Origin of the sequence: Saccharopolyspora sp. NPDC050389 (assembly GCF_040655595.1) — a bacterium.
Classification (GTDB): Bacteria; Actinomycetota; Actinomycetes; order Mycobacteriales; family Pseudonocardiaceae; genus Saccharopolyspora.
The window spans coordinates 1-56,789 of sequence record NZ_JBFAKG010000062.1 but is presented as its reverse complement, the minus strand read 5'-3'; the positions used below and the strand labels follow the sequence as shown (position 1 = coordinate 56,789).

Below are 56,789 nucleotides of genomic sequence, written 5' to 3'. Positions count from 1 at the left end.
TCTGTGACCAGGCCGTGGCCGGATTCCTCGTCCATGCGGGGCCGGTTGCTGAAGTCGGGGTCGCCGTTGGGATTGCCGTCGGCGACGTCGAACAGGAACACCATGTCGTGCCGGACGGCGGGGTCGAGGTGTGTCTCGGTAGTCATGCGGGTTTTCCTTCCACGTTCGTCAGCGGATGTGGTGATGCGGCGGGGGTGATGGCTATTTGTCGGCTTGGTGGGCGCGGCGCTGGGCAGTGTCGTGGGCGCGTTGGTGGTGGTATCCGAGTACGAACCGGGCTTGCTCGTCCGGGCGCAGGCGGTTCGGGATCACCTGGGTTTTGTGGAGGAGCTGGTCCAGTTCCCCGGCGAGGACATGTGCGAGTCCGCCACCACTGGGCCTGCGGCGGATCTTGGCCAGCCAGGCATTCAGCAGCTTGCTGCCTGCCATCAACGCCGGGTGGGGGTTGCTGATCGCGCCGGCGAAGTGTCGGTCGGTGAAGGTGGCGTTGATCGTGTGGGTGTCGCCATCTTTGGTTTTACCGTTGTTGGCGGCGTATTGGATTTTCTCGTACTGGGCGAACACGCGCCCGGCCACGTAGGCGGGATCGTCGCTGATCTCATCCAGTCCGGCGGGCATGGGGATCTCCTTGGTGGGGTGGCGGCGCAGGGCCAGCCGCAGCAACGCGGCTCGGGGCCCGTCGATACGGCCGTCGTTACTGATGCGATGCAGAACGTGCTGCAGAACCGACGGTGGCAGCGGTGCCTTGCGCACGCTGGTGCGGATCAAATCCCGTGCGATGTGCTCGGGGCGACGAGCTGAGGTCGAGCCGAGGTCGCTGTAGCGGTTGCGACCGGCATCCCAACGGCCGGTGGCCAGCACCAGGGCCCGCAACGAGTAGGACACCGGTTCGTCGTCCCACAGGGTGTGGACGCGGTGATCGTCGTACCACCTGGCGAGGTTTCCCATGACATGCTGCAGGGGCATGTCGACCCAGTCCCGGATCATGATCCGCGAGGAGTTGCCGCCGAGGGTCACCGAGCAGAACCGGTCACCGGAGACCGCCGGCACCATTCTGGAGGCTTCGGCGAGTGTTCCGTTGCGCAGTCGCGAGAGCAGGCGCGCTACCGCGTCTGGGTCGGCCTGGTCGGGCATGACCAGGAAGAAATCGTCGGCGGAGGCGCCCAGGGCCCACCAGGTCATGGCACTGTCCTGTTGCTGCAGGCCCATCACGTGCGGCCCGGACAACAGGTCGGTCAGTGCGGTGTTCATGGCATCGCCGCAGGAGAAGCAGATCGGGGTGTTGGCCAGCCCAGTGCTCAGTCCGTAGCCGAACACGCGCTCGTTGACGCTGACCAAGGCCGCGTTGTTCGCCGCGCCTGGCACCAAACGTTTCGAGATGTTGCCGGGCACGGTGTCGACCAGGACCGCGTCCTGCCCACACACCAGGCATATCCCAGTTGTGCCACCGCCTTTACGTCGCGCGACCTCGTCGGTCCAGAAACGGATCAGTGACTCGTGCTCGATGACGGGCTTGCCATCCACGGCGATGAGCACGCCCTGCTTCGCCGTGAAATCCAGGGGCCGCCGTAGAGTCTGCGGGCCGCCGGCGGCGTAGAAGTCCTGAACGACACCCGCCGCGGAATCGTGGCCGGATACCGATTGCGCCCAGCGGTCGATCAGGGCCACGAACTCAGCGTGGCACTTGTCGACACGCTCCGGTTTCGTCGTCTCATCACCCCAACCCAGTACATATTGGACATCATCGGCGCCCAGCTGCGGGGCAACACCGACGGTCCGGGTAACCGATGGCGTCAGCCATCGCTGGCCGCTGATCTTGCCGCGATCATTCGGCTCGCGGAGATCGACGAGGTCGGGCTCCCTGCCGTTACTGGACAACTCCAGGCGCCAGGTGAACTCACGTTCCTTGTGGAACGGCTTGCTGACGCAGTGCGTTCGCGCGTACTCGACCAAACGCTGCAGGAGCATCAGACCCCCACGCTCTCGGCGGTGATACCCGTGCGGGGGATGTGCATCCGGCCGTCGTCGAGGCGGGCGGTGAACCACGTATAGGACGTCGAACCGCCTCGGTGGTGCACGCCGTGAAGCATGATGCCGAGATCATCATTCAGCGGCTGCCGTGGCGTCTCGTCCACAGGTCCGAAAAACGCGCTGAACTCACGGGTTCCCAGGTACGGCTGGTGGAAGCACTGACCGCGCTCCACCCGGCGGCGGAACTGATCCCGATAGGCCGCTTCCTGTTTCGTTGCATGATCACGCAGCTCGACGTGCGCATAGATCCGGTAGGCGACATCCCGCAGACACACCGAATTCCGTTGCGTCCGATTCCCTGCCGCGGCCGTGTCCACCGTCCGACCCCGCAGCGCCGCGTCCTCCACGGAGGCAAGGTCGGTGGTCTCGTTACGGCGCTGGGTGAACTGGTGAACCGGTTTGAGGACGTCAATGGCCACCGGGCGCCACGAAAACTCTGGCTTCCAGAAGATCGCCTCTAGCACCCCAATCGCCGCAGTCGGAGTCATCACCGGATACGTGACCCGTTCCACCTTCAACTCCGGACGCGTGAACAGCGCCCCCTCACCCCACACCTGAACACTCACCGGTGGAGCTCCACTGGCAGAAACCAGCAAATCGCTTGTCACCACACCTCCTGATCCATCACATTTGCGGACAACAAATCCCGGGCCAACAACCGCGCACACAACTAGGAACCGACGCGCTCCATAGGGATCACGGCAGCGACCACACCCCGTCAAAGCCGAAGAGCGCGTCAGCGAGCCGCACACCAGGACCACCAACACGACGTTGAAGAACGTGCTCAACCCGTGGAGATCCGCATAGAGCACTCATGTCCGCGACCAAGGACTCCCGCACTCACGCCTTTGTCCAGCCTGCTGGCATCGGCAGGACAGGTGCGCGCTGTCGGCATCCCCGAAATCGGCGCTCTGCCGGCGTGGACTCGCGCCTCGGACGACCGACAGTTCGATCGGTACACCCACCTCCACACACCCCTCGGGCACTGTGCGTACTGCTTTGATCTCGGACTGTAGCAGTATCAAGGTTCTATGTAGTTGACTGCGGAAGACTCGGTTCATGAGCGTGGTCCTGCAGTGCCGCATGGCTGGCTATGGTTCGTGGATTACCGTGGCCGTCGGCACCAGAAATCCCTGGTGAGGATCGCAATCATGTCGTCGATTGGGGCGCGAATCGCGCGGGGCGCCACACCATGCTGGGCGCGCCGCGCGATCAAGCCTTCGCCTGGTGCGGCCCAGAACGACCAGCAAGCATCGCCGCTCACCACACCTCCTCCTTGACCAACGTGGAGGTGTCGATGCCGTACGCGTCGTGGTAATCCCCTCGCCACTCGCGAAGATCACCGACGACCTGCGGACACAGGTCCTCCACAGCCGGGTCGTCAAACAGACGTTGTGGCAGCGAGACCACAAACGGCTGCAATTCCCGGATCAGCCGCCCGGCTTCCTCAGGATGCGACCGCAACTTCTCGAGGATCTCCTCGGCACGCGGGTCGTAGCCGGTGGCCACGACGGGGACCGTGTCGTCATCCAGCATCCGGAACGCCAACGACCGCTCCCGACGGGCCAGGCCGCCGTCGTAGGACCGCACCGGGCCGTCCGTGACGGCCTCGAAGTCGAACTTCTCCCGGTTGCGCTGGATCTCCACCGCGCGTTCACCGTCGTCGGTGTTGGAACGCTGGTAAAGCGTGCGGTAGTACGCCGACAACGTCGGCAAGTCATCCGGATCCACCACACCCCCGCCCCGACGCGGGCCGAAATGGGTACGCGTGGCACCAGTACCGATGCGGTAGCCGGCAGGAGCGGACATATCGCGGGCATCGAACACCACGACCTTGCCCATTCCCGGACGGCGGCCTTCCCGGTTGGCCCGGCCGGCGGCCTGCTGCAAGCTCTCCGCCGGCGCCATCGCCCGGTACACCGCCGGGAAGTCCACATCCACGCCTGCTTCGATGAGCTGGGTCGACACCAGGCGAACGGCACGACCTTCCTTCAACCGAGCGCGGACCTCGGCCAGCACCGCGCGGCGGTGCGCCGCACACATGCGCGTCGACAAATGCCACGTGATCTCCGGGGCCTTCGCCGCCCACTGCCGATAGACGGCTCGCGCATCCGCGATCGTGTTCACCACGAGCAGAACCTGCTCGTGCTCGGCAGCAGCCGTCGCGACCTCACCCAACGTCGGCTGGGGATCCAGCCACCACTCGTACTCAACCCGCCGCATCCGTTGAAACAGCGTGATCGGGTCATCAACGACCTCGGTCATCTCGAGGTCCTCCCACACCCGCAAGTGCTCAAACGACGGCTGCGTCGCCGAAGTCAGCAGCACCGTCGTCCCGAATCGCTCCGACAGCACCCGCAAGGCGTCCAGAATCGGCACCAGCACCCGCAGCGGCAATGCCTGCACCTCATCCAGAATCACCACCGCGTTGGCCAAGCGATGCACCTTGCGCATCTGCGACGGCTTGCGCCCGAACAACGAATCGAACAACTGCACCGTCGTCGTGACCACGAACGGGCTGTCCCAGTTCTCCGCCGCCGCCCTCCACCGACGCCCGTCCGGCCCCGACGCAGGCGGCGTGACCGCCGAGTGGTGCTCCAGGACATTCTCCGCACCGAGCATGTCCCGGTATACCTGGGCATTCTGCTCGGTAACCGTGATGAACGGCACCGCGACGATCACGCGCCGCTTGCCGTGCACAGCGGCGTGATGCAGCCCGAAACCCGCCGCGCTCAGCGTCTTACCCACACCGGTCGGCGCCGGCATCCGGTACACACCCGTTTTCCCCGAGGCATGCCCGATCGCCGTCTGATACACCTGCTCGCGGACACCATCGATCCAACCGCCACCCGCACGGTCATCCAGCATGCGCCGCCGCCGCTGCTCAAACCGCGCAAGCAACCCCGCCATATCCGCATCCGCACGAACCCGCGGCCCATCCCGGCCGTCGAAATGCGCAGCGGTGTCCAGGTGATCCGCATCGACCAACGCCGAAAACGCCAGTCGCACCCCCAGCTCAGCCGTCAGCCTTTCCCGCATCCACTCCGCAGGAACCAGCCCACCACGAGGCTGGGCAAGGACTTCTGCCGCTTCGGGTACCTCACGCAGAAAAGCCTGCTGCACCTCACCTTCCAGGTCCTCACCCGTCGCGATCAGCGACCACAAAGCTGACTTCGAGGTCAGCCCACCGTGATGCCCCAGAATCGCCAACGACGCCACACCCGCCACGTCCGCCAGCCACCGAGCGCCGAACTCCTTATGCGGAACCCCCACCGCAGCATCAGTGCTCTCCGCCCGAAGCAAGCCCTCCTGCCAACACAAGCTCGCCTTGCCCGCGTCATGGAACAACCCCAAAGCGAACCCGAGCTCCCCCGCCCCGAACTCAGCCGCGAAACGCCGCGCTAGAACCGCAGTCGAACGAGCATGCTCCGACAACAAATGACGCCGATCATCACCATTCCGGCTATGAGCCCACATCTGAACACCCCAGAAACAACGTTGTGGCCGCGGTCGCCGGGACCGTACCCAACGCCACCGACACACCACGACGAGTAACCGGACACCACGTCAAACCAGAGGTTCAGAACCCCAAGCGTTACCCGACACACCACGACGTTCCGAACCAAACCACCGGCACGTCGATCACAAACCGATCACACCCTAAGCTGTCCCAGACGAAAAGCCCTGCTCCAACAGGGTGGCGCCAGCCCTCCGGGGCTGGCGAGGATCGCAACACTCGGGTGCATCGTGCTGTGACCAGGGGATTTCCCGGTGGCGCCAGCCCTCCGGGGCTGGCGAGGATCGCAACCCCTCGTGTCCCCGTCCTGGAGCCAGGCCACGACCGTGGCGCCAGCCCTCCGGGGCTGGCGAGGATCGCAACCGCAGCGACACCAGCCGGCACCAGCTGATGACCGCCATGTGGCGCCAGCCCTCCGGGGCTGGCGAGGATCGCAACCCGGGTGAGTGGACGTTGGATGCCGCGGAGAAGTTGTGTGGCGCCAGCCCTCCGGGGCTGGCGAGGATCGCAACTACCAGGAAGCCTGATCCGACCCGAGTCGTGTTCGGGTGGCGCCAGCCCTCCGGGGCTGGCGAGGATCGCAACTTTCGAAAGGCCCGGCCTCACATGCCGGGCCTTTCGCACGTGGCGCCAGCCCTCCGGGGCTGGCGAGGATCGCAACTTGGTGCGCTGGGGCAGGTGTCCTATCACCTGATGACGTGGCGCCAGCCCTCCGGGGCTGGCGAGGATCGCAACAGCCACCACGGCAGCGACAGGGCGCAGCCAGCACCCGTGGCGCCAGCCCTCCGGGGCTGGCGAGGATCGCAACTGCTCGACGCGGTCGGCAACGTCGTTCCAGGAACGGTGGCGCCAGCCCTCCGGGGCTGGCGAGGATCGCAACTATTTGCGCAGGTGCGCAGTATTCAGTTTCCGTCCGGTGGCGCCAGCCCTCCGGGGCTGGCGAGGATCGCAACCTCCATGCGGACGACGAGCGAGTCCCAGCACAGCGGTGGCGCCAGCCCTCCGGGGCTGGCGAGGATCGCAACACGGCGGCGGGCATGGCCGCGCCGCCGGTCGATGGGCGTGGCGCCAGCCCTCCGGGGCTGGCGAGGATCGCAACACCAGCCACCTAGCGGCGTCCACCCCGTCCGAGCAGGTGGCGCCAGCCCTCCGGGGCTGGCGAGGATCGCAACTTCGACGGCCCGATCAGCCGCGAGGCCATCGAGCCGATGTGGCGCCAGCCCTCCGGGGCTGGCGAGGATCGCAACCGCTTCGGCCTGGTCGATGACGAGGACATCGCCGAAGTGGCGCCAGCCCTCCGGGGCTGGCGAGGATCGCAACACCACCGAGCAGCTCGCCGAGGGCAACGCGCAGGCGTGGCGCCAGCCCTCCGGGGCTGGCGAGGATCGCAACTCCGTGATCGAGCTGGCGTTGGTGGCGTGTGGCGTCGCGGTGGCGCCAGCCCTCCGGGGCTGGCGAGGATCGCAACCTGGGTTGGCGCAGTACTTCGGCCGCTGCCCGGCACCTGTGGCGCCAGCCCTCCGGGGCTGGCGAGGATCGCAACCACAGAGACGGACCGATGGGCCACCCCCGGTGCCCGGGTGGCGCCAGCCCTCCGGGGCTGGCGAGGATCGCAACCGGAGCTCGACGAGCAGCGCGCCGGGGGTGAGCAACGGGTGGCGCCAGCCCTCCGGGGCTGGCGAGGATCGCAACTCACTACCCCCACACCGAGCAGGACCTGATCGAGATGTGGCGCCAGCCCTCCGGGGCTGGCGAGGATCGCAACATGCCCTGCGGCACCATCGGTGAACGCCGCGGTGATGTGGCGCCAGCCCTCCGGGGCTGGCGAGGATCGCAACTGGGTGTTCTGAACAGCCAAAACACCCGTTCCGCAGAAGTGGCGCCAGCCCTCCGGGGCTGGCGAGGATCGCAACCTCCGCGATGCCGAACGCATTGGGGCACCGCATCATCGTGGCGCCAGCCCTCCGGGGCTGGCGAGGATCGCAACATCCCGCACCTCGGCCAGCATCCGGGCAGGGTCCGCGGTGGCGCCAGCCCTCCGGGGCTGGCGAGGATCGCAACCTCCGCCGACAGGTCAAGGTCAAGGATGATCCGGTGGCGCCAGCCCTCCGGGGCTGGCGAGGATCGCAACCTCCCGGCGCCAGCGCAGCAGGGCGCATGCCTCGTCGGTGGCGCCAGCCCTCCGGGGCTGGCGAGGATCGCAACCTGGCCGCCTGCGGCGCCACGGACCTCGAGACCTGGTGTGGCGCCAGCCCTCCGGGGCTGGCGAGGATCGCAACCTGGTGAGAGTGTCAAAGCACACCCAGCAGTAGTAACCGTGGCGCCAGCCCTCCGGGGCTGGCGAGGATCGCAACTCCTGCGGCACGTCCTCGTCGATCTCGACCTCGAACAGGTGGCGCCAGCCCTCCGGGGCTGGCGAGGATCGCAACCTGTTCTTTGGTTGAGTTACGGCTTGCCGGTGAGCCGGTGGCGCCAGCCCTCCGGGGCTGGCGAGGATCGCAACTCGACGGCCCATGCGGCGAGATCGGCACGGGCATCGTGGCGCCAGCCCTCCGGGGCTGGCGAGGATCGCAACCGGGCCGCCGTCGACGAGTGCGACGACTTCGGCCCAGGTGGCGCCAGCCCTCCGGGGCTGGCGAGGATCGCAACATTGAGCTTCCACGCGGTCGCCCAGTCCCCACCGCGTGGCGCCAGCCCTCCGGGGCTGGCGAGGATCGCAACATGCGTGAGCACGCCGCCTACGACTGGGCGCGCGCCCAGGTGGCGCCAGCCCTCCGGGGCTGGCGAGGATCGCAACACCGGCCTCTACGCGGCCCGTTCGGCGGTGTTCGCGTGGCGCCAGCCCTCCGGGGCTGGCGAGGATCGCAACCAGAACTCGGCCATGCGCAGCCGCAGGTCGGGCAGGTGGCGCCAGCCCTCCGGGGCTGGCGAGGATCGCAACGCTCCTGACACACCCTGACAACAAAGGCTGCACATTCGGTGGCGCCAGCCCTCCGGGGCTGGCGAGGATCGCAACCCAGCGACGAGCATCAGCTCGCCGAGTGGAAGCACCGCGGTGGCGCCAGCCCTCCGGGGCTGGCGAGGATCGCAACGCGGTCGAGCAGGCACGCAAGAACGCGCGGCGGGCTGGTGGCGGGTGGCGCCAGCCCTCCGGGGCTGGCGAGGATCGCAACGTCTTCGGCGGCATCCAGGATGCCCACCAAGGACAAGTGGCGCCAGCCCTCCGGGGCTGGCGAGGATCGCAACAACGCAACCCAATGCGCATCCAGCTCCTGGAACTGAGGTGGCGCCAGCCCTCCGGGGCTGGCGAGGATCGCAACGTCAGCGATCCGGCGAGCTTGCTCGGCGGATTCCGTGGCGCCAGCCCTCCGGGGCTGGCGAGGATCGCAACTGCGTGGCGTCGGCGTAGGTGCTCCGCAGCGTCCCGAGTGGCGCCAGCCCTCCGGGGCTGGCGAGGATCGCAACTCCCGCACCCGCATCGGCATTCCGCTTTTCGCCGGAGTGGCGCCAGCCCTCCGGGGCTGGCGAGGATCGCAACTTCCTGCTCCGGGTAGATCCGCTCGGCGGTCACCCGGAGTGGCGCCAGCCCTCCGGGGCTGGCGAGGATCGCAACCACAAGGAGAACATGGCCATCAGTTCAGCCGTGTCGGTGGCGCCAGCCCTCCGGGGCTGGCGAGGATCGCAACCAGCCGGACGCCGGGTCGGTGACCGCGTGACCGACGGTGGCGCCAGCCCTCCGGAGCTGGCGACGTCGACGCCCTGCTGCGCGTCGCCGAATGGGTGGCGCCAGCCCTCCGGGGCTGGCGAGGATCGCAACCTGCTTGCTGGTGGCCAGCTGCCCACGCAGCTGCTCGAGTGGCGCCAGCCCTCCGGGGCTGGCGAGGATCGCAACCTCGCCGGCGGCATCACGCACGCCCCGGACTGGCAGCAGGTGGCGCCAGCCCTCCGGGGCTGGCGAGGATCGCAACGGAGTCCATCGGCCAGGTGATGTACCAAACGTACTGGTGGCGCCAGCCCTCCGGGGCTGGCGAGGATCGCAACTCGAGTCAGGTGGACGTGCATCACGGCGCACGCCAGTGGCGCCAGCCCTCCGGGGCTGGCGAGTATCGCAACCCCGACGCCGATGTCTGGGCATCGCCGGGCGTCGGTGGGCGCCAGCCCCCCCGGGGCTGGCGAGGATCCCAACCGAGCCGTTCGGGCGCAGGGCCGGAGAAGATCGCAACCGCCTCAGATCCGGCACACGGCTGCTGGAACGCGTGAGGTGGCTCTGGCCCGCCAGGGCCGGAGAGGATCGCAACCAGATGATCTGGCCGGTGATGATCCTGGTCGGCTGGTGTGGCTCCGACCTGCCCTTCGGTATGGAAGGCGCCCAACACGCGAGCCTGCCAGCTGACTACCGCACGGGAGGCCGTGGCTGAGGAAACCCTTTGGCACAAGTCAATCGCATTGGGCCACGCTAGTCTGATGGTTCGGAACAGCTCAGGTCATCCCGGAAATCAGGTGGCGAGGCCGAGCGAACTGAGCCGGTCAGCCAGATTCCTCATCGACTCGGGCGTGATCGCCCAAAACAGCAACGGGTTCGCGACTTCTGCAATGAGGTCGGTCATCTCGTCCGGAGCGAACTCGATGTCATCGCGGCCCTCGACGGTGTCGGCCCAGTCTTCGAGGTCCTGCGCGGACAGGTCTCCGGCGAGGAACCGTTCGATCACGGCACGCAGCTCGGTGGGTCCCAGAGTGATGAGTTCCTCGTCGCAGTCCCACGGGAACTTTCGGACTGCAGCGATCGCGTCGCGCACCGGCGCACGCAGCAGCACTAGGTCACTGACGACCTGTCGACGGGTTTCGAGGTCCATCATTTCATCTTGCTGTGGACGATTGAGCTGTCCGGAGCATACGTGTTCTTCACGTACTGGACAGTGTTGCCGTTGCGGTCGATGATCTTGACGCAGTCCGCGTAGGACCCGGGAATGTTGTTCGACGGCACCTTGGCGCTCATGCGTACCCCGCCGTCCTCAAGGATCTCGATCTGCACAGGCTCGCTCTTGGCGGGCAGTTTCTTGACGTACCGCTTGTAGTTGGCGGCCTGCTCCGGCGTGAGGTCCTCCACAGTGCCGGGGCGGCCACGCGGGGTGGGGACTTCTCCCGGTGCCGATGATCCGGGAACATCGGCTGCGGGTCGGGTCGAACTCGTCACGTCCGATGCCGTGGTCTGGGCGACGTTGGGGTCCCTCTCATCGATGTGTATGTCGACGAGAATGGGAAGATCACTACTCCACCTGGGGCAAACTGACGCACACCGTCCACCGGGACGGACACGATGTTCATCAACGCGGGAAATGAGGACCAGTGACGATCGAGCAGACCGAGACGTTCAAGCACGTCGTGCAGCCATGGACCGTCGGCGAGCTTCGCAAGGCGTTGGCCGGGCTGCGAGACGATTTGCCGATCAGCGTGTGGACCACCTCCGAGCCGGACGGCCCCACCGTCGAGGAACGCGTGATCACCCACGTTGGCTTCGGCAAGGTCGACGAGGGCGACGGTTGGCACGAAGATCGCACATACCTGGGGATTTCCGTCGATTTTCCCTCTGGGGAGTACTCCCGATGACCGCTGGCGGAACGACCTCCGAATCCAGCGGCGGCCAGAACGGACAATCTCCGACTTGGCAGAGCGGCTTCTTGTCACAATGTTGATCGTGCCTACCGTGGAGATGCCCCGACCGACCTGTCTGCGCGAGGGCTGAGCCGTGCGCGACTTCTTCGAGAAGAAGGCATGGACTCGCCCCGACGTGCCCCGCCTTCACGCGCTGCTCGTCCCCGAGCAAGAGCCGCCGCCCGGTCAGCTGCAGGTAGTCGCTGAACAAGCGGAGATGTACCAGAAGGCACTGGAAGGGCAGCCCGGCCTGCTACCGGTGCCCGCGGAGTGTGGCTGCACCTGACGCTGTGGGGGCCGGGGCAATACCGGGACGAGGTCGACCAAGGCGCACTGGAGACGGCGATCAGCGAGCTGCGCCGCACCCTGCCAGGGCCCACCCGGTACCACCGGAGGTTCGTTCCGCAGGTCGAGACCGGCCCTGCGCTTGTACGCCGTCGCAGTCTTACATCGTTGATCATTTCTGGGATCACGCGCCCGCACCCCCCTGTGGGGTGAGAACAAACCCGCGCCGCCTGGAATCATCGAATCATCGGCGCCGATTGGAACAGCATCCCGGACGACCGCGTGCAGCGCGACGGACGCTGGGTGCACTACCACCCCGACCCGTACGCGGGTCAGCCGTGGAACTCGAACTTCATCCACCAATGCCTGTACAAGCTTTCGGAATCCGGAGAGCCGGTCAACTGGCGTGCTGATCGCCAACCTGGGCAGACCCTTCTGGCGGCCGGGCTGAAAGACACCGCAGCCCTGGTCAACAAGCCATGGCAGCGGACGGTAGGCCACTACAGCCATGCGGACATGGGGTCCAGGGAAATTGACGGCCACCGCGTGACAAGCTCCCTCGCGTCGGCGGTCATCGACTGCGACGTGGTCAAGACCGATCTGACCCGCGCGGCGAGTGATCATCTGCCGAAGGTCACGACGTTGGACCTGTCTAGGCTCCGTTAAATCGATCGATTTAGGCTCTCGCCGCGCAGTTTCAGAGGCGAGATGGTCACGTGGTCGGCGCGACAGGCTGGGTCTGATCGTGCTGCATGACGAGGTCTCGGTACGGCAGGTGCACCACGGGAAGCTGGTGGAAGCCACAGAGATGTTCGGTTTCCTCCAGCAGCTCGTCGATGCCGGCCGCATCGTCGGTGAGCACTTCGGTTTCGACGAATGAGCCGACGCCGGCGATCGTGTCGATCGCGACGGTCACGGTGTCGTGGTGGGGGTGCCGAAGCGCGATGCGCGTCTTGGCGACCCGGGCTAGTTGCATCATCCCGATCGCTGCAAGCAACTGGTTCGCCTGCTTCGCTTGGTCAGCGCCGATCGAGACGTTGGTTTCCGGCTTGGTGATGATGTCGGCCGTGTTGTGCGTGGCGGCATTCGACGCCGGCTTGTAGGTGATCTCTGCGAACCCGTCTCGTTCGCGAACCCGCAGGCACTGTACCGTTTCCATGAAGTCCACATCGGGACGGCTGTAGTAGGTGTCGATTTAGACCAAACGACCGCCGTCGCGGAACCCGAGCTGCACGAGCCGGTTGATCAACGCCTGGGGGTCGATGTGACTGGGCAGCTCGCGCTTGCGTTCAACCTCCAGGCCCTGATCATCCTCCGCAGGCGATCGCGGCGAAGACCCGGGTCCAAGTTGCGATTGCCGCACACGCCGAGTTGTTTGACAAGGTCGGCGGGCTTGATCTAGGCGTTGGTAAGTTGCAGTGGATCAGGTCGGTTGCGATCGTCAGGGCTGCTCCAGCCAGCCCACCGGGACGGGTGAGCCGACCTTTGATTCGCACGGCGCGTCGCCAAAAGCCTCATGCAAGATTCGATGCACGGTCGCATCCAATGTGGACACCTGAGGAATGTCCTGCTCCTCAGCAAAACCAAGCTGATCCCCGGCGCGGTACCACTTTCGCATCTCGTCGACGCCGAATTCCTCAGCTTGAGGGCGTGTTTTATGGCGCCGCAGCGTCTCGTACCAAGTCACGTCGAAGTAGTAGAACACGCTTCTGCCAAGGTGGTCCCGACGCAGCTTGTGAAGCATGTCTGCGTAGCGTTCGGCGTGCATGATGCCCTCGACGATCACATTCCATCCATGGCCGAGCGCGAACCTCACCGCCGTGGAAATCAGCTCGATGTTGGCCCCACCCGGCACATCACGCTCTTTGAGCACGACGCGCCGGAAATAGTCCTGTTCAATGAGCGCGACACTGCGGCCAAGGTGAGCGCGCAACCGACGGGCTGTCGACGACTTGCCCGATCCGGAGGGGCCACGGAGCACAACCAGACAGGTGTCCTCAGTCCCAACGCGCGTCATGAGGTGGAAGTCTACGATTCGCCCGACCTCATCCAGCGCTCCCACACCGACGCCTAGCCAGGCTTTCGATCTCGTCGAGGATGCGGAGGCCATGTCGGGTCAACCCAGCGACGCTCCGGAGACGTCCGTAGTTCAGCAGCCCCGCGGCAACCCACAACCGCACGGTGTCCACGTAGGCAGGCCAGGGATAGCTGATCACTGGATGGTGCTGGCGATAGCCACGGAGAAACTGGTCACGAACATGGTCCTCGGCGAACTCCCGGTCGATCAGCTTGCCGAGATCGACGATCGGGTGCCCCCAAGTGGCTGTGTCCCAGTCCAACAGCCAGATCTGGCCGTCCAAGTCGAGGCCGAGATTGCGCCAGCCGAAGTCTCCGTGCAAGACGCAGCGATTGGTCTGAGGAACCTCGACAAATAACGGGATCAACCGGCGAACTCTGCGACCGGACCTAGGAGCGATACCGGCGAGGTGGTCAGCTCGCTTCCGCAGGTCATCCATCAAGGTTTCGCTGGTGGTGGCCAGACCCGCAGGTGTAGCTGCGGTGGTGTGGGCGTGAAGCTGGGCAAGAAGCGCGCCGGCGCGTTCCACCAAGGATGGCACGGCAGGCCCGAATTCGGTGAGTTCGTACCAGGCGTACGCCAACCACGCTCGCCCGTCGGTGAGGATGCCTTGATCGAGCAGTCTCGGCGTCCTGATGCCGATCCGGCGAACGACTGCAGACACAGCGAGTGCTGCCTCATGAAAGGGCGCTTCTCGACGAGCTTGATGAACATCGTCGGTTCGCCAACCGGACCCGCCACGAGATGCAGATTCCGGAAGTCTTCCTGTGCCGGTCCCAGCGGCCTGACTGGCAAGCGAAGCACGTGAGCCAGTTCTTTGCATGCGCCGCCAATAGCGTTCCTCGTGACCGCATGGGCAGCACAATGCGCGCCCACCTCGTGATCACGTGGAAGTCCGACCCCTCTGTCCACTATGGCCGCAGCTGGCCGATTGATCTAGTCCATTCGAGTGGTGGCGACCACGCGCCTGCCAGATAGCTGTACCGTGAATCGTTTGCGTCGTGATCAAGTGACACCCAAAAAGAAGGGCCACAACGGACCATGACACGCGACCTTATCGACCTCGACGGCAGCGACCTAATCGTGGAGCGAGGGGTTCCTGCACCCAGCGACTTGGTGATCGTCGAACGCAAGGGCTGGGGGCACCCAGACACGCTGGCCGACCACTTGGCGGAGCGACTGTCGCGGGCTTACAGCCGCTACACAATGCGTGAATTCGGGGCCGTTCTGCACCACAACTTCGACAAGCTGGCCCTACTGGGCGGCTCCTCGGAGGTGCGGTATGGATCGGGTCGGATGGTCGATCCCGTGCGGGTCTTGGTCAACGGTCGAGCGGCCCGTTCCTGCGGGGGCGCGGCGATCCCGGTGGACGAGCTGATCATGGACCAGGTCACCGCGTTCTTCTCCGAGCGGTTGCCGGAACTGGACGGGCACTTGTCCATCGAGCTGAACGTTACTAGCAACTCCAGTCCCGGCGCTGTGCTGACCGGGGATGGCCCAACCGACCGCGAACGGTGGTTCTCACCAAGTTCGAGCGATGACCTGCGCGAGCGGCGGCAGCTGTTCGCCAACGACACAAGCCTTGGCACCGGCTGGGCGCCGCAGAGCCGAGTCGAGGAATTCGTACGAACCTTGGCCGACCACTTCTCCGGGCCCGATGGGTTTCAGACTTCCCATCCGTGGTGCGGCTCTGACGTGAAGGTGATGGCTCACAGCGCGGGCAGGGAGCTGGACGTGGTGCTGGCGGTGCCACAGAAGTGCGCGCATGTGACCAGCCGCGCAGAGTACCTGGTGAACAACGACACCGTACTTGCCGAATGCAAGCGGCTCGCTCGCCGGCATCTGCCCGAAGGCGAGGCACGGTTCCGCCTCAACGCCCGCGACCTGCCCGAGCGGGACGAGCTGTACCTGACCTACACCGGTAGCTCGATCGAGTCCGGAGACGAAGGCGTGGTCGGCCGAGGCAATCGCGTAAACGGGCTGATCACGCCGCTACGTCCGATGAACGTCGAGGGCGCGAACGGAAAGAACCCCGTCTACCACGTCGGCAAGCTCTACAACGTGGCAGCGAACAGGATTGCGCAGCGGTTGCACGAGGCAACGGGGGCGCCAGCCGAGGTACATCTGATCAGCGCCACCGGTCAACGGTTAGACCGGCCGTGGCGGATCGTGGTCCGGCTGGCCGAGGACAGCGACGAGTTGGCTGACGACAAGTTGCGGGCGCTTCTGCTGGAGACACTGGATGCCTTCCCGTCGTTGACCGAGGAGATTCTGTCGAGCAACGGCCCAGCATTGGCATGACCTCATGTTTCACCTACCTACTCCGCCACGCACCAACCGTGTATAGCGTCGACTACCGGGTCAACGGCGACCCGGTGGTGGACGTGCCGATGACCGACGACGGAGTTGCGGCCTGCCAGGCGGCGAAGTCGATCGTTCCCATCGATGCCGTGGCAACGTGTGTGGCCAGTACATTCGATCGTTGTGTCCGCACGGCCGAGTTGATCACGGCTGGTCGCGTCCATGTACACCGCGATGCCCGGTTGAACGAGCTGGACTACGGAGCCTGCGAGGGCGGTCCGTTCCTCACCTATGCCCGCTGGCTCGCTGAGTACGGTCCACACGTTCGACCACCGGGCGCGCGGGAATCCCAGGCCGAGGGCATCGTACGGATGCTCACCGGACTACGGGCCACGTTGGGCTGGCCCGGACCGCGCCTGGTCGTTGCCCACGGTCTACTCGTCTCGGTGATCCAATGGGCGCAGTCCCATCCGCACCAGCCGCTGACCGACGTGTTCCTGCCCGCCGCGCGCTGTCTGACGCCGCTGGTTATAGGCGACGCTGACCTACGCGCCGTGATCGACTGGTTTCTTCGCGATCTCGACCACGGCATGCGCCGGCGCCGGGGCTGGCATGTCGACCTCGGGGTATTCCCGCGAGAGGCACGTGATGGTCTTGCTACCGTCAGTACGCACGCTTCAGTAAGCAGAGACGAGGACGAGGCAACTCATGCATGATGCCCGCACCCTACTCGACCTGGGCCAGGACGCTGTGCGCTCCTTGGCCAGGCGGGGCTACACGCTCGACCTGACCACGATTGAGGACCTGTTCGCACGCCGGAACTCCTCGATCAAGAGTTCGGACGAGTTGCGGGCAGAGTCTAAGAAGGTCGCCGCCGAGGTGGGCAAGACCGCCAAGGCCGGTGGAGACACGACCGAGCTGAAGGAGCGCGCACGAACTCTCAAAGATCGGGTGCGCGAGCTGGAAGAAGAGCAGGAGAAGGTTGAGGGCGAGCTTCGCGAGACGCTGCTAACGATCCCGAACTTCCCGGCCGAGGACGTGCCCAACGGGGACTCCGAGGACTTCAACGTTGAGATCCGCAAGCACGGCACGCCCCCGAGCTTCAGCTTCGACCCCAAGGACCACGTAGACCTGGGCGAGGCGATGGGCATCTTCGACTTCGGCCGTGCCGCGAAACTGTCGGGCTCACGGTTCAGCGTCACACGCGGCGCCGGGGCCGCGCTTGAGCGCGCACTGGCGACGTTCTTCCTGAACCTGCACACCGGACGCCACGGCTACCAGGAGATCAGCGTTCCGAACCTGGTGAACCGGACCACGATGACCGGCACCGGCCAGTTGCCGAAGTTCGAGGAAGACCTTTTCCGCACCGGCGTGGCCGATCGGGAGCTGTTTTTGATCCCGACCGCCGAGGTTCCGCTGACCAACCTGCACGCCGACGAGATCCTGCCCACCGAAGACCTGCCGTACGCCTACACCGCATGGACTCCGTGCTTCCGTTCCGAGGCAGGCTCGTACGGACGGGATACGCGCGGCCTTCTGCGTCTGCACCAGTTCTCCAAAGTGGAGCTGGTTCGGATGGTACGTCCCGAGGAGTCCCGCGCTGAGCTGGAAAAAATGCTTGGCCATGCCGAGGCGTGTCTGAAAGAACTTGGGTTGGCCTACCGCGTTGTGGCCTTGGCAGCCGGGGATCTGGGCTTTGCCGCCACGTTCACCTACGACATCGAGGTGTGGTTGCCCAGCCAGAACACGTACCGCGAGATCAGCTCCTGCTCCGACTGCAGCACATTCCAGGCCCGTCGCGCCGCGATCCGCACCAAGTCGAAGGACGGCGAGCGCGGGCTCGCCGCGACGTTGAACGGATCGGGCCTGCCGATCGGGCGCACGTTGGCCGCGCTTCTGGAACAGAACCAGCAGCAAGACGGTTCGGTGGTTATCCCCGAAGTACTGGTGCCCTTCACCGGGTTCCAGCGAATTGCGGCTGACGGCACTCCCGAGTCCTGACGGCGATGCTGGTCGGCATCTGCGACTTCCCAGGCGACTATGCCTTCCCGCCGTCCGGGTACGGCGGGATTGAACGGTGGCTGTGGGCTGTCGCGGTCGGCGCACGCGCCGCCGGGGCGACGGTGCACCTGCTTGGCCCGCAATGGCGGTCGGAGCTGGTCGATGAGTGGGAGATGCGGCCGATTCGGCTGGAGGACATGACGCCAGACGGGCGACAGGCCCGCATCCTGCGGGCCACCGGTTATGACCTGTTGGTGGTCGGGCACGAGTACCCGTCGCTACCTACCTGGCGGGCCGTGTGGGAGTCGCTGGATGCCGACGTGGCTACCTTCCAGCACTGGCCATATTTTCAGCACCAGCCAGGTGCGTTCGATGGAATGCGTTCGCGGCTGTACTGCTACTCACACCAGATGCGCGAGCGCTACGCCGCACATCGGCCCATCGCCGAACTAGCGGTGCATCTCGGGCTCGGTGAAGACGAACTACCCGTGCACGATGAGGGCGCGCTGCTGTGGATGGGACGGATCGATCAGCAGAAGGTTCCGCATCTGGCTATTCGTGCCGCCGCACTAGCAGGACGTAAGATCATCATCGCCGGGCCTGTGTTCGACCGTGATTACGTGGAGGCCCACAGCGCGGATTTCGGCGCCGAGCACGTCACCCTGGTCGGAGAAGTCGGCGGCGAAGTGAAGATGCGGCTTCTGGCCGACGCGGGCGCGCTCGTTTACACCTGCGCGCCCGACTACATCGAAGCTGGAGCTGCCAGCTTTGGCGAAGCCCTGCGCGCCGGGACGCCAGTCGTCGCACTGGCCTGGGCTCCAGGAACCTGCGCGGCGGCTGCCTTATGCGAACGGACTGGGGCCGTGGTCCAACTCGATCACGACGACGATGACCAGATCGCGGCGAAAGCGCTGGCGGACGCGATCGAGCAGGTGATGCTCCTCGGGGCGGCCGAGGTACAGGAAGTTGGCCTTGCCCGGTTTGATCCCGTACGGCATTTCCAGGCACTTGCCACGCGGCCATGCTGACTGGGCGCCCCGCCGAACTACTCGCCGCACTGCGGCGGACCTTTCCACACTGGGACTACACCCTCGACGGTGACCACGTAACTCTCACCTACGGGCAAGCAGTCAACGCCCATCGCCCGCCGCGGTGCCCTCCATCCTTGTCCGAGATGATCACGACGCTGACTGACGCCTGCGCCGCCCACGGCATTCGACGAGGACACCTGCTGCCCTTGCACGGCTTAGGCGACGCCGAGCTGACTTTCTCCGCTGTACAGGCCCTCGACCCGTACCTCAAGCACGGCCACCGCCACGTCCACGCGCACGGCTTCCTCCCACAACCAGTCGTGCGGTTCACAGGCCAGCGAGACGAGCACGGCGCGTTGTTGCCGGGCTTTGCGACATCGTTCGTCAACATCTCGATCATCGACCCGATCGACACCGTTCACGAACATGCGGCCCTGATCGACACTTGGATCGGCACGCTCTCGCGTCTTGGCTTCCACGCCCAGCACCTCACGATCAGCGGCAGTCTGGCCGTATGGCGACGCGCCCCAGTCGCTGGGATCACTCTGCGGTTCCATCACGAAGGCCGGGAACTCGGCGACGCCGTACTGCTGTGGAACAGCGAGGCCCCATCGAAGCTGGCCAGCGACATCGGTTCCGGCCTCGAACGACTGGCCTGGCTACTCACACGCCGGACCTGGGCCAAGGTCGTGTACGGCACCCTGGCCGAACAGGCGGACATGCGTGTCCTCGACGCCGTGCGCACTGCGACTCTTATCGTCGGCACCGGCATCTGCCCTGCCCCACGCGGACCTGGTAGCGCCGTTCGCCGTCTGCTCCGCAACGAAGCCGAGCGCATCGACGGGCTTGGGCTGAGCAGGATCGTCCGGTGGGCACACGCCTACTGGAGTGGAATCGTGCCGTTACCGGTACCGTGGCCCGAGGTCTGCCGCATCCTCGACACAGAAGCGGCAAGTGGGAAGGAATCGCGCTCCGACTGACCGGGTGGCATTCCGCCTGGAACACGCAACAGGATGGTCGGGCCGTATCCTCCGACCGTGACGACGGTCGGGCGGGCCTACGAACTGGCGGAAGCACTTCTGCGCGAGAGTCTGCCGCGAAGGTGGGAACACACACGGGGCGTTGCAACCTGCGCCAGGCGGCTCGCACCTCTCGTAGGGGACTTGGGCGAAGTCCTGGAGACAGCGGCCGTGCTGCACGACATCGGGTACGCACAGTCGCTTGTGGACACCGGTTTCCACCCACTCGACGGTGCACGCTATCTCCGGGCGGTTAACGCGGCGTCTCCGTCATCGTCGACGGCGGCGTCTGCCCCGCCGCCAACCACATGACGATCCTCGACTGCTTCACCCCGGAAGCGAAACTCGTACGCACTGGCCTCGTTCACCAGCGCGCTGTCACGGCGGCTCTTGGCCGAGATATCCGGGCTTCCTGATGGTGAAAACGCCGTTCTCGGCCCCGAACCTCACAGACACAAACCGGCAATGCCCTTCAACAGAGCCGCAAGCCAGGTAAACGCCAGATCCCGACCCCAGAGCTTCGACGCCGCGCAAGCCATCCTCGTTGCTCACCCAATCCAGCGAATAACGATGATCGTCACTCTGGCGGCAGGTAGTCCCGAAGCACTGCAACCACTCGCCGACCGTTGATCAACGCTGGCCGCAAATTCAGCTTGATCGTCGGTCTTCTCGAGGTGATCTCAACGCGCTGCGCGCGGCGGGCGATCGGGCGCGAGGCGCGACGGCGGTGGTCACGCTGGAGCCCTGTAACCACGTCGGCCGGACTCCGGCATGCCATCAGGCACTGATCGACGCGGGTATCGCCCGCGTCGTTGTGGCGTTGGTGGACCCGACCTCGCGAGGTGAAGGCGGGATCGCACGGCTGCGGCAAGCCGGCGTGGACGTCGTGGTCGGCGTCGCCGAAGACGAGGCACGGGCGCTGATGGGGCCGTGGCTGCGCAGCGTCGAACTCGGCAGGCCGGTCCTGATCTGGGGCACCGCCGTCACGGACGGGGCGACACAGACCGAGAACGAATCCGCGCGGATGCGACTACGGGCGTGGGCCGCACCGGGAGTTGACGTCATCGTCGACGAACACGGCCGAGCCACAGAAGCGGTCCCCGGTACCCACGGCGACGACGTGCTACGACTGCCTTCTGAGCCCCTCCCGCACGATCCCAGCGAGGCCGTCACGGTGCTGCACCACGCGGGCGCCCGGCGCGTACTTCTCCTCGACCACCACCAGAACGCGACGCAATCACCACTCATCTCCCAGCAGTGGGTGGACCGCCTCCTGGTACTGACCTGTGATCCCGGCACACCCTCGCTCACCACACCCCAGACAGCCGCAATTCCTGACGACTGGTTCGTGGACCGTCTGCACCCGGTTCCCGGCGGGGTCGTTGCCGAATACCGGCACGCCCCGGCCTGGCTAACGTCGACCTAGCCGAATTTGCCCTCGGCCCCGAATTCCGGCAGCCCGGCTGAGGCCCGCAGAATCCGTCCGTGGTCCCAGACGCACCGAGCTGAGCTCTCGATGTTGCCGGGTCTCAGAACAGCTCGCGCTGGCCTTGTTCCCGCATTTACGGGATGGGGTCACCATTCACGCGGGCCGCCACCGCTGCTGGCGTATACGCCGTGACGACCGGGCGCTCCCGCCAGGCTGCGCGTTCCTTGTTCGTCATATGGGCCCACAACGTGGTGCCTTTAGGCGCTGCGGCGCCAGCCCATCCCCAGTTCGTCGCCCGCCCACGCCAAGTGCTCCCCCCCGGGCGTCGTGTTCTAGCAGAGCAGGAGCTTCCGGTAGGTCCAGGCGAAGTGGAGGGCCGCTGCGGCGCCCGGAGACAGCTTCCCGGATTCGCTGAGCCATGTCAGCGTACTCGGCCGACGCCGCCGCGCAGGAAGCACAGGTTCTCATCGGCCGCACGCATAGCGCCGGCGGGCTCGGCGTCATCGGCGGCGACATCAACCACGTGCCGCCCGGCGACCGGGAACCACCATGGAACCAAGTCCCCGCACACGACCGATCCTCCCGCACCGTGGCGTCCGACCCAGTCATGCGCGCCAACACCATCGTCGGACAGGTCCTCTCCCGCGGCGACCTCATCGACGTCGCCGCCTACCTGGCCGACCAGCGCAACGATCCCTCACTGCGCGCGTGGACCGGCCACATCGGCATGGTCCGCCACCGACCAGATCCACATCACCAAGGCACTGCTACCGGCACTGGTCGACTACCACCGTATCGATGCCACGCCCTGGAGCGATCACGACGCCGTGGTAACCGTGCTCGACCCCGCCAAGCTCGCCGACGACAAGAATCTCACCTCATAACTAATCCCGAACCCGAACGCCGTTGTCGAGGGACTACCTCTACGCCACGGCGCCGCCATAACGGCCGTGCATGTCTCCGACAAGGAACTCCTGAGGCCGCAAGGAAAATGTGACACAAATCACTGAAAATGAGGCCCGGCTGGGACTTGAACTCCCTCCGTGGACCTCGACTCCCGGACCGCTTGCGCGCTATCCAGCCAGCCAAAACGGGGAGCGGCCCTGAAGCTTGTGCAACCACAATTTCGTCTAACCTCGCAGCAAGTAGGACGCTAAGGCGGTCTCCCCGTTGATCCACCAGTCGTCCAGCGTTGGCCTCGACAACGCGCCTGCTGGCCGGCTTGTCGGTCATCGCCTGGTCAGGGCTTCTAGCAGTTGCGACAGGCTGGTCAGGGTTTCCAAGGTCGACTTTGCGCCAGCGGTACGAAGGTCATCAACGGAGTACTTGCCGGAAGCGATGGCGATGACGTGTGCACCTGCGGTGAGCGCGGCGTCCACGTCTCCGGGAGTGTCTCCAATGAGGACAACCTGCTCGGCGGGGATCGTGGTACCGAGTTGTAGTGCTGCGCGTTTGCGGGCGATGCCGACGAGTTCGGAGCGGTCGCGGTGATCATCACCGTACGCGCCGACCGACAGGTCAAGGTAGCGATCTAGTCCGAAGGCTTCGACCTTGATGCGTGCCACGTCACTGGTGTTTCCGGTCAGGACGCTTTGGTGGATTCCCGGCTCGGCTTGGAGCGCGTCCAGGGCTTGCCGCACGCCGGGGAGCACCCTGCCGCGTGTGGTGAGTTCGTCAATCGCGGCGTGGTAGCCCTCGGCCAGTGCGGCGGCGAGCCGGTTCACAGCCGCCTCGGTGGGTTGGATGTCATGCAGTTGCAGGGTGTCGTGCATGATGTCTAGCTCGGTCCGTCCGTGGACCGTGGCGAGCTCACGCAGGGGTTGCCCAGTCGTCTCGGGAAACACTCGCTCATAGATCGAGCGCCCGACGCCTCGGGTCTCGATCAAGGTGTGGTCGATGTCCCAGAGCACCAAGAGCGTCTGGCCGTCGGTTGCCATAAGCGCCAGTGTTGCAGGTGATCGATGCCGTAGCATCAACCCGCAGACCCATTCTGGCTGGGGGCTGGCGACAGATGGTTGATCAACTGGCGCGGGACGTGGGTGAGCGAGTCCGATTCCACCGGCTCGCGGCCAAGAAAACCCAGTCCGTTGTCGCGGGGTTGGCTGGGATCACCGCTGATTATCTGTACCAGATCGAACGCGGTAAAAAGATCCCGACGTTGCCGGTCCTGCTGGCGCTGGGCCGTGCCCTTGATCTCCCTCCGGCCGCCTTGATCGACGACTCATCCCATGAGATTGCGCCACCGCATCAGCGCGCTGCAGGTGAAGACTTGCACCGGGCGATGACCTTGCCGGTGTCGGCAGACGAGGAGCCGATGCCGCTGGCTGATCTCCGCGCTCAGATCAACGAAGCGTGGCTAGTCTGGCAGTCTTCACCGACCCGATACAGCCAGGTCAGCGGTCTCCTTAGCCAACTGATTGTCGAAGTCGAACGCGCACTGCGGGCTGATGCCAGTGCCGACGCAGGAATCGAGGCATACCGCGCGGCTGCCGATCTCTACGGACTGACGCGCACCGTCGCCAAGCGCACGGGGCGAGTTGACTTGGCTTTCCTCGCGGCTGACCGAGCCCAGCGCGCGGCCGAGGCCAGCGGCGATTCGTTGCGGGTTGGCGCAGCACGGTGGAACTTGGCGCACGTCGCCTTAGCCGAGCGCCACCACGACGTGGCCGAAGATATTGCCATGAGCGCAGCCCACGATCTGCGCGAGCACTCCGGCCCAGACGCAGCCGCCGTGTACGGTTCGCTGGTCCTCGTGGCCGGGGTGGCCGCCGCGCGTCGTCGCGATACCTGGACGGCCCGAGACCGCATCCGCTCGGTGACACCGGTCGCCTGGAAAACCGGCGAACGCAACACCCTCTGGACCGCCTTCGGCCCCACCAATGTCGCCATGCACGCGGTCAGCATCGAGGTCGAAGCAGGCGAAACCAGCCAAGCGTGCCACCTGGCCGAGGAAATCGAGCACGAGCGCTCGCCGTCGATCGAACGCCGCGTCGCGTTCCTGCTGGAACAAGCACGCTCCTACCAGCAGCGCAAGGACTACGGCAGCGCTTTGGTTCTCCTGCACAGCGCCGAGCGCGAAGCACCCGAGGATGTCGCCTATCGCCCACTTGCCCACGACATCCTGCGCAGCGTCGTGCAACGCGGCAGCCGCACCACGGCGAAGGAAGCCGCGCACCTGGCCGACCGGTTGTCCGTGCCGGTGAGCTGAAGCCAGACCGCCGGGCAACCCGGACTGTCAGCTCGGGTTACTCGCGGGTAATCGAGCTAGCTTCCTCCGCATGGTCCCAAGGGTCGGGACGCAGCCACGCGTGGCGGGGCATCCCCCGACACCTCCCGCGAGGGTTGATCGGTCTCGGCCTTGGGAGCCACTCCAACCGTGATGGAGGGAGAACGATGGCTGACCGCGTGTCCTTCGAAGGCCCAGCACGGAAATTCAGCTCTGTTCAGAACAGCCGCACCCGCACTCCCATCGTGGACCAGCACGCGACCTGGATCGCGGTCAACCCGATCCAGGGCTGCCCGAAGGCGTGCACCTACTGCTTCCTCAACGAGCGCGGCCAAACCGCCGTGCCCCCAGAACATCTGGCCTCGGCCATCCACACCGTGGACTTGTTGCTGAACTCTTCGTTCTACGGCCCGTCTCGCCCGGTTGCCTTGTACACCTGGACGGACGTGATGGCCCTGCCCGCCTCACGTGCGCATCTCGCCGAACTGCTGGAGGGATTGGTCCGACGGCGGGTGTCCAACCCGATTGTCCTGATCACGAAGTGTGACGTTCCGGACGAGACGATCAAGGTCATCAACAACGCGCGGCAGCGCGGTCTGATCGTACTGGTCTACCTGAGCTACTCGGGACTGGGACGGAACATCGAGCGCGGCATCCGCCACGTGGCCATCGAGGAGAACTTCCCGAGGCTAGCCGAGGCAGGGGTTCCGATCGTGCACTACTGGCGTCCCGCCTTCCCAGAATCGGCCACGACAACAACGATGGAACGGGTCTTGGACTGGGCATCACACTATGCGCGATGCACGGTCGCCGCTGGCCTGAAAGTTGAGAAGGCCGCGCTGCCTCGCTTGTCGGAGGCGTGGCCCGAGTTAGCGAGCACGCCGGCTGTGACCGAGGCGGAAGGCGTTTATCCGCGCGATTTCTGGGAGTTCATTCACCGCACGTGGCAGCGGTACCCCGATTATCCGCTGTTTCATACGAACTCGTGTGCGCTGTCCTATGTTCTGGGCAGGCCGGACGAGTTCGGTGTGTTCGGCAGCCAGGTCTGCCGGGTGCGCAACAACTGCCCAATCGCTCAACGCAGCCTGTGCACGGCCACCGACGCCGAATGGACCGCGCCAACCGCAGACGATGTGCGTGCTGCATTGGCACATCGAGGGCTGGGCCAGGTTGCGTTCACGCTCGCCGAAGCCGGCAGGGAACTGATCATCGAGGCTGCGGTGGAAACGAACCTCGCCGCTGCGTTGACCCAAGACCTGGGTGTCCGGGTCCGGGTTTCCCGAGACGACGCCGACGCCTACTGGAGCAGCGGCACCGCTGGGGCCACGCCCGTGATCCTGGGATGACCCGCACCATGCTCAGTGCCCACCTGCACGAGGTCCTGGCCGACGTGCGCCGACTGCGCACGCGTTTCGCCCAGACCGCACCGCAAACCTGGGAGCCGACTACAGCCGCGGCAGAACTCCCTGTCCAAGTAGGACATCTAGCCTTGTGTTTGCTCCGCCAGCACGGGGCCAACGTATCCGCGCTGGAAGACCCGCAGCGTCCCATCACCAACATCGGAGACGAACTGGCGGACATCGTGCTCGCCTCGTTGAGCATCAACGTCCTGGCCCACTCCGAACCCGCCAAGGCCACCCCATACCCACCACAGGTGTCGAACGAGGTAGAGGCATTTCTGCGACTGCTGGTCGCCGCGGGCAACCTCTCGGAAGCAGCATTGGTGGAGCACCACTACCGACACCGGCCCACGGGCACACCCCCCTCGCTGTCCGAGGCCGCGGCGGCGGTCATCACCGCATGCGACGTGCTCGCTGACCAACTCGGGCTTGATCTCGTCGCCGAGTTCCGGTCGATGGTCGCCGACGCGGATTCCTTCCTGGACCATCGAGGTGATGCGTCGTGAACCACCTGGGAGAGTTCAGCACCCATACTCGCGACGGCGATCACGTCACCAAACACCTCAACTCACGCCACCCCGCCGGGAACCGGTTCATCACGGCGGTCACGCGCACGGGCGAGGATGGAATGCGGGCCTACCTCGGCGCCTTGCGGTCCGCTGAGGTGACACTTCCCGCCGAACTGCACATCGTCGCGACGGACCCGCTGACCGTTCGGCACCGCTGGGCGCCAGGCGCGACACTGCTGGAGGCCGCACACACCGACCCAGTGACGTTCTCGACCGCAGTCGCTGAGATTAGACGATGGGTACAAGCCCTCGACAGTGCCGACGCCCGCATCGACACGAACCTCGCGAACTTCTGTCTGTCCGGCGATCGACCGGTGCTGGTCGATGTGCTGCCACCGCTAATCCCGAGTCTCCGGCCCGAGCCCGACACCCTGTTCGGCGAGTTGTTCGCAGCGCTGTGTTTCGACACGCCGATCATCCTTGATGCCCTGATCGGCTACGCACTGCGGACAGTCCTGCGAACAGCAGATCAGTCTGCCGCGCAAGGGCTTCTTCCCGTCGCCTACGAACTCACCAGCAGCACTGCTACCAGCAACGGTTTCCCTGCGAGGTGGTTCCGCGCCCGTCGCAGGCTCGCAGTCCGGGCAGTGGAAGGCGACGCAAGTCCAGAGCAGGTTCAGGACTTCTTCGTACTCACTTCGGTTCTGGGCTTCCGCCAGCTCGACGAAAGGGGCCGGCGACTGCGCATCGATCACGTCGCCCGACGCATCCAGGAATTGGGGGCGTGACGATGACTCGACTGCCCTACGAGAGATGGACGTCCCACGCCGGAGACCTGGCGTTCACGGTAACCGCGCCACCAACGTGGGCCGAGGAGCAACAACGCTACCTTGCCCAGTACCTGCCCGGTCGTCTCGGAGATCGTGAGCTGGGAACCTTCCACCTGGACGTGCACGTCAACGACGCGGGCTGCCACCAGATCGTCTGGCAGGCCACACATCCGCCGATCGCCAGGCGCATCGAGCCGGTGCCCGGCGTGGTTCTCCTGGAAACACTTACATCCTCCGGTGCACGCTGCTACGCCGTCGCCGCCGACGGTCTGGAACACCAAGCCAGGGCCTATGCAGTGCGGGTGCACGACCGGCATATCGAGCTGTATCTGCACCGGACGGCACGCAAGCCGCATGGCTACCCACTTCGCCTGATGCGGGAAGCCATGCTGCGCACCTACGAAGAGCACGGCGACGTCGTCTTCCACGCGGCGGGAGCCGACCTCGACGGGCGTGGTGTGATGATCTGCGGGCCACGCTCGGCGGGCAAGACCACCCTGCTGACCTGCCTACTCCGGGTCACGCGCGGTGACCTGCTGTCCAATGATCGACTTATCCTTGACCGCCGCGGACGCATGGTCGCGGTACCGCTGCCTGTTCCGGTGGCGCGCGGCACCATCGATGCAGTCCCCGAACTGGGCAACGCGGTTCGAGCGCTGTCTCGTCCGCAACGCGACGTGGGCGAGTTGCCCACAACGTTCGGTGCCACCGCGAAAGCCGAGTTCAGCGCGCAGGAGTACACCACGGCACTCGGCACATCGCTTGCGGCCGGTTCGTGGCTGCGGACCATCATCGTGCCGCACCTCGCCGATACCACCGAGCCCACGCGGACACGCCTGCTCCCGGTCGAGGAAGCCCAGCAAATGCTGGCGGCCAACTGCTTCACCCCGCACGACGAGTTCTGGATCCGGCCCTGGCTGGTGCCGCGCACGACACCAGACGCCGAACTTCACCGCCACTCTCAGCAGCTCACACAACAGCTCGCAGCAGACATCCCGTGCTTCGAAGTCAGCTTCGGTGTCCGTAACCCGCTGGATCAACTCGACAAGGCCGTCCTGGACCTGCTGAGGAACCCCCAATGAACACGCCACCATTCCCCGCCGTCGTAACGGCAGCGGGAGCCGCCACCCGCTTCCACCCGTTCTCAGCAGCCGTGCCCAAGGAAATGCTGCCGTTGGGCCATACCCCAGCGGTCGAGCACGTGATCGTCGAATGCCTTAACGCCGGGGCGACCGAGGTCATCGTCGTCACCCGCCCTGGCGATCACGTCATTCCCGCCTACGTACGCAGCCTGCGCGAGGACGGCCTGCCCGTCGAGACTGAAGAGGAAGACCTCAGCCATGGCTACGGCAACGCTACACCGCTTTTGACCGTTCGTGATCGCCTGTCGGCCTGCGAGACCTTCGCCGTTGCCTTCGGCGATGACATCCTGCTTGGCGAACAGCCGTGTGGATGGAACCTCGCCACTATGCACGACCGGATGCACCACGACGTGGAGGCAGTCATCGCCGCTCAGCGCATCCACCCGAGCAAGACCCGCTCATTCGGCATCATCGACACCAACCCAGCGCACGCCGAACAGGTCGCCGCGATTCGGCAACGGCCCGACCCGCGGACCGTAGCCGAACCCCTTGCGGTGGTCTCCCGTCTGATCCTGCGCCCGTCGATCCTCGACCGGCTTGTGCCCACCGAGCTGGCTCGTGGCGAAGTCGACCTGGGTATCGCCGCAGGCCAGCTCGCCACCGAGGCCAACGTGGGCGTGCATCGGATCGCGGGACACTGGGTCACCGTCGGCGACCCACGCCACTACCTCGACGCCATGCAAACCTACTGGCACCTGCACGCAACCGGGCCCGCCACGACCGGATAGGGATAACTCGTGAAACTGATCGACATCTTCGACGACCGCTACGAACACGTCGGCACCGAAGACAAGAAGGAGGCCCACCGCCAGGGCCTGTGGCACCGCACCTTCTCCGCACTCGCGCTCAACCCCACGAATCGCCGAGTACTGCTGCAGAAGAAGACGCCCGGCCGCTACACCTTCGACCGGCCCGACTACGCCGACATCACCGTCGGCGGGCACTACCACGCAGGCGAGGACATCCCCGAGGGCGTCCGCGAGGTACACGAAGAACTCGGCCTGCCCGTCACCTACACCGATCTCCACCCGATCGGCTTGCGACAAACCGCCGTGACGCTGGCACCGGACTACATCGAACGCGAATTCCAGCACTGGCACCTGCTACCGCTCGACGTAGACCTCGATGCCATCCCGCTCTCGGATGCCGAAGTCTCCGGCCTGGTGGATATCGATCTCGACGACGCGATCACCCTTGCCGACGGCGACGCCGACGCCGTTCCAGCTCGCTATGCCACCCGCACCGAGCGGGGCTTGACCTACACCGAAGGCAGCCTGTCCCGCACCGAACTCGTGCCCAACTACCTCAAGCTCGACCAGCTCTATCTACGCCTGTTCGTCGCCGCTCACCGCTACTGCGGCGGCGAGCGAGCACACCTGTTCTGGTAGCTAGCCCGGAGACGCCTCATGCGCATCGCGATCGTGGTGGGCACCCGCCCCGAAGCCATCAAACTCGCACCCGTCGCCGAACGCCTCGGCCCGGACGCGTTCATCATCCACACCGGACAGCACTACACCACCGGCATGACCGCGCACCTCACCCCGAGCCTCGTGCTGGATGCCCACCCCGATCGCAGGGCCACCCGAGGACACCAGCTCGGTTCCTGGACCAACGCCCTCGACCACGCCTTTCGTGAATACCGGCCCGACTCGGTGATCGTGCAGGGTGACACCACCTCAGCACTGGCCGGCGCGCTCGCCGCCAACACCACCGCCACCCCGCTGGTCCACATCGAAGCCGGGCTGCGCAGCTTCGACCGAGCCATGCCAGAGGAACACCACCGAGTCCTCATAGACCACCTCGCCGACCTCTGCTGCGCCCCCACACCGTTGGCACGCAACAACCTTCTCGCCGAATGCATCCCGCCCGAACGCATCAAGACCACGGGCAACACGATCGTCGAAGCCGTCACCACGGCCCTGCCCAGTCGCGACGACCAGGCCGCCATCCTCAACCAACTCGGACTCGCAGGTGAGCAGTTCGTCCTGGCGACGTTCCACAGGCCCGAAAACGCTGACAACCCTGGTGCGCTGGAAGTCATTCTGCGAGAACTCGCAGCCCTGCCAGTACCCGTGGTCTTCCCACTGCATCCCCGGACACAACGCCAGATCATGGCTTCCGACCTCGCAGAACTCGCTGGCAGGCTCCGCCTCACCGGCCCGCTCGACTACCCCGCACTGCTCTCGCTGATTCGACACGCAGCGATAGTGATCTCCGATTCCGGCGGCATCCAAGAAGAAGCCACCGTGCTCAAACGCCCCATCCTCGTCGTGCGACACAGTAACGAACGCCCCGAGGTCGAAGACCGCTTCGGCACCCGCCGCAGACCCGGCCCCGACATCAGCGCTGTCACCATGACTTGGCTGTCCGACCTCGACGCAATCCACGCACAGCTCGCCCACCTCCCCTCGCCATACGGCGAGGGCACCGCCTCCGCGCAGATCGTCCACGCCCTACGCGCCACCTTTGCGGGACAGCAACCAACCGAGCGTCATCTGCCGACAACCGCCTGACAACGGCCCAACGGCTAGGAGAACTTGTGCACCATGGCGGACACCCGAGCGGCCCGCCATGCACACCCAACACCTCGCAGGGAGCGTCGAATGAGTCTCTTCACTGGGACCGCCACCTACTACCGGCAGTTCCGTCCCGGCATTCCAGAGGACGTGGCAGTGGTTCTCGACCAGGCTGCCCCAGTACGCCCCAGCGGCCCCCGTCGGCTCCTGGACGTCGGCACTGGAACTGGCCTCGTGGTCGAGGCGCTCCTGGGCCGCTTCGACGACGTCATCGCGGTCGATAACGACGCCCACATGCTCGCTGCGGCCGAGTCGTCGCTGCGGCCGAAGTTGCCCGAGAACTCCCGCCTGAGCCTCGTGGAGAGCAGCGCCGAGGACTTCACCCCGCCTACCGGCTGGCAGGCCGAACTCGTCACCGTCTGCCGAGCGTTCCACTGGCTCGACCAAGCCACCATACTGACCCTCCTGGATCGCCAGGTTGCCCCGGATGGCACGGTCGCGATCTTTGCGGACAACAGCTTCTGGGCCGCGGGCAGCCCGTGGAAGGAAGCGGTCCGGGAGGTCATCAAAAGCTTCCTTGGGGAGCAGCGACGCGCCGGTGCCGGCACCTTCCAGCACCACAACCGCCCCTACAGCGAAATCATGCAGGAATCGCCCTTCAATGAGGTCGAGGAAGTACGGGTCCCCGTCCACCGCACCTGGACCACCGAGAGCATCCTCGGCTACCTCTACTCGACATCCTTTGCCGCACCCCACCTTTTCGGCGACCAGCTGAAGGAATTCGAGGCCGCGGTGAAGAACCGCCTGGCCGACTTCAGCGACAACGACACCTTCCCCGAGGACAACGAGTTCCTCATCCGTCTCGGACGGCGAGGCCGGAGATGACAGCCGCCGGCGAGAAGCAGTCATACGGAAAGCTGACGGCACCGCGCATCGCGGTGGAGCTGAGCGAGCGGTCGATCCTCTGCCTGCCGGTCGGATCGCTCGAACAGCATGGCCCTCATCTGCCGCTCAACACCGACACCGTGATCGCCGAGCGCTTCGCCGACCGCTTGGCCGCACACGTCACGCAGCGGCACGACGTATGGGTCGTGCCGCCCGTGCCCTACGGGCTGTCCCCGGAGCACGCGTGGTCGTCAGGCACCGTGACCCTGGACATCCCGCTCTACACCACGCTGATCGAGACGCTCGTAGCGGACTACCTCCGTTCTACCCCTGCACGAGCCGTGCTCATCGTCAACGGCCATGGTGGCAACAAGGGCGCCCTTGAAGCCCTCGTGCACCAGCTCCAACGCAAGCACGACGTGGCCATCTGCGTCGTGAACCCCGGCTCCGTTGCCGCTGGCCGGATTAAGACCGGCAACGAATTCCCCGAGGTCCACGCCGGCGTCCGGGAAACCTCGCTCATGCTCGCGCTTGCCCCCGACCACGTACGGCTGGATCTCCTCCCAAGCGACTCCTGCCCCGACCCTGGCCAACGGGAGGAGATCCAGCGTCTCGTCCTCGACCGGGGCGCGACTTGGCCGTGGTCGTCGGACGATCCCGCGATCTCCAAGAACGGCGTCATCGGCGGCGACCCACGCAAGGCCGATGCGGAATTCGGGCAGGCCCTCGTCGCCGCGGCCCTGGACGCGGGCGCCGCTGTCCTCGACCGGCTCGCGCCACCCGCCCCTCACGAACCGACCGACCATCGGAGAACTCATGCTCCTCACCGCTGATGAGAAGGCCGCTTTCAAACGGGACGGCGTCGTCATACGACGCGGGGCGGTCGCTCCCAACCTGGTCAAACGCGCGGTGTCCCTCATCGATGAGCAGTACCGCGAAGAGCTGACCCCCGACGCCATACCCGCGTACACCCAACGCACCTTTGTGCCGAATCTAGGAAACCACCCCGAGATCCTCGCCCTCTACGCGGAGACCGAGGCCGCACAACTGGCCTCCGACCTTCTGGGCGACACAAGTCCGGTCACCACCACCCAAATCCAGATACGTGTGCCCGAACACGAATTCCCCGGCGTGCAGCAGGCCAAGGCGATGCACGTCGACGGCGTTTCCTGCCCCCACCTCGATCCACGAGAACTGCGCACCTTCTCCTTGCTCGTCGGCGTTGTCCTGTCCGACATCAAGGATCCGAAAGGTGGTGCACTGCACTACCTGCCCGGCGGACACCTCACCATGGCCCGCTGGTTCGCCAACGAGTGGTCACTCGGGATGACAGACCAGGTACCGCCGGAGATCGACCGTGAGCACGGAACGCCCCTACTCGGTGCACCCGGGGACGTCCTGCTCATGCATCACCTCGTCCCGCACTCGGTCGCGCACAACCTCATGCCACTCCCCCGGGTGATGGCGTACTTCCGGGTCTCCCATCCAGACCACGCAACCCGTCGACTCGAAGCCCTCCGCGACCCCTGGCTCGACTACCCGCCCCTCACCGATGCGCCCTCCTCCACGACTTCCCAGGAGTAGCCGCATGCGCGTCACCAGCCCCAACGAACTCGACACCGCAGTCCGCGCGATCGAGGCCGGAGAACTGATCATCGTCCCCACACAGCGCTGGTACATGATCTGCACCGACGCGAGCAATGGGGACGCGTGCGACACCATCTTCAAGGGAAAACGACGCCCCAGCACCAAGTCCCTCGCTTACGTCGCTCCCTCACTCACTGCCTGCGAGGAGCACTTCCAACTCAGCGATGAGGCACGGAAACTCGCCAAGATGTTCTGGCCCGGCGACCTTGCACTGCTCCTGCCATGGCGCAACCCGGAAGACGCCGCTCGGTATGTGGCAGTCGGCTCCCCAGCACTCACCACCGTGGCTCCGGGATTCCTCGGTGAACTCGCAGCGAGGTCGAACGTTCCCGTCGCCGCGACCACCGCGAACATCTCCGGAGACGCCGGCCCGGACGACCGTGGTCCCGCTGTGATCCTCGACGAGGTACAGGCCTTCCTCGCAACCTCCGGCCTCACGGTCTCCGTCATCGTCGACGGCGGCGTCTGTCCCACCGCCAACCACATGACGATCATCGACTGCTTCACCCCGGAAGCGAAACTCGTACGCACTGGCCTGGTTCACCAGCGTGCTGTCGCTGCGGCTCTTGGCCGAGAGGTCCAGGCTTCCTGATGGTGAAAACGCCTTTCTCGGCCGAACCTCACCGATGCAAACCGGGCAATGCCCGTCAACGAAGTCGCAAGCCAGGTAAGCTCCAGCTCCCGGCCCCAGGGCTTCGGCGCCGCGCGAGCCATCGTCGTTGCTCACTCAATCCAGCGAATCACGATGTTTCTCACGCTGGCGGCAGGTAGTCCTGAAGCGCAGCAACCACTCATCGACCGTTGATCAACGCTGGCCGCAGATTCAGCGCGATCGTCGGCCTTCTCTCGAGGTGATCTCGATAAAACCGACAATGATGGGAAACGCACGAGACTACCGCGAGGCCCTCGGGTTGCCGCTGATCCAGCATCTCGCCGAACTCACCGACCAGTACGGGCTCCCGCACGACGATGAACCCGATGACGGCCCCGCCGGCAACGAGACCGAATCAGCCGCGGAGACCGCCTGAAACCACGCCCGGCGACGGCCGGCCTCCGGCAGAGCCGGACGTCGTGCGGTCACCTCCGGCATCCAGCAGGGGCCGGTTCGCGACACACCACTCGCGTGCCGGTCTCGGCGGCATCCTGTCATTGCGAACGGGGAGGATCAGAACCGCTGATGTCTCAGCAGCAGGCCCAGGCCACAGCCCCGACAGAATCCTCGGCACCCGGTGATCGCGCCGCAGGGCACCCGGGAACGCTGATCGGTGTCGATGACCTCGAACCACCCCGGTGGGCTTCGGTCGATGAGCAGGTCGCTGACGCAAGCCTGTGGCAGACGCTGCGGGAATTGCCCGCCACGGCCGCGATCATCGTGCGCTTGTCCTGGGCCACCGCGCCGCGCTTGACGCTGCTGGCCGGCGTCGTCCAGTTGCTGTCCGGATGCACGACCGCCTTCGGGCTGTTCGCCACCGCCAACGCACTGACCGTACTGCTGGAATCCGGCCCCACCCCGCAACGGGTTATCGACTCGCTTCCGGCCATCGCCGTCGTAGTCGCCTCGTTCGCGCTGCGCGGGCTGCTGGACACCGCCGTCAGCGCCGTGCAGGGCACGCTGACACCACGGGTACGGCACGCCGCCCAGGATGAGATCAACACCGCCGTCGCCGGTGTCGCCCTGATCACCTGGGAGGACGCCGATTTCCGCGAGCTCGCCCGCCAGGGCGGCTATCACGGTGTGCTGGCTACGGAAAACAGTGTCCGCAACATCGCCGAAGTCACCTCCTCCCTGGTGTCCCTGACCGCAGCTGTGGTCACGACAGGGCTTCTCAGCCCCTGGCTGGTTCCGGTCCTGCTGCTAGCCACCGCCGCCGACGCCTGGGCGGCCATGACCAGCGCCAAACTCGGCTACCGCTCGTTTCTGAGCATGGTCTCCCGCCGGATGCGGCTGCACGTCGTCGAAAACCTCCTCGTCGCCCGCGATGTGGCCGCCGAACGCACAGCATTGACCCTGCACGATGTCCTGCTGACCGAGCACCGGCGCGTCGCCACCGACGTCACCAACGAAGCGATCCGCCTGGAACACCGCAAAAGCCTCGTCCGCCTACTCGGGCGCACTCTGTCCGGTACCGGCACCGGACTCGCCTACATCGTGCTGGGAATCCTGCTGTATCTGACGGTGATGCCACTGGGACTGGCCGGCGCCGCCGTGATGGCGATGCGCACCGCCACCTCCGCACTGACCAGCACCATGGTCGCGATCAACCGGCTCTACGAACACTCCTTCTACCTGCGCTTCTACGAAAAACTGCTCCACGAGGCACGCGGACACCACCCGCCGGTCTCGGAAATCACCGCGCCACGCGACCCCGAAACCATCCGACTGGACAACGTCTCCTTTACCTACCCCGGCCAAGACCAGCCAGCACTGCACAACATCAACCTGACGCTGCGCCGAGGCGAAGTGATCGCCCTGGTCGGCGAAAACGGATCCGGCAAAACCACCCTCGGCAAAATCCTCACCGGCCTCTACCCACCCACGCACGGGACCGTCTGGTGGGATGACGTCGACCTGGCCACCGCCGACACCCGCTCGGTCTACGAGCAGATCGCTGTGATCGCCCAGGAACCCGCACGCTGGCCCATGATCGCCGGAACCAACATCCGCATCGGGCGCCTGGACTGCGCCACACATGACGCAGCATGGCATGCAGCCGTTTCAAAGTCAGGAGCCGACGAAGTGCTCAACGCCCTACCACACGGCGAAAAGACGGTGGTATCCAAACAGTTTCGGCAAGGCCAAGACCTCTCCGGCGGCCAATGGCAACGCATCGGCGTCGCCCGCGGCATCTACCGTGACGCCGCTATCCTCGTCGCTGACGAGCCCACCGCCGCACTCGACGCGAAAGCCGAGGCACGCGTATTCGCCGGGCTTCAACACGCCACCAACATCAGCCGCTCGGCCAACAGCGACCGCGCCACCAGAACCACCGTGCTGGTCACACACCGCCTCGCCAACGTATCCCGTGCCGACCGCATCCTCGTTCTCGATCAAGGCCGCATCGTCGAGTCCGGCACGCATCAGGAACTCATGGCGCTCGGCAGCCACGGCCATTATCACCAGCTGTACTCACTCCAAGCGCAGGCCTACCGAAACGCCGCCGATACCCTATGACGTCGATCGCACCAGAACATCACGGCCTCTCCAGACAACAGGCACTGTCCGGCAGCCGTCGACCTGGCCAGGCAAACCAACTTCCACCACACTCACAAGAGCCCGACGACACCGAGACAGACGAACGCCGCGGCGAACCCGAATCCGCAGTCCGCCTGCTGCTCACACGCGAGAACTTCGCACGGCACCTCCCGGACTGGCCCGTGGCGGTAGAGGGCCTGCAGCCGTGCCTCCCGCTGTTGGGAATCAGCCCATGACCGAGCTGGCTGACCGGATAGATCCATGGCCCTTTCGACACCTCGTGCTACGCACACCGCGGTTGGAACTCCGGCCGGATGACGACGAAGGGTTGCTCGAACTCGCCGAAGTCGCGGTCGCGGGGGTACACCCTCCGGAGGGGCTGCCGTTGGGCAGGTTGTGGCGCGACGAATCGACCGAGGACATCGCCCGGGGCTTGGTGCAGGCGCTCTGGCGTGATCGCGCGAACCTCAGCCCTGTGGACTGGTCGCTGAACTTCCTCGTCCGCCAAGGCGGCCAGGTGATCGGGTTCCAAGGTATCTCCGCCAACCAGTTCGCGGTCAAGCGCGAAGTCGCCACCGCATCATGGCTCGGGATGCCATTTCAGGGTAAGGGATTCGGTACCGAGGCCCGTACGGCCGTACTCACCATGGCCTTCGACTACCTCGCCGCCGTTCAGGCACGCACCACCGCCTGGGAAGACGCGCACGCCTCCCAGCAGGTCAGCCGTAAGCTCGGGTATCGCCCAGACGGCACCGAGCGCGGCGTGCGACGCGGACGACCCAGCTCGTTCATACGAATGCTGTTGCGCTGCAGCGACTTTGACCATCACCGACCGACGTGGCCGCTAGAGGTTGAAGGTCTGCAGCCCTGCTTACCGCTTCTCGGTACCGACCAGCCGCGATGATCCGGACGACAACTCGGAGCACATTGGAGCACGCCGTCGTGGGATTGGTGTTGCGCAAGTCGACGGTGCCCGCTGCATAGACACCCAAAGTCCGGATCGTTGCGAAGCGACGCTGGTGGCGGCCGGCGACTCTTCAGCCAATGCCGCTACTAACGCCACAAGATCAGCACGTAGTGGCGCCGCAGTTGTCCGTACGTGTGTTGGTGGACTCTTGCGCCTGCGGAATGTTCCGAACTTGTCAGACATCGAGCCCACAGTGCTGGGCTGTGTAGTACTCCGCCGTCACCCGATCATCGAACCGCAGTTCTTGCGGCCGCGTGGTGTGCACGATCTGGTTCACCCGCACACCGCCGGACTCGGCGATATCCCGCGAACCGACCTCTCGCGGCGCAACCTGAGCCCGTGGTCACGTTGGTCACCATCTCCCCGATGCGCACGGCAGGGCCGGCTGCCCCGGAGATCCGCGAGCACGGCGTGATCGTGGGCGATGTCGACTTCGAGAGTAAGCAACCATGTGCCGAAAGAAACCTTGCTGCGATCCTTGGTCCGCAGACGAGCCGTAGCCCCGTTTCCCGGATCAGGGCAACGGGGCTTCAGGCTTGCGAAAGGCGTACGCGCTAAGGGAGTTGGGCGTTCTGAACGCCTGCCCACGCGGCTAGGCGTGCCACCGGATCTGCACGGCGACGTGCTGTCGCGAGGTTTCGGATCGTCTCGTGAACCATCGGGTGGTACTTCGCTTGCTGCGGAGCGATTTCCTTTGCTTTGTACAGGCTCTGGGTTGCCTTCTCGTGATCGCCGTGCAGTAAAAAGCCTCGCGCTACGTCGATCCAGTGGTGCCCGGATCGTTCACGCTGGGTGTGCGTGGGGATCTCGAAGCGCTCGGAACGCTTCACCGCTTCAGTGCCGTCGAGCGCTTCAACGGCGAGTCCCACTGACCAGATGTTGACGTTCGTCGGCCCGAAGCACAGGCGGTAGTCATCGCGGTCGACTCCGAGCCGCTGGGCGGCTTCCTGGGCTTCCCGCCAATGGGCGTCAGCGCTGGCGAGGTTTCCGGATCGGGCAGCGGCCAGGCCGGACTTGAGGTGCAGGTTGCCCCACACGGCTATCGCCGGCGCATCGTCGCCGCGGACACGGTCTTCGATCCGCGCACGACTCTGTTCAAGCAGTCGAAGGGCGCTGTCCCAGTCGGCTGCGCCTATCATCTCGCCTGCGCGTTGGTAGTGTCCAACTAGGACAGCGAGTTCGTCGCCGCTACGTTCGGCCGCCCACTCATAGCGGTCAACCGCCACCGACGACAGGTCGATGTAGCCGAGCTTGTATGCGGCCTGACTTGCCGCGTAGTACGCCTCGGCGAGCAGCCAGTACGCCCGCTCTTGATCGGTACCTGAACTACTCCAGACCTTCGCCCGTAGTTCGTTCAGTAGGCCGGGAAGTTCAGCGCCGAGGGCGTCCAGATTGACTGCGTGGCGGTGGCCGGATGCCTGGGCGACAGCGGCGGCCAATTGATCCATTGGCCGGGGGCGAACCGACTCGTCCGGTGGAATGCTGTAGGCCGCAAGTTCTCGCCTCAACGGCGGAATCGTGGAATGCACTCGGTGTTCGGCCCGGCTATGGCGGTGCTCAAAGGGTTGTCCGAGTAGGTCGGCGACCCCGGTATTCAGAGCCCGTGCCACTGCCGAGACGAAGGCTGGCGATGCTGGAGCCCTGCCCTGCTCAACCTTACGAACAAGGGATGCGGAGAGGTTGGCCCTCTCGGCCAGGCGCTCCTGTGTAAGCCCTGCCAGCTTCCGTGATTGGGCGACTCGTCGTCCTATGCCGTCTTCTGGCTGGTCCATCACGCTGCCCTCCGGCTGTCGGTCGCGTGCTTACACGGCATTTTACCGCCTCCACCCCGGTCTCGATCTTTGTCAATTTTTTGTCAGTTCGCGCCCGCGAGTAGTCATAACGTCACGGTTTGTATCTGCACGGTAGACCCCTGGGGAGGTCGTCATGAACACAACGGAGCTGATCAGCACGCCAGCCGCTGGTGAGGATCGCGTGCTCCATCGGTAACAGGACCGCCGGCCGCGTTGTACCCCCAGGTGGCGTGGCCGGGCGATGAGGCGGGTGGCGCAGCGTCGAGTCCGACGGAGCTTCCAGGACTCCCAGACTCCGCGCGCCGCCCGCCGCCCCTCAAGCAGATCGAGGTGAGCGATGACTCTGCAATCCCAACGCCTGTTCATCACGTGGTTCAGGAGTGGCGCCGACGGCCGCAGCTATGCGGTCACCGACGAGGAGGCGACACGGGCATGCCACGGCGGGCGGGACGCCCAGGCAGTCTGCGGTCACTCGGTCACGCCGGTCTCGCTGACCGTCCCCTCAGGCAGACGTTGCCATCGGTGCGAACTCTACGTTCGGGCCCGCGCCACGATGACCGGCTTCGATCTCGAGTCGGACCGGCGTCGTCATCGCCACCGCAAGTCGTCGCTGATGCGGCGTCTGCTCCACAGACGTTCTGGTCGGTCCGTCACTCCGTGTGCCCCCGAACGGACTGGCCAGAGCTTGGCCACGGTGGGCCTGTCGCGGTGAACCCCCGACACCGGCAGGCCCGCCGTGTACCACCACCTCAAGGAATGCTCATGCCGCCGACGCCATTCACCAGCGAAGAAGCCCCGCACCACGACGCCCTCCTGCGGGCGATTGACGCAGGGTTCCAATTCCTGCACCTGAGCGAGGGCGAAGGCCAGGAGATCGCCGCGATCTACGCCGAGCGGTGGTGCAGCTACGGCGTGGTCGAAAGCTTCACGATCCGCGGGATGAACGAAGCCAGCTCGGCGCGGATCAGAACCGAGGACTATCCGGACGGCGACCCGTTGTGGCAACACACTGGGAGTGTCGAGGCGGTCATCACCGAGCTGCTGGCATTGCCGCCGCACGGTTTTCCCGGAGCGCCGACGATCAGCCGACGTAGGTTCAGTGGCCTGTTGCTGCTGCCTGGAACTCTCTGATGCCCGGTAGGCCGGTGGTCATCGTGGGTAGGCATGCGGCCGATCGGGCGCCTGACGGCTTTGTAACGGCCTGGTCCGGTGACCTCAGTGGCGACCTGCCGACGCGGGTCTTGCCGCAGGTGGAGGAACGCCCACTCCACCGGAAGTTTGCGGAGCCGACTCGACGGCAGCTGATGCAGATCTTCGAAGGACTGCGACGGATTCTCTGAGCCAGCAGTCCGGGACTTCCTCCGGGCAGGCAATGGTGCCTGAACGGAGGTAGGCAGCGCTGGCGACTCGCGCCGGCGTGAACAACGAGCAACGAAAGGAGGGAAGCAGATGGAAGAGCAGAGCAACCTGGTGCTCGGCGTGCGGAACGTGTCGGTCGTGCGTGATCGCGTGGACCTCTCGCACGGGGACCCGTCCAAGTCCGGAGGTGGCGACGGTCACGGCGATTCGGGCGGCGACGGGCTGAACATCCCGGAGTAACCGCGAAGTGACGGTGGGCAGACCGAGGCGCGCTCGTCGGTCTGCCCACCTTTCTTACGAATGGAGGGATTTGTGGACCACATTCTGATCGAGTCGATCGAGAAAGCGTTGGGGTGGAGCGATTCTCGACCGCTTGGGGCCGGGTTTGCTCATGGCCGCATGGGCGATCCCAAGGTGTGCCAACGGATACTGACGCCGACGCGTCTGCTGGATGTCATCATGCGCCGGGCGTTGGCATTTCCCCAGTTCCGGGTGTTCCAGCACGGTGAAGAACTGCACCCGGATCGGTATCTGCGCAACACGGTGACCCGCCGTGGGCAGAGCTTGTCGATGGCGCGCATGGAACGTCTCTCGCGGTTCCTCACCGACGGCTGCACTGTCGTGCTGGACACGCTCGACTCGTTCGATCCCACGATGGAGATCGCCTGCCAGGCGTTGCAGTGGTGGTCCCGCGAGCTGGTGCAGGTGAACACGTACCTGACCACCGCCGACGCTGCGGGGTTCAACCTGCACTGGGACGACCATGACGTCCTGATCGTGCAGCTCGGCGGCGAGAAGTCGTGGGAGGTGCGCTGCACCAGCCGTGTCGCGCCGATGTACCGCGACACCGAACACTCCGGTGAGCCACCCGAGGAAATCGTGTGGGCTGGCACCATGCGGGCCGGAGACGTCATGCACATCCCGCGCGGCTACTGGCACCAGGCCACCCGCACCGACCGGTCCGGCGACGGTGCGGGCTACAGCCTGCACGCCACGTTCGGCTTCGTGAAGCGAACCGGGGTGGACTGGCTGTCGTGGGTCGCAGACCGATCCCGCACCGACGAAGCGTTCCGGCACGACCTGGCCCGCGACGGCGGCTCGGCCGCGCTCGCCGCGCGCGTTCCGATGCTCCTGGCCGAGTATCCGCAGGAGGTGTTCCTCGCTACCCGCGAACAGGAGCGCCCATCGAGGCGGCACGTCCGGACGGGCGGGATGTTCGGGCCGATCACCGACGTCGTGTGCGTGACCGACTTCCCACCGCGCATCGACGTCACCGACTCCACGGTCGAGGTCTTCGCGGTGGGCAAGCAACTGACCTTCGCTGCCAGGGCCGAACCGGCGCTGCGCCGGCTGTTGTCAGGTAACCCGGTGAACGTTCAGCAGGTGGCTGAGGCAACGGGAGTCGACGCCGAGGTGCTCGCCAGGACCCTGCTCGATGAGGGGCTGTGCGGCGAGCTGACCGACGAACTGGCAGCGGGCTACATCGGCGCGGGTTCACGCACCCCGTAGCTCAGCAAGGAGAACGTCCGCAGCCGCCCGCGCGGGCTCCGACAGGGGGGTCGGCGCTCCGCGACGGGCGGCAACCCGGATCGCGTTCGCGCACTGCAACAGTTGCGCGAGCTTGCCCGAACGGGTCTCCAAATCAGCGGCGAATTCGTGTTGAACCCGCGCAGCCAGCTGGGGATCAGGCAGCGCCGACTGCCACAGAGTCGCGGCATCGTGCCCGCGCGGAGCCGCGCCCCAGTCCTCCCAGTCGATGATGTGGCCCTCAACGGAGAGGTTTCCCCAATGCAGGTCCGTGTGCGCGGTCGTCCACTCGTCCACGACGGTATCGACGCCATCGAAGACCTCGGTGATCCTCTTGGTGAGGTGAGCTTGGCTCATGCCGACCCGTTCGGTCGGGTGCGCTCCCAGCGCGGCCAGCGACTCACGCAAGTCTGTCCACCACGGATCCGGAAGCGTTGTGGCCGTCGCAAGATCGCCCACCACAGGGGCGTTGATCAGCTCCACCTCGTCCACGCGCCACACGACATCCCTAGCCGGATCGGACCACGTAGCGCTCTGGAACCACTCGGGCTTCTTGACCTCACGAATCGTGGCCGCAGCTTCCAAGCCGATCCATACCGCGCTATTGATCCGCCACCGCTGTCGGCGTTCCACTCTCGCCCACGTGCCGTTGCTGGTGCGGAACCCCTCCGTGGCCCCGTGTTCTCCGTACACCACGGACGACCGATCGAGCCGCACGTCCAACGCTCGTTCGGCACGGTCAAGCACGTCTTCGTGCCGGTTCTCACGTACGTCGAAAACCGCAGACGACTGCGTAGCCGTGACGACAGGGGCGGTGGTGTCGGCCATGCAGGTCAACGTACCAATGCAACACCACAACCGTCGCCCTCGGTTCTGACCAGCAGTAGTCCTTCAACTGCGGAGCGGCGTCAGGGGCCTTCCGCATGATCCCGCCCATGTCTGCCGTGGAGGACGTGGGCCAGGCACTTGGCCTCGTGCTTGCCAAGCTCGCCGACGCGGCGGAACAAATCAACTTCGCCCTGCTCGCCTCGGACGAGGCCAAAGCGGGCCTCGTGGTGCTGGACGGAACCAACGATGCCGAGGCACAACAGGTTCTGGCGGGCTACGGCGTGGCCTGTGATCAGCTCATCCAGGCGCAGCAGATGCTTGGCCGCTGCTCTGATCAGATCAGCAAGTACGGGAGCAGCATCGGAGCGAGCCCAGCCCCCACGACGGGTGCTTCCTCCGGTAGCGCGCGTGCCAAACCTGACGGCCGCGCGCGTTCGGCCCCGCCTCGACCCACTGCCGACCTTCCTCGCCAGCAGCCTGCCGAGGCCGGTGCGTGGGACCATGTTGTCGGGGATACGCCGAATCCGGCAGACATCCATCTCCCGGAACTCGACGGAATTCACATCCTCGACGGCGGAGCTGATGATACGGGTGGTCATTTTTACGGCACGGGAATCCCGCTTAAGACCGAGTTCCCCGAGGCCTGGGACGACGCCAAGATCCTCGAATCCGTCGAGGATGTAGCCAAGAACCCGGACAGCCCGCCAGTCCTGTCCGATAGGAGCGGGAACTACAAGTTCAGCGGAACCAGGGACGGTGTGGAGATCGAGGGCTACGTGACCCCCGGTGGACAGGTCAAAACCGGTTTCCCCGTACGTGGCGAGGGCGTCGTTCAGAACGATGAGTCCGGCAACCCGCACCCGGTACCCTGAAACAAGTGAGCGGAGACCACACGACGATGGACACAGCCCAGCAGGCGACCCTCGGGCTACTGGAACAGCTCTCCGATCGCCTCCCCAAGCGTCGGCTGGCCCCGTACCGCGCACTCGGTGAAGCCGGCGAGACGGCTCAGCTGCTCAACGAAATGTGCAAAATGCTAGTCGCTCGCCACACCGAAGTGACACCCGCAGAGAAGGAAGCGCTGACACGGCTGCTGGATACCGTCCCCACCGGCGACTATGACTACCTCCGTAACCGTGACAAGACCTTGGCCGCGATCGAGGTCGCCGATCAGCCGCGGGTCGTCACCCACGAGGACCTGCGCAAGCTCAGTGCGGATTCGAATGCCCTTCTGGAGCGTCTGGCCGATCGCCTCCCACCAGACCGGCTGGAGGAGTACCGCACCCTGAGTCATGTCGGTGAGTGGTCGATGCTGGTCGACCTGTTGTCAGCGAGCCTGGTTACCCGACAGATCCCGGTCAGCCCTTCTGAACGGGACGCACTCGCCGCTCTGCTGAACTGGTTCCGCCCGGCAGCGGTTGCCGATCTCGCATACATCCACGACCGCGAGAACACTCTCGCCTCGCTGAACGTCACCGACCAGCCCTGAGCGGTTTGGGCAGCGACCTGCCGCGAGCCCGTTCAGGAAGCACTACGAAAAAGATCCCTGCCGAAGATTCCGGCTGGGATCTTCGCATCAACAGCCAACTTTGAATGAATAGGCAACGTAGGTTCATTACGAAGTTGATCGCCGCTCGCTGGTCCTTGATGCGGACGTTGCAGCCCTCGGCGGCACGCAACCCCCAGCCCGCCGAGAGCACCAAGAAGCCGAGGGAAGGAACGGCACCGTACTAGATCATCACAGGCAAACAGGGCCCAACAGCGCTACCGGCCACCGTTGGCGCACACCGCACTAACCCAACATGATCGCCTGGTCACCTGGTCATGCGGGCAGCTTTCACGCCGTTCACCGACACCAAGGCCCCCGCAAGCCGTCCCTGGGAGCCCGCCGAGACCAGCGCGGCACGAAACCTAGCTTCATCATCACCGTAGCTAGCCAACCTAGCTCCTGTAACCAGCAGCACGACTCTGTGCCTGTCCCGCGCGGCCGACAACCACTCCTCCCCCAACGCAACAGGTTTGGTTGCCTCCTGCCATGACCACCAAGTCCGACCAGGGCGTGTGATCGTCACCAGTTGACTCTGCTTGACCCGCACCGTCCACCGCAGACGCTGCACCGGCGCCGGCGCCGGCCCAGGCAATTCGACCAGTGAAAACCCGCTTTCCCGCATCTCCGCCACACACGAATCAGCCGGCGTTGCCGCTCCCTCTGACCACACCCTGAAATTCGCGCTCGGCACCACAATCACGGCCGGATACAGCACCCCGTCGAGTTCAAGACAGGTCGTGATCACCTCATCAGGCAGACCCGAACCACGAGCCTTGCCTGCCCGAGCCCATTCCTCGACCTCGCGCCGGCTGTGTATCGCGCTGGGGCCGCACGCTGCGTGTATCCGCCCCAAAGCACCCAGCGTCCCCTCATTGTTGGCCAAGAGCACCACGGTTGAGGTCTCATCACGGCCCATGTCACCGGGCTGCCCACACCGCAGACATTGATACGTCGGGTGCTCGAACAACTCGCCGGAGCGCAACAGCGCCCGCTCATGATCGCTGAGCCACTCAGCGACCTCACCTGATACAAACGGATCCACCCGCCAGATGGTGCCAGACCCCGACAGCCCAGCCACAGCACGACGGCCGTGCGGCACCTCGAAGGTGAGATCGGCCAGTGGATCGGATCGCTGGGAAGTACCAGGCGGTGTCGCGACGGAATCCGCTGCTCCATCACACGCGGTGTCGTCGTCGCGCTCGCCATTGCTGCGTTTCAGCAACCGCGATCGACCGGCCATCAAGTCGTTCATAAAGGCTCGGCCGAGCAGGCGAACCGATCCCGGGATTTCGTCGGCGAGAACACACGTTGGTGCCTGGCAGGAATCGCGCGCCAGGCACCAACAACGTGCGAATCTTAGTTTTGGTTCTCGTAGGCTTCGACGACCTCGGCAGGAATGCGGCCCCGGTCGGAAACCGGCATCCCCTGATTCCGGGCCCAATCCCGGATGGCCTGGTTGCGTTCGCGGTCGGCCGCGGTCGGCGTCGCAGGGGACTTGCCGGCCTTGGCGGCGGCGCGCTTGCGGCCACCGGTCTTCTGCGCGTTGGCCACGAAAGAAGCCAGCGAGTCGCGGAGTTTGGCGGCGTTTTCGTTGGACAGGTCAATTGAGTAGTTCACCCCGTCCAAGGCGAACTCGACAGTGCTGTCGGCTGCTGTGCCGTCGACGTCGTCGACGAGCTGAATAGTGACTTTCTGAGCCAAAATGGTCTCCTTTAATCCACTGCGTAGAACCCGACGTGACTATTCCAAGGGTTCAATGTGGAACCCCACGGAACCACTGCTGCTGACGGTTGGTGCTAGCACCTGATCTCTGGTGTTCTAAGGTAGACGGTACAGGAGGCGTATCCGGTTGATGGGTAATCCTGTTCACGAGCTCAGATGGGTGGCGTAGCGTTGCAGCGGATTCAGGTCGAACTCGTCGATGACATCGACGGGTCCCCAGCCAACCAGACCGTCACCTTCGCGCTGGATGGTGTGACGTACGAAATCGACCTGAACGACGAGCACGCCCAACAACTCCGGGACGTCCTCGACCGCTACATCAAAGCCGCGCGCGCCCCGAAGCCCGAGCCGGCGCGCAGCACGCGCCAGCAGGAGCGCGAAGATGAGCAGACCAGGCAGGCCAACAAGCAGCTGACCGAGCAGATCCGCGGCGCCGCGCAGCGCACCCGCGAGCACCTCAGCAAGAAGGCCTCCGAGCCGGTCGACCCGGAGCCGGTCGAGCAGCCCGAGCCCGTCGAGGAAACGTTGTTCGACACGATCCCGGCCGAAGAGCCGAAGCCGGAAGCGGCCCGCGTCCCGGCGGTTTCGATGCCGCAGTTCTCCTCCGCAGTCGACTGAGAACCGGCCGGTTGGCCCGATTTCCGTGGCGGCGGCCCGACGTGTACCCGCGAAAAGCGCTGCACCGGGCTGCCGTTCTGGGGGGCGGACCTTGTCGGCCAGAGCCTTGTCCGAACTTGAAAGGCTCCGCGTCGCGCTCACCACCGGAGCGCGACTGTGCCGCGAGCAGCATGGCGCGCACCTACCGCTGGCGACAGACTCGATGATCGCCCATATCATCGCCACCCGGCTGTGCGACGCCTCGATCCGCGCCACGATGCTGCACGCCATCGTCATTGACATTGCCGATGCCAACCGATGCCGCAATCAGCGAACAGCCGACGCCAAAATTCGCGAGCAAAGCCACCCCGGCAGCGGTGCTCGGCAAACCGCCCGCTAGGCCGCAGGCTGCGAGCCCACCGCGTCCCAAGATATGCACGCAGGCGAGGGTGAGACGAGCATCCTGCTGCACGCGGCCCTTCACTCGTCCGCGATGGATACGAAACGGCCGACCACCGCGCCGACGAACGCCCCGACCTGCTCCTGCACGGAGTTCGCGCCTACACCTCCACAGGCGTGGTCGGCCAACCCTCGCTGGCCAGCGCTCAGAAGGGCGCCGCCCTTCTCGACGCGTTCGAGAGCCAATTCGCCCTTCGCCTCGATGAGTTGCGTAAGCCGATCCCCTGAGCAACGGCTGAGGCTGCTTCAGCGTCGAACAAGACGACGGACATCCTCATCGCCCTACAGGATTGTGGAGCACCGACGACTGTGCAGGAGGGCCGACATCGCTGCTGGAGTATCGGGCGCGCGCTGCGCACGCCAGCCAAGCGTGGGCGACCCACCGCACGCTGGATGTGACGCCGTGCTCCGGCGCGAACGGCATCACCCCGAACGCCGGGGACCTCAAAGGCGCCGCCCATCGAACGATACGCACCGCGGCAACCACACGGCCGATGTCCCAGCGCAGTTCCTGCCAGCTGAACAACGTTGGCTCTGAACCGACGAACTCCGTCGCCACCTTGTCGCACCGGACGGAACCTCTGTCCAGATGAGCTGCCAGCCTCTACCTGAGGGCTTCGGCGGCCCGCGAGCCGCTGTGGTTGCTCGCCCGTTCGAGCGATTACGGTGATCGTCATTGTCGTGGCCGGTAGCTCTGAAGCGCAGCAACCACTTGCCGATCGTTGATCACCGCTGGACGAAGACTCGACGCGATCGTCGGTCTTACCGAGACGATCTCGGTAAAACCGACTGTAGGTAGCGCAAACGTGTACTGCCGTCGTTGCGTGGACACGGGCACACGACCGTCCGCATCGATGACGGGCCAGTGCAGACCGCCATCGAATGGCCGCGCATACGGAACAAGCCGGGACACCCCGGCGTCGAAACCACGGACCAGGACGAGTGGCTGCTCAACAAGATGACGACCAGCACGAGCAACCAGGAAAAAGGAGTATCCCACGCAATACCAAGCACAGCCCCGTCTGGCACCTGCTCGACCAGGCCTTAGGCGACTGGGGGACGACCTGCCGCTCGATCGCCCTCATCCTCGGCACGCTCCTCCCCGTACTGATCACCCTGGTCCTCGTTCACGGAAGCCTGGCGACCATTGCGCCATGGCTGGCCGGGATCGGCACCATGCTCGGCATGTGCCGCTACGCCAACAACCGATCAAACAAGAAAGCAGGACCTCCCCCTGATCAACCGCCATAGAGCACATCTGTCGCATCGGATTGTGGACGCAATCCACCCGCCGTTGTCGGCGTACGCGGTCGACGCGGATCAGCCAGCCGGCATAGTCACGCTGCTTTGTTGGTTCGGCCGACTCCTGCGCGGCGGTGGCGCGCCCGCTGACCGAAGGGGACATTACGATTCTCGTGGGTTCTCTCAGCCACTATGGGAACCGGGACGCGGTCATCTTCCCGCCGCTGCTCGGGATCGGCATGGAAAGACGCCCCGAACATCGGTGGATTCTCTCCCCGACGGCGTCGGTACCGTGCCCCTGCCACTGACAGCGGCGCTCGTTCACACACGGCCTCCCGCACCGCAGCGCGCAACTGCCCGACCGCTGACTCAGACAACGTCAGCGATCCCTGCACGGTCGGGGTCACCGAGACGCCGTCCGGTGCGATGCCGATTTCGAGGTGCGCCCGGCGCCCGTGCTGGTCACGGCAGGGCACCGACCAGGTCCTCGGGTCCCGCTGCCACCGAAACCGGGACAGCAACTCCAACACCGTAGGCACGCATGCCCTTTTCCTCATTGGGATCACACACCTTCACATCGAACGTGCTCCGTAGAGCGGTATGCGCGGCAGTTTGAGCGATATCGGGGAGGCGGGTGTCCCCGTGCGCCTCGGGGGGCGTCGACGCTCGGGAACACCCGCCAGTTCAAGGGGCGCCTGCTGATGGCGGGCGCTGCTCTCCGACGGCCCTGGCGTTGCCGCAACGGTGCGCGCGTACTCGTCGGGTCGTCGGGTCGTCGGGTCGTTGGTCGGCCAGAGGATGTCCTGACGACGCTCGTGCACCTCGTTGCCAGTGTCGATCACTACGGCGGAACGGCGTACCGCCGCTTCCGGGGCCGGGGCTATACCAGGGCATGCCATGCATCAGATGCCTCCCCAGAGAGCTCGCTTCCCCGCTCCACGACAGCCGCGGCTTCCTGGGCGAGCACCGCGAGAACCGCGACCGGCAACGCACGTGCCCGATTGAGGGCCGCGCCGAACCGGCGATCATCGCGGAGCGCGGCACTGGTCAGGATCTCCGTCGTGGTGTCGATCGCGGCCGCGCAGAGGCGCCGCTGCTCATTGGCGACATCGCGGAGGTTGAGCTGTGGACGGATCACCGCGTCGTCGCGCAGTTGGTCACGCGGCACGTGACGCAGGACGACGTCGGCGAGGACACACGCAGCTTTACCCATTCCGACCGGCCCGTAGGTGAGCGTGACCTGGTGGAGCAGATCCACAGCCCGCGTGATGTCACCGGTGAGATATCCCCAGACCGCGGCGTGGACATGGGTATGGATGTTGCGTTCGGCTGCGGTCTCGTTCATGTCTCGTCCGACGGGAACATCCACAATGGTCACCGTCTTGCAGCTCACGAGGCTCGGCAGTTCGCTGATGTCGTCGTTGGTCGCAGTGCTCATGGCTGATCAGTTCTCCCGGTGGCGGGCTTTCCTGCTGGGCTGGCCCACACGGCCTCGGCGGCGCTGGGGGTAGTCGCCTTGGCCGCGTGGGCCAGCAGGAGGTGCGCGGAGCGGTCGGATCGGCTCGCGTACGGGCTGGGACGCGAGCGGTTCCGCCTCAGACGTCGCGCACCGGGCGATCACACGGCGTTCTCACGTCACGTCGTGCCGTGCTGCCACCTCCCGCCGGAACGTGGTGACAAGCACCGTGGAACCCGGCGGCCCGCCCCATGTCGGGGGGTACGGGGCGGGCCACCGGAGACCTTGAGTCAGTACGAGGCGAGAGGGCTCGGTAATGGAAGACCTGGCGGGCAGCATGGTCCACGTACTGACGCCGATGCCGTCACCTCGTCGCCAACGTCGGCCACGCCTCTCGAATGCGGGAGTCATGTCGGCGTCCGCATTCCCGAGCCGTGTGGCGCATCTCGCCAGTCCCCGCCGACGTCGCCAGACAAGCCTGCTGCAGCCTCCCGCTAACCATGACTGACTCCTAAAATCGGCAATCACTGATGTAGTGATACACTAAAATAGAATTTCCTAAGTTGCGAGTGGTCCGATTGGGTGGTTCGCATCGCCCGCTGTGCGTGACCGATACTGATGGGGCGACAGGCCACCCCGCGGAGGCAGCTTCAGATGGCAATCACCAAGACAGTCCCGTTGCTGATGCTGATCAACGAGCTGAACCGGCTGAAGGCGGAGTCCAAGGTCAGCGACCCCGAGGCCGCACAGCATCTCGGCTGCGCCGCAACCAAGATCAACCGGATTCTGACGATGACGTCGAAGCCGACCGCGGGCGACGTCAGGCTGCTCGCCGAGAAGTACGGCGCCAGCCCTGAGCTGGTAGAGGTGCTAATGGATCTTGCCCGCAACCTCGGAAGGAAGGGCGACTGGACCAGCTACCGTGCCGTGTACGCCGAATCGATGCGGCTTCTGGTTGACCTTGAACGTAGCAGCAGCCGAATCCGCCAGGTCCAACCGGAGATCGTTCCCGGGCTTCTCCAGACCGACGACTACATCCGCGCACTGCACGAGGCTCCAACACCGTTCGGAGTCAAATCGAACGTGGACGATGTCATCCAGGCTCGACGCGAACGTCAGTCGATCCTGGCGCGCGACCACAACCCACCCATGCTGAGCTTCGTCCTGTCTGAATCATGCCTTCGACGGGTTTACGGCGGACGGGACGTGATGCGCGGACAGATGCAACGGCTCCTCGAGATCGAGGAACGTCCGAACGTCCAGCTGCAGGTCTTGCCGTTCGACAACGTCAATCCGGTTGTATACACATCGTTGAATTTCTTGCTCTTTCACGTTCCGGGACGAGGGATCGCGTCACCGTTGAACTTCGCCTACGTCGAGCAGTACGACGACGCGCGCTACCTGGATGATCACGAGCGGGTCGACACCTACGAACAGCTGTGGAGCTACCTTCAAGCCGCCGCGCTGGGCCCGGTGGAATCAGCCGATTTCATCAGGAAAGTGGCGGACGAGTACAAGTAACCCTCTACAGGAAAGGACACAACCACGCATGTACAAGCACGAGTACCTGCCCGACAGCGCGTTCGACGGCGCACAGTGGCAAAAGGCGTCTGCGAGCGAGCCAGACAAGGGCTGCGTGGAGTTCACCAAGGTGGACAACGTCATCGCCATGCGCGATTCCAAAGTGGCCGACGGTCCGATTCTGCAGTTCACCGAGCAGGAGATCGCGGCCATGCTCGCCGGCGCCAAGGGCGGCGAGTTCGACCACTTAATCTGACCCAGCATTCTGCGCCGAGGCGGTCACCGAGCAGACCAGCCCGGTGGGCTGGCGGCGGCCAGGAGCGCGACCTCTGCTGTGCCGATCGTCTCGGTACAGAGCGGCGTGGTCGGGCATGTCTGGTGCCGGCTCGCCGCGCAGTCGCCACCGCCTGGCGACGCAGGCGCGTGGCTCGCGGTCCGGTTCCGCGACTCTGGGGCTCTGGGGCTCTGGGGCTCTGGGGCTCTGGGGCTCTGGGGCGTGACGGCACCAGAGAATGCAGTTGTTGCTAGCCGGCATGAACCTCAACGAAAACTGGCGCGCAGCAGGCCACCATCTGACTGCCTACGTGAACTCCTCGAGAGCACCAAGAGAACGAAGGAAGGGATACATGGACTGCTTCTTCGAACGTTTTCCTGGCGCAACCTGGGAAATCCAAGAGCGCCTGCACGTCTACGCGCTGCCCAACCAGAAAGTCCGTGACCTCGTCACGGAATACCACACCCTCCTCGGCGATGACCCCATCGGCCAGTACGGGCTCGGCCTCCAACCGGCCGACTTCCTGCATTTCACCGTCCAGATGCTGCGCAAGCATCGCAGCGAGGTCACCAAACCCGACCTGGACGAACTCGTCACCCACCTCGCCAAGCAGCTACGGCACGTCGATCCGATCACTTTGCAGGTCGGACCTCCCCAGCCAGGCGTGCACGCCGTCGAGCTCTGGGTCGCCCCTGACGCCGACCAGGTCTGGGGCGAGCTTGTCGACCACACCCGCACGGCCGTGACCAACGTATTCGGACCCGACGCCCTGCCACCGCTAGGCCCCAACGCAGTCCCCCACACGTCCCTGGGCTACGGGGTCCGTCCCGGCGACTCCGGCGCAATCACCAACGCGATCAAGCAAATCCGCCGGCCACTGGTCGAAGTCATCGTCGACCAGGTACACCTCCTGGCCGTCACGCAACACCCCGCTCGCGGCTGCTTCACCTGGGAACCGATCGCGGCGATCCCACTCGGGCACTAGCTCTACCCCGTACACCAGCGCGACGGTGGTGAAGTTGGTGATCAGCCGTCGTTCACCGACATAGACAGGCAACGACGGCTGATCCAGTCAAACACTCGCGACGGGGTCGGCTTAGACCCACGACCGCGACGTAGCGAGAACGGCTGGTTCAACCGCGCCGTCCAAATGCAGCTCGCTGCTGCGCGAGCCGCGTGCATTCGGGAGCGGAAACGCTCGGCCAACCACGTAAAGAGCCGGCAGCCCGGAACGGGCACTGAGCCAAGGCTCAATGACGGCGACACCAGCACCGCCAACGCGCGTCAACCAACTCATGTCATCGACAACTCAGCGGCGCATCGCCGGGGATTACGGATTCTGGCCATGGCGGCGTTGTAACGTGGCCCTATGTTGGACCCAAACCTTCGCGATGTTGTTGGCTGGCTGGCGTCAACGTTGCAGCTACACCGCGGCATGCTGGCAGGGGTCCCTCTGGAATACACGACCAACGCCGGCATTCTCTTCGTGTCCTGGCGCGGAGGGCCTACCGCCGACATGGTCGCAGCCGAGCTGGTCCAGTCGGCAGACCCGGACCTGCCCGTAACGCTACGTCCGGCACGGGCATCGGCTGCATTCCTCCACCTCTCCGTCGGAGATCTGACTGTGTGTCTGGATCCCAGTGACCCCACGCCAGATCAGCCCTGGGCACCCCGAGTCGGACAACACCCGAACAGCCGCCCCTGGCCGTGGCCATGGAGACTGCACGACAGTGGAGCCGCTTACGACACCGTGCTGTGGACCGCGGGCAACGTGGAATCCGGCGGCGATGAAGTCGCGGTGGTGGTGCGTGTTTCCCCGTCAGCTGCCACTCCTGCTCATTCGTCCTGGTCCGAGAGCGGATTCTGTGTCGTCGATGCCGACTATGAAGTCCCGGACCATGCATCCACAGAAACGAAGCGTCTCTGGCTGCAGCGAACGACGAACGCCCACATTCGGCTGCGCTGTGCCGTCACAGGCTGGAGCGACGCGGAAGCCGACGAATGGCTCGCGGGCGACGGTCCGCATCAACGGCGTCCCATGATCAGCGCCGTGCTGCTCGACGAGCGATGCATCATCCGGGTCGACGCAGGGCTCCGGATCGTAGCCACCGTCGCCGACGGAAGTCCGTGGGTGTCCGCGCCCTGGGATGTGCTCCCTTCCGCCCTCTACAGCGCACTGAGCGCCCGGGTCGCTGATCACCTGAACCCGCCCGAGTTCCTGAATGTCCGGCGATACGGAGACGCCTGGAGCCAGGTTCGGTTCCAGCTTTCAAGCCAGCTTGTCGCCCCGGGCGAACACTCCTACGGCCCACCACGGGCTTTCGAGTAGCCCGAGTACACCAGAAGCAGCGACCGGCGGTGATGACCTGGCGGATCGTGAGGGTCTGGACCACCAGCATCCGGGAGTGGTGGTCGATGCGATCGTCGTCTTAGCAGGCGCGTTTGTCCTCGGCCAGGCCCGTCCAGATGTGCGCGGGCAGGAGTTCCGGCGCCGTGTGCATTTCGGTGACGAAGCCACGCCAGCCTTCCAGCGTGGTCAGTTGCAGGTGCCCGTATTCGGCTGCGGGATCGTCGTCCGGTCTGGAGCTGGCGGGGCGGGTCACCATCGCTTGTCCGCTTCGGCGAAAGGATCGAAGATGGGCAGCGGGATCACCTTGGTGACACTGTCTGGGCGTGGGTGCTGATCGGGTCCGGTCCGTCATCCCCGGTGTCGCTGATGGCGGGAACAGGCTCCGGCTGAATTGGTCGCGTCGGTGGCAGCCAGATCGGTGATGCCCGACAGCGCGCCGGAGAGCACCCGCAGGTTCACGCTGTGGTCATGGCACCAGGAACGGACCGCGAGGATGTCGGCCAGGTCGCGGCAGAGCCGGTACGGCTCGGAGACCGTGAGCGTGTCGCCGGGACGGGCGAAGGCCGCCAGTTCCCGGAAGCCGTCGCGTTGCAGGGCAGGGATTTTCGAGCAGGTGGCCGGGTCGCTGAAGAACCGCACCCCGTCAGTGCCAGCGGTCAGCCCGGATTCGGTGAGTACGTGTGTTTGCCGCTGGATGCTTTGTTCGTCGGTGGAGACCCGGGTGTAGACCAGGTGCGCCATGAACCGCCGGATGTCTTTCGGATAAGGGCCGCGTGGTCGCGGCAGCATAGTGGGACCGGTGATCCGACGCCGGCCATACCCGGTGGCGGGCCAGCGGAACCAATCGGTACACCGCGGGCCGCCACCGAGTTCCTCATGCCGGCTGGTCCGTGGTCGTGCTGGAGGTGGCGGCCTGGTCGGCGAGTGTGGTGTCGACCCAGTCGATGAAGCTCAGTGCGGAGCCATGGAAGTGTTCGCGGACGCGGGCCTGGATGGCGCGCACGTCGTGGCCGGGCAGGAAGTCCCGGTCGGTGGCCTCTCCGCAGCCGCAGGCGCAGGGCCGGTAGAGGAACGGTTTTTCCTCGGGCAGGTCGCAGTAGGCGATCGGGTTCTGGGAGCTGTTGGCCGCCGGGTCGGGCCGGCCGATCCAGGCGTCGCGCAGCGGGTGGCACTCTGTGAGCACTTCGCCTTCCAGCGCGATGCGGTCGCCGTGGGTGGAGACGCCGATGACCTCGCCGACCGCGCGCACGAGCCCTTCGCCGACGATGAGTGCGAACCGCTGCCGGGAGGCCTTCTCGGCGTTCATCCGCCACACGCCCCGGCCCACTTCCCACGCCTCGAACTCTGTCATCCGTGGGAAGTAGCCGATGAACGCGCGGCCGAGCGGGTCGCCTTCCACAGTCTCGTAGTTACCGAGCTTCAACCGAATCGCCATAGTCAACCCCCTAGGTTTCATTTCCGGTACGTGACGAGCACAGTCCATCATTTCAAATCGGATATAGAAAGATGTGGGCGCGCGGAAGCGAACCAGGTTCACACAAACGGAGTACTGTCAAGCGGTAACGGATACACCTTGATGGCAGTGCTTTCGAGAAGTCCGGTTCGTGGCGCTCTCTGTCATCAAACCCTGTCGTCAGCACTGATCTGCTCGCATCGCATGTCGACACGTGACATCGTGGCTGAGCTGGCCACCATCGTTCTCCCGCTTCCCACCGCTGGTCCCGATGCTGACGAGGCCGCCGGCGACGGCATCGCGGATCTGGCTGACGAGGTCCGCCGGCAGAGTGAGGACTTCGAGCACAACACCCGACTGGCCTGGGATGAGGGCAATTGCGAGCCGCTGCTGAGCGCGATCTCGGAGCCCCTCGGGACATGCTGGCGGCCGAGAAGCGGATGCGGCTGCTGGTGGCCTATGGCCGGGAGTTCGTCGAACAGCGAACCGCGCCCCTACCTGCTCGACGACCTCGCGCACGCCGCCGGCATGTCGATCTCGGGTGTGCGTACCGCCTATACGCACCCACGATGTTGCGGTCATCGACGCAACCGGCACGGTCGTGACCAAGGGCCGCATCACCGATGATTCGGCGGGGTTCGCCCGGTTGCTGGAGTTGCTGGCCGAGGGTGGCGACACGCTGGAAGATCCCATCCCGGTCGGGATCGAAAACCGACCACGGCCTCCTGGTCACCGCGTTGCGCTGCACGGGCCGGACGATCTATGCGATCAACCCGCTGTCTGCATCGCGTTACCGCTCGCGCCACCAGGTTTCCGGCTTGAAGTCCGACTGTACGGTGCGACACGAGCTTCTTGTCGTGGACAGGCTTAAAGGTCTCGGCGGAGCTGTTTGCCGTGTGCATCGGTTAACGACCTCGTGCATAGTTGGCGATCTTGACTGAGATGATCTTCGTGTGGGTCGTGCTGGGGTGTTGTCGAGTCGTCGGGTGACAGGGTTATCC

The 56,789-nt window shown here is 65.4% G+C and carries 57 protein-coding genes, 2 pseudogenes and 1 CRISPR repeat array (1 of these 60 running past the window's edge); of the genes and pseudogenes, 39 read left to right on the top strand and 20 right to left on the bottom strand.

Going from position 1 to position 56,789, the window contains the following annotated elements:
- The 6 genes from cas7c to AB0I53_RS32910 all read right to left on the bottom strand — a co-directional run.
- Positions 1-146 carry the start of a type I-C CRISPR-associated protein Cas7/Csd2 gene (gene cas7c / locus AB0I53_RS32935; RefSeq protein ID WP_358611811.1) on the bottom strand. 745 nt of this gene lie to the left of the window's left edge, so only the first 146 of its 891 coding nucleotides appear in the window; the start codon lies at positions 144-146; its stop codon lies off the left edge, out of view.
- Between the two features lie 55 nt (positions 147-201).
- Entirely contained in the window at positions 202-1,968 is a 1,767-nt protein-coding gene (gene cas8c, locus AB0I53_RS32930; protein ID WP_358611808.1) for a type I-C CRISPR-associated protein Cas8c/Csd1, read from the bottom strand.
- Positions 1,968-2,597, bottom strand: a complete 630-nt coding sequence (gene cas5c / locus AB0I53_RS32925; RefSeq protein ID WP_358611805.1) for a type I-C CRISPR-associated protein Cas5c — start codon at positions 2,595-2,597, stop codon at positions 1,968-1,970. The genes cas8c and cas5c overlap by 1 nt, the downstream gene beginning before the upstream one ends.
- 694 nt (positions 2,598-3,291) lie before the next feature.
- A complete protein-coding gene (gene cas3 / locus AB0I53_RS32920) occupies positions 3,292-5,508 on the bottom strand; it encodes a CRISPR-associated helicase Cas3' (protein ID WP_358611802.1) in 2,217 nt (738 codons plus the stop codon).
- 220 nt (positions 5,509-5,728) lie between these two features.
- Positions 5,729-9,734: a CRISPR direct-repeat array (repeat unit 37 nt; unit sequence GTGGCGCCAGCCCTCCGGGGCTGGCGAGGATCGCAAC).
- 310 nt (positions 9,735-10,044) lie between these two features.
- Positions 10,045-10,401, bottom strand: a complete 357-nt coding sequence (locus AB0I53_RS32915) for a hypothetical protein (protein WP_358611799.1) — start codon at positions 10,399-10,401, stop codon at positions 10,045-10,047.
- A complete protein-coding gene (locus AB0I53_RS32910; protein ID WP_358611796.1) occupies positions 10,401-10,742 on the bottom strand; it encodes a hypothetical protein in 342 nt (113 codons plus the stop codon). The genes AB0I53_RS32915 and AB0I53_RS32910 overlap by 1 nt, the downstream gene beginning before the upstream one ends.
- A 152-nt stretch (positions 10,743-10,894) precedes the next feature.
- On the opposite strand from AB0I53_RS32910, the gene AB0I53_RS32905 reads away from it, so the two are divergent.
- The 3 genes from AB0I53_RS32905 to AB0I53_RS32895 all read left to right on the top strand — a co-directional run bounded on the left by AB0I53_RS32905 (position 10,895) and on the right by AB0I53_RS32895 (position 12,151).
- Positions 10,895-11,155 (top strand): DUF6225 family protein, encoded by a 261-nt coding sequence (locus AB0I53_RS32905; RefSeq protein ID WP_358611793.1) that lies wholly within the window; start codon positions 10,895-10,897, stop codon positions 11,153-11,155.
- A gap of 139 nt (positions 11,156-11,294) precedes the next feature.
- Positions 11,295-11,486, top strand: coding sequence for a hypothetical protein (locus tag AB0I53_RS32900; RefSeq protein WP_358611790.1), 192 nt, complete (start codon positions 11,295-11,297; stop codon positions 11,484-11,486).
- A 281-nt stretch (positions 11,487-11,767) separates the two neighbouring features.
- On the top strand, positions 11,768-12,151 hold the full coding sequence (locus AB0I53_RS32895; RefSeq protein WP_358611787.1) for a hypothetical protein: 384 nt from the start codon (positions 11,768-11,770) through the stop codon (positions 12,149-12,151).
- A 46-nt stretch (positions 12,152-12,197) separates the two neighbouring features.
- Here the strand turns inward: AB0I53_RS32895 and AB0I53_RS32890 are convergent, their stop codons facing one another.
- From AB0I53_RS32890 to AB0I53_RS32880, 3 genes are all read right to left on the bottom strand, one after another.
- Positions 12,198-12,680 carry a CYTH domain-containing protein gene (locus AB0I53_RS32890; RefSeq protein ID WP_358611823.1) on the bottom strand — a complete coding sequence of 161 codons (483 nt, stop codon included), beginning with the start codon at positions 12,678-12,680 and terminating at the stop codon, positions 12,198-12,200.
- Positions 12,681-12,926: 246 nt separating this feature from the next.
- Positions 12,927-13,502 carry a kinase gene (locus tag AB0I53_RS32885; RefSeq protein ID WP_358611784.1) on the bottom strand — a complete coding sequence of 192 codons (576 nt, stop codon included), beginning with the start codon at positions 13,500-13,502 and terminating at the stop codon, positions 12,927-12,929.
- A gap of 28 nt (positions 13,503-13,530) precedes the next feature.
- Positions 13,531-14,385 (bottom strand): aminoglycoside phosphotransferase family protein, encoded by an 855-nt coding sequence (locus tag AB0I53_RS32880; protein WP_358611781.1) that lies wholly within the window; start codon positions 14,383-14,385, stop codon positions 13,531-13,533.
- A 293-nt stretch (positions 14,386-14,678) separates the two neighbouring features.
- On the opposite strand from AB0I53_RS32880, the gene AB0I53_RS32875 reads away from it, so the two are divergent.
- From AB0I53_RS32875 to AB0I53_RS32845, 7 genes are all read left to right on the top strand, one after another.
- Complete coding sequence (locus AB0I53_RS32875) at positions 14,679-15,863, top strand: methionine adenosyltransferase (protein WP_358611778.1); 1,185 nt, start codon at positions 14,679-14,681, stop codon at positions 15,861-15,863.
- Positions 15,860-16,579 (top strand): histidine phosphatase family protein, encoded by a 720-nt coding sequence (locus AB0I53_RS32870; protein ID WP_358611775.1) that lies wholly within the window; start codon positions 15,860-15,862, stop codon positions 16,577-16,579. The genes AB0I53_RS32875 and AB0I53_RS32870 overlap by 4 nt, the downstream gene beginning before the upstream one ends.
- Positions 16,572-17,864, top strand: coding sequence for a serine--tRNA ligase (gene serS, locus AB0I53_RS32865; RefSeq protein ID WP_358611772.1), 1,293 nt, complete (start codon positions 16,572-16,574; stop codon positions 17,862-17,864). Before AB0I53_RS32870 ends, serS begins: the two co-directional genes overlap by 8 nt.
- A gap of 5 nt (positions 17,865-17,869) precedes the next feature.
- Entirely contained in the window at positions 17,870-18,892 is a 1,023-nt protein-coding gene (locus AB0I53_RS32860) for a glycosyltransferase (protein ID WP_358611769.1), read from the top strand.
- A 146-nt stretch (positions 18,893-19,038) separates the two neighbouring features.
- The gene (locus AB0I53_RS32855) at positions 19,039-19,875 is read left to right on the top strand and encodes a hypothetical protein (RefSeq protein WP_358611767.1); all 837 of its coding nucleotides are present in this window, start codon (positions 19,039-19,041) and stop codon (positions 19,873-19,875) included.
- A 33-nt stretch (positions 19,876-19,908) separates the two neighbouring features.
- A complete protein-coding gene (locus AB0I53_RS32850; protein ID WP_358611764.1) occupies positions 19,909-20,226 on the top strand; it encodes an HD domain-containing protein in 318 nt (105 codons plus the stop codon).
- Positions 20,227-20,560: 334 nt separating this feature from the next.
- Positions 20,561-21,340 carry a hypothetical protein gene (locus tag AB0I53_RS32845; RefSeq protein WP_358611820.1) on the top strand — a complete coding sequence of 260 codons (780 nt, stop codon included), beginning with the start codon at positions 20,561-20,563 and terminating at the stop codon, positions 21,338-21,340.
- A gap of 424 nt (positions 21,341-21,764) precedes the next feature.
- Here the strand turns inward: AB0I53_RS32845 and AB0I53_RS32840 are convergent, their stop codons facing one another.
- Positions 21,765-21,914: a hypothetical protein gene (locus AB0I53_RS32840; protein ID WP_358611761.1), complete on the bottom strand. Its 150-nt coding sequence runs from the start codon at positions 21,912-21,914 to the stop codon at positions 21,765-21,767.
- 658 nt (positions 21,915-22,572) lie between these two features.
- Positions 22,573-23,280, bottom strand: coding sequence for an HAD hydrolase-like protein (locus tag AB0I53_RS32835; protein ID WP_358611758.1), 708 nt, complete (start codon positions 23,278-23,280; stop codon positions 22,573-22,575).
- Positions 23,281-23,288: 8 nt separating this feature from the next.
- Here AB0I53_RS32835 and AB0I53_RS32830 point away from each other — a divergent pair, with 8 nt between their 5' ends.
- The 15 genes from AB0I53_RS32830 to AB0I53_RS32760 all read left to right on the top strand — a co-directional run bounded on the left by AB0I53_RS32830 (position 23,289) and on the right by AB0I53_RS32760 (position 37,595).
- The gene (locus tag AB0I53_RS32830; RefSeq protein ID WP_358611755.1) at positions 23,289-24,551 is read left to right on the top strand and encodes a helix-turn-helix transcriptional regulator; all 1,263 of its coding nucleotides are present in this window, start codon (positions 23,289-23,291) and stop codon (positions 24,549-24,551) included.
- A gap of 185 nt (positions 24,552-24,736) precedes the next feature.
- On the top strand, positions 24,737-25,915 hold the full coding sequence (locus AB0I53_RS32825; protein WP_358611752.1) for a hypothetical protein: 1,179 nt from the start codon (positions 24,737-24,739) through the stop codon (positions 25,913-25,915).
- Between the two features lie 8 nt (positions 25,916-25,923).
- Complete coding sequence (locus AB0I53_RS32820) at positions 25,924-26,475, top strand: hypothetical protein (RefSeq protein WP_358611749.1); 552 nt, start codon at positions 25,924-25,926, stop codon at positions 26,473-26,475.
- Positions 26,472-27,266: a hypothetical protein gene (locus AB0I53_RS32815; protein WP_358611747.1), complete on the top strand. Its 795-nt coding sequence runs from the start codon at positions 26,472-26,474 to the stop codon at positions 27,264-27,266. The genes AB0I53_RS32820 and AB0I53_RS32815 overlap by 4 nt, the downstream gene beginning before the upstream one ends.
- A 161-nt stretch (positions 27,267-27,427) precedes the next feature.
- Positions 27,428-28,390, top strand: coding sequence for a hypothetical protein (locus AB0I53_RS32810; RefSeq protein WP_358611744.1), 963 nt, complete (start codon positions 27,428-27,430; stop codon positions 28,388-28,390).
- A complete protein-coding gene (locus AB0I53_RS32805; protein WP_358611741.1) occupies positions 28,387-29,178 on the top strand; it encodes a sugar phosphate nucleotidyltransferase in 792 nt (263 codons plus the stop codon). The genes AB0I53_RS32810 and AB0I53_RS32805 overlap by 4 nt, the downstream gene beginning before the upstream one ends.
- A 9-nt stretch (positions 29,179-29,187) precedes the next feature.
- Positions 29,188-29,838 (top strand): NUDIX domain-containing protein, encoded by a 651-nt coding sequence (locus AB0I53_RS32800; protein ID WP_358611738.1) that lies wholly within the window; start codon positions 29,188-29,190, stop codon positions 29,836-29,838.
- Between the two features lie 18 nt (positions 29,839-29,856).
- Positions 29,857-30,963 (top strand): UDP-N-acetylglucosamine 2-epimerase (non-hydrolyzing), encoded by a 1,107-nt coding sequence (wecB, locus tag AB0I53_RS32795; protein ID WP_358611735.1) that lies wholly within the window; start codon positions 29,857-29,859, stop codon positions 30,961-30,963.
- A gap of 90 nt (positions 30,964-31,053) precedes the next feature.
- Positions 31,054-31,851: a class I SAM-dependent methyltransferase gene (locus AB0I53_RS32790; protein WP_358611732.1), complete on the top strand. Its 798-nt coding sequence runs from the start codon at positions 31,054-31,056 to the stop codon at positions 31,849-31,851.
- On the top strand, positions 31,848-32,684 hold the full coding sequence (locus AB0I53_RS32785; RefSeq protein WP_358611729.1) for a creatininase family protein: 837 nt from the start codon (positions 31,848-31,850) through the stop codon (positions 32,682-32,684). The genes AB0I53_RS32790 and AB0I53_RS32785 overlap by 4 nt, the downstream gene beginning before the upstream one ends.
- Entirely contained in the window at positions 32,668-33,435 is a 768-nt protein-coding gene (locus AB0I53_RS32780) for a phytanoyl-CoA dioxygenase family protein (RefSeq protein ID WP_358611726.1), read from the top strand. Before AB0I53_RS32785 ends, AB0I53_RS32780 begins: the two co-directional genes overlap by 17 nt.
- Positions 33,436-33,439: 4 nt before the next feature.
- Positions 33,440-34,090, top strand: coding sequence for a Sua5/YciO/YrdC/YwlC family protein (locus AB0I53_RS32775; protein ID WP_358611723.1), 651 nt, complete (start codon positions 33,440-33,442; stop codon positions 34,088-34,090).
- A 283-nt stretch (positions 34,091-34,373) separates the two neighbouring features.
- Positions 34,374-34,526 carry a hypothetical protein gene (locus AB0I53_RS32770; protein ID WP_358611721.1) on the top strand — a complete coding sequence of 51 codons (153 nt, stop codon included), beginning with the start codon at positions 34,374-34,376 and terminating at the stop codon, positions 34,524-34,526.
- Between the two features lie 149 nt (positions 34,527-34,675).
- Positions 34,676-36,670 (top strand): ABC transporter ATP-binding protein, encoded by a 1,995-nt coding sequence (locus AB0I53_RS32765; protein ID WP_358611718.1) that lies wholly within the window; start codon positions 34,676-34,678, stop codon positions 36,668-36,670.
- Between the two features lie 253 nt (positions 36,671-36,923).
- On the top strand, positions 36,924-37,595 hold the full coding sequence (locus tag AB0I53_RS32760) for a GNAT family protein (RefSeq protein WP_358611715.1): 672 nt from the start codon (positions 36,924-36,926) through the stop codon (positions 37,593-37,595).
- A 617-nt stretch (positions 37,596-38,212) separates the two neighbouring features.
- On the opposite strand, the gene AB0I53_RS32755 is transcribed toward AB0I53_RS32760, so the two are convergent.
- On the bottom strand, positions 38,213-39,106 hold the full coding sequence (locus tag AB0I53_RS32755; protein ID WP_358611829.1) for a transcriptional regulator: 894 nt from the start codon (positions 39,104-39,106) through the stop codon (positions 38,213-38,215).
- Between the two features lie 141 nt (positions 39,107-39,247).
- A pseudogene (locus AB0I53_RS32750) lies at positions 39,248-39,430 on the bottom strand (helix-turn-helix transcriptional regulator); the annotation flags it as partial.
- A gap of 783 nt (positions 39,431-40,213) precedes the next feature.
- Here AB0I53_RS32750 and AB0I53_RS32745 point away from each other — a divergent pair.
- From AB0I53_RS32745 to AB0I53_RS32735, 3 genes are all read left to right on the top strand, one after another.
- A complete protein-coding gene (locus tag AB0I53_RS32745) occupies positions 40,214-40,582 on the top strand; it encodes a hypothetical protein (RefSeq protein WP_358611712.1) in 369 nt (122 codons plus the stop codon).
- Between the two features lie 318 nt (positions 40,583-40,900).
- Complete coding sequence (locus AB0I53_RS32740) at positions 40,901-41,050, top strand: hypothetical protein (RefSeq protein ID WP_358611709.1); 150 nt, start codon at positions 40,901-40,903, stop codon at positions 41,048-41,050.
- A gap of 159 nt (positions 41,051-41,209) precedes the next feature.
- Positions 41,210-42,319: a cupin domain-containing protein gene (locus tag AB0I53_RS32735; protein ID WP_358611706.1), complete on the top strand. Its 1,110-nt coding sequence runs from the start codon at positions 41,210-41,212 to the stop codon at positions 42,317-42,319.
- On the opposite strand, the gene AB0I53_RS32730 is transcribed toward AB0I53_RS32735, so the two are convergent.
- Entirely contained in the window at positions 42,305-43,165 is an 861-nt protein-coding gene (locus AB0I53_RS32730) for a phosphotransferase (RefSeq protein WP_358611703.1), read from the bottom strand. The two genes, AB0I53_RS32735 and AB0I53_RS32730, sit on opposite strands and share 15 nt — an antisense overlap.
- 107 nt (positions 43,166-43,272) lie before the next feature.
- On the opposite strand from AB0I53_RS32730, the gene AB0I53_RS32725 reads away from it, so the two are divergent.
- Positions 43,273-44,037: an EndoU domain-containing protein gene (locus AB0I53_RS32725; RefSeq protein WP_358611700.1), complete on the top strand. Its 765-nt coding sequence runs from the start codon at positions 43,273-43,275 to the stop codon at positions 44,035-44,037.
- A 5-nt stretch (positions 44,038-44,042) separates the two neighbouring features.
- Positions 44,043-44,654, top strand: a complete 612-nt coding sequence (locus AB0I53_RS32720; RefSeq protein ID WP_358611697.1) for a hypothetical protein — start codon at positions 44,043-44,045, stop codon at positions 44,652-44,654.
- Positions 44,655-44,979: 325 nt separating this feature from the next.
- Here AB0I53_RS32720 and AB0I53_RS32715 read toward each other — a convergent pair whose 3' ends face one another.
- Positions 44,980-45,954: a hypothetical protein gene (locus tag AB0I53_RS32715; RefSeq protein ID WP_358611694.1), complete on the bottom strand. Its 975-nt coding sequence runs from the start codon at positions 45,952-45,954 to the stop codon at positions 44,980-44,982.
- 116 nt (positions 45,955-46,070) lie between these two features.
- Positions 46,071-46,415 (bottom strand): Lsr2 family protein, encoded by a 345-nt coding sequence (locus AB0I53_RS32710; RefSeq protein ID WP_358611691.1) that lies wholly within the window; start codon positions 46,413-46,415, stop codon positions 46,071-46,073.
- A 177-nt stretch (positions 46,416-46,592) separates the two neighbouring features.
- Between AB0I53_RS32710 and AB0I53_RS32705 the strand changes: the two genes are divergently transcribed.
- The 3 genes from AB0I53_RS32705 to AB0I53_RS32695 all read left to right on the top strand — a co-directional run bounded on the left by AB0I53_RS32705 (position 46,593) and on the right by AB0I53_RS32695 (position 48,743).
- Positions 46,593-47,054: an Lsr2 family protein gene (locus tag AB0I53_RS32705; RefSeq protein ID WP_358611688.1), complete on the top strand. Its 462-nt coding sequence runs from the start codon at positions 46,593-46,595 to the stop codon at positions 47,052-47,054.
- 106 nt (positions 47,055-47,160) lie between these two features.
- Positions 47,161-47,433: a hypothetical protein gene (locus AB0I53_RS32700; RefSeq protein ID WP_358611685.1), complete on the top strand. Its 273-nt coding sequence runs from the start codon at positions 47,161-47,163 to the stop codon at positions 47,431-47,433.
- Positions 47,434-48,434: 1,001 nt separating this feature from the next.
- Entirely contained in the window at positions 48,435-48,743 is a 309-nt protein-coding gene (locus AB0I53_RS32695; protein ID WP_358611682.1) for a hypothetical protein, read from the top strand.
- Between the two features lie 871 nt (positions 48,744-49,614).
- On the opposite strand, the gene AB0I53_RS32690 is transcribed toward AB0I53_RS32695, so the two are convergent.
- A complete protein-coding gene (locus AB0I53_RS32690) occupies positions 49,615-50,172 on the bottom strand; it encodes a hypothetical protein (RefSeq protein ID WP_358611679.1) in 558 nt (185 codons plus the stop codon).
- Between the two features lie 672 nt (positions 50,173-50,844).
- Here AB0I53_RS32690 and AB0I53_RS32685 point away from each other — a divergent pair.
- The 4 genes from AB0I53_RS32685 (at position 50,845) to AB0I53_RS32670 (ending at position 54,314) form a co-directional block, all read left to right on the top strand.
- The gene (locus tag AB0I53_RS32685; RefSeq protein WP_358611676.1) at positions 50,845-51,711 is read left to right on the top strand and encodes a DUF5753 domain-containing protein; all 867 of its coding nucleotides are present in this window, start codon (positions 50,845-50,847) and stop codon (positions 51,709-51,711) included.
- 28 nt (positions 51,712-51,739) lie between these two features.
- Positions 51,740-51,967 (top strand): DUF397 domain-containing protein, encoded by a 228-nt coding sequence (locus AB0I53_RS32680; RefSeq protein ID WP_358611673.1) that lies wholly within the window; start codon positions 51,740-51,742, stop codon positions 51,965-51,967.
- 277 nt (positions 51,968-52,244) lie between these two features.
- The gene (locus AB0I53_RS32675; protein ID WP_358611670.1) at positions 52,245-52,970 is read left to right on the top strand and encodes a 2'-5' RNA ligase family protein; all 726 of its coding nucleotides are present in this window, start codon (positions 52,245-52,247) and stop codon (positions 52,968-52,970) included.
- Positions 52,971-53,735: 765 nt separating this feature from the next.
- Complete coding sequence (locus AB0I53_RS32670) at positions 53,736-54,314, top strand: hypothetical protein (protein ID WP_358611667.1); 579 nt, start codon at positions 53,736-53,738, stop codon at positions 54,312-54,314.
- A gap of 100 nt (positions 54,315-54,414) precedes the next feature.
- On the opposite strand, the gene AB0I53_RS32665 is transcribed toward AB0I53_RS32670, so the two are convergent.
- From AB0I53_RS32665 to AB0I53_RS32655, 3 genes are all read right to left on the bottom strand, one after another.
- On the bottom strand, positions 54,415-54,591 hold the full coding sequence (locus AB0I53_RS32665) for a hypothetical protein (protein ID WP_358611664.1): 177 nt from the start codon (positions 54,589-54,591) through the stop codon (positions 54,415-54,417).
- Between the two features lie 92 nt (positions 54,592-54,683).
- Positions 54,684-55,076: a recombinase family protein gene (locus AB0I53_RS32660; RefSeq protein ID WP_358611661.1), complete on the bottom strand. Its 393-nt coding sequence runs from the start codon at positions 55,074-55,076 to the stop codon at positions 54,684-54,686.
- Between the two features lie 133 nt (positions 55,077-55,209).
- On the bottom strand, positions 55,210-55,770 hold the full coding sequence (locus tag AB0I53_RS32655; protein WP_358611659.1) for a hypothetical protein: 561 nt from the start codon (positions 55,768-55,770) through the stop codon (positions 55,210-55,212).
- Positions 55,771-56,010: 240 nt separating this feature from the next.
- Between AB0I53_RS32655 and AB0I53_RS32650 the strand changes: the two genes are divergently transcribed.
- Positions 56,011-56,415, top strand: a complete 405-nt coding sequence (locus AB0I53_RS32650) for a hypothetical protein (protein WP_358611826.1) — start codon at positions 56,011-56,013, stop codon at positions 56,413-56,415.
- A pseudogene (locus AB0I53_RS32645) lies at positions 56,330-56,618 on the top strand (transposase); the annotation flags it as partial. The gene AB0I53_RS32650 and the pseudogene AB0I53_RS32645, both read left to right, overlap by 86 nt.
- Between the last annotated feature and the right edge of the window lie 171 nt (positions 56,619-56,789).

What these genes read in the sequence shown, in the direction of transcription:
- AB0I53_RS32660 (WP_358611661.1), bottom strand. Translation starts at nt 55,076, where the DNA reads ATGGCGCACCTGGTCTACACCCGGGTCTCCACCGACGAACAAAGCATC.
- AB0I53_RS32715 (WP_358611694.1), bottom strand. Translation starts at nt 45,954, where the DNA reads ATGGCCGGTCGATCGCGGTTGCTGAAACGCAGCAATGGCGAGCGCGAC.
- AB0I53_RS32790 (WP_358611732.1), top strand. Translation starts at nt 31,054, where the DNA reads ATGAGTCTCTTCACTGGGACCGCCACCTACTACCGGCAGTTCCGTCCC.
- AB0I53_RS32915 (WP_358611799.1), bottom strand. Translation starts at nt 10,401, where the DNA reads ATGGACCTCGAAACCCGTCGACAGGTCGTCAGTGACCTAGTGCTGCTG.
- AB0I53_RS32730 (WP_358611703.1), bottom strand. Translation starts at nt 43,165, where the DNA reads ATGGCCGACACCACCGCCCCTGTCGTCACGGCTACGCAGTCGTCTGCG.
- AB0I53_RS32655 (WP_358611659.1), bottom strand. Translation starts at nt 55,770, where the DNA reads ATGGCGATTCGGTTGAAGCTCGGTAACTACGAGACTGTGGAAGGCGAC.
- AB0I53_RS32825 (WP_358611752.1), top strand. Translation starts at nt 24,737, where the DNA reads ATGGCTGACCGCGTGTCCTTCGAAGGCCCAGCACGGAAATTCAGCTCT.
- AB0I53_RS32665 (WP_358611664.1), bottom strand. Translation starts at nt 54,591, where the DNA reads ATGGTGACCCGCCCCGCCAGCTCCAGACCGGACGACGATCCCGCAGCC.
- AB0I53_RS32885 (WP_358611784.1), bottom strand. Translation starts at nt 13,502, where the DNA reads ATGACGCGCGTTGGGACTGAGGACACCTGTCTGGTTGTGCTCCGTGGC.
- AB0I53_RS32805 (WP_358611741.1), top strand. Translation starts at nt 28,387, where the DNA reads ATGAACACGCCACCATTCCCCGCCGTCGTAACGGCAGCGGGAGCCGCC.
- AB0I53_RS32850 (WP_358611764.1), top strand. Translation starts at nt 19,909, where the DNA reads ATGGTCGGGCCGTATCCTCCGACCGTGACGACGGTCGGGCGGGCCTAC.
- wecB (WP_358611735.1), top strand. Translation starts at nt 29,857, where the DNA reads ATGCGCATCGCGATCGTGGTGGGCACCCGCCCCGAAGCCATCAAACTC.
- AB0I53_RS32735 (WP_358611706.1), top strand. Translation starts at nt 41,210, where the DNA reads ATGGGCGATCCCAAGGTGTGCCAACGGATACTGACGCCGACGCGTCTG.
- AB0I53_RS32785 (WP_358611729.1), top strand. Translation starts at nt 31,848, where the DNA reads ATGACAGCCGCCGGCGAGAAGCAGTCATACGGAAAGCTGACGGCACCG.
- AB0I53_RS32770 (WP_358611721.1), top strand. Translation starts at nt 34,374, where the DNA reads ATGGGAAACGCACGAGACTACCGCGAGGCCCTCGGGTTGCCGCTGATC.
- AB0I53_RS32685 (WP_358611676.1), top strand. Translation starts at nt 50,845, where the DNA reads ATGGCAATCACCAAGACAGTCCCGTTGCTGATGCTGATCAACGAGCTG.
- AB0I53_RS32740 (WP_358611709.1), top strand. Translation starts at nt 40,901, where the DNA reads ATGGAAGAGCAGAGCAACCTGGTGCTCGGCGTGCGGAACGTGTCGGTC.
- AB0I53_RS32675 (WP_358611670.1), top strand. Translation starts at nt 52,245, where the DNA reads ATGAACCTCAACGAAAACTGGCGCGCAGCAGGCCACCATCTGACTGCC.
- cas3 (WP_358611802.1), bottom strand. Translation starts at nt 5,508, where the DNA reads ATGTGGGCTCATAGCCGGAATGGTGATGATCGGCGTCATTTGTTGTCG.
- AB0I53_RS32855 (WP_358611767.1), top strand. Translation starts at nt 19,039, where the DNA reads ATGATCACGACGCTGACTGACGCCTGCGCCGCCCACGGCATTCGACGA.
- AB0I53_RS32765 (WP_358611718.1), top strand. Translation starts at nt 34,676, where the DNA reads ATGTCTCAGCAGCAGGCCCAGGCCACAGCCCCGACAGAATCCTCGGCA.
- AB0I53_RS32775 (WP_358611723.1), top strand. Translation starts at nt 33,440, where the DNA reads ATGCGCGTCACCAGCCCCAACGAACTCGACACCGCAGTCCGCGCGATC.
- AB0I53_RS32690 (WP_358611679.1), bottom strand. Translation starts at nt 50,172, where the DNA reads ATGAGCACTGCGACCAACGACGACATCAGCGAACTGCCGAGCCTCGTG.
- AB0I53_RS32820 (WP_358611749.1), top strand. Translation starts at nt 25,924, where the DNA reads ATGCTCAGTGCCCACCTGCACGAGGTCCTGGCCGACGTGCGCCGACTG.
- serS (WP_358611772.1), top strand. Translation starts at nt 16,572, where the DNA reads ATGCATGATGCCCGCACCCTACTCGACCTGGGCCAGGACGCTGTGCGC.
- AB0I53_RS32880 (WP_358611781.1), bottom strand. Translation starts at nt 14,385, where the DNA reads ATGCAAAGAACTGGCTCACGTGCTTCGCTTGCCAGTCAGGCCGCTGGG.
- cas8c (WP_358611808.1), bottom strand. Translation starts at nt 1,968, where the DNA reads ATGCTCCTGCAGCGTTTGGTCGAGTACGCGCGAACGCACTGCGTCAGC.
- AB0I53_RS32760 (WP_358611715.1), top strand. Translation starts at nt 36,924, where the DNA reads ATGACCGAGCTGGCTGACCGGATAGATCCATGGCCCTTTCGACACCTC.
- AB0I53_RS32870 (WP_358611775.1), top strand. Translation starts at nt 15,860, where the DNA reads ATGACCTCATGTTTCACCTACCTACTCCGCCACGCACCAACCGTGTAT.
- AB0I53_RS32860 (WP_358611769.1), top strand. Translation starts at nt 17,870, where the DNA reads ATGCTGGTCGGCATCTGCGACTTCCCAGGCGACTATGCCTTCCCGCCG.
- AB0I53_RS32725 (WP_358611700.1), top strand. Translation starts at nt 43,273, where the DNA reads ATGTCTGCCGTGGAGGACGTGGGCCAGGCACTTGGCCTCGTGCTTGCC.
- AB0I53_RS32680 (WP_358611673.1), top strand. Translation starts at nt 51,740, where the DNA reads ATGTACAAGCACGAGTACCTGCCCGACAGCGCGTTCGACGGCGCACAG.
- AB0I53_RS32705 (WP_358611688.1), top strand. Translation starts at nt 46,593, where the DNA reads ATGGGTGGCGTAGCGTTGCAGCGGATTCAGGTCGAACTCGTCGATGAC.
- AB0I53_RS32745 (WP_358611712.1), top strand. Translation starts at nt 40,214, where the DNA reads ATGCCGCCGACGCCATTCACCAGCGAAGAAGCCCCGCACCACGACGCC.
- AB0I53_RS32755 (WP_358611829.1), bottom strand. Translation starts at nt 39,106, where the DNA reads ATGGATCAATTGGCCGCCGCTGTCGCCCAGGCATCCGGCCACCGCCAC.
- AB0I53_RS32780 (WP_358611726.1), top strand. Translation starts at nt 32,668, where the DNA reads ATGCTCCTCACCGCTGATGAGAAGGCCGCTTTCAAACGGGACGGCGTC.
- AB0I53_RS32835 (WP_358611758.1), bottom strand. Translation starts at nt 23,280, where the DNA reads ATGGCAACCGACGGCCAGACGCTCTTGGTGCTCTGGGACATCGACCAC.